General features: G+C 48.6%; 51 protein-coding genes (2 of these 51 running past the window's edge). 24 read left to right on the forward strand and 27 right to left on the reverse strand.

Features of this window, described 5'->3' with window-relative positions:
• Positions 1 to 823, forward strand: partial view of a DUF418 domain-containing protein gene (locus H141_RS20740; protein WP_157610736.1) — the 3' portion only. Its footprint begins 77 nt before the window's first position; 823 of the gene's 900 nt are visible here — the last part of the coding sequence; its start codon lies off the left edge, out of view; its stop codon occupies positions 821 to 823.
• A gap of 19 nt (positions 824 to 842) precedes the next feature.
• Here the strand turns inward: H141_RS20740 and H141_RS21080 are convergent, their stop codons facing one another.
• The 3 genes from H141_RS21080 to H141_RS0104525 form a co-directional block, all read right to left on the reverse strand.
• Positions 843 to 1,106 carry a LuxR C-terminal-related transcriptional regulator gene (locus H141_RS21080; RefSeq protein WP_338021164.1) on the reverse strand — a complete coding sequence of 88 codons (264 nt, stop codon included), beginning with the start codon at positions 1,104 to 1,106 and terminating at the stop codon, positions 843 to 845.
• A 111-nt stretch (positions 1,107 to 1,217) separates the two neighbouring features.
• On the reverse strand, positions 1,218 to 1,904 hold the full coding sequence (locus tag H141_RS0104520) for a CPBP family intramembrane glutamic endopeptidase (RefSeq protein WP_019675054.1): 687 nt from the start codon (positions 1,902 to 1,904) through the stop codon (positions 1,218 to 1,220).
• A complete protein-coding gene (locus H141_RS0104525; protein ID WP_019675055.1) occupies positions 1,879 to 2,769 on the reverse strand; it encodes a hypothetical protein in 891 nt (296 codons plus the stop codon). The genes H141_RS0104520 and H141_RS0104525 overlap by 26 nt, the downstream gene beginning before the upstream one ends.
• Positions 2,770 to 3,001: 232 nt before the next feature.
• On the opposite strand from H141_RS0104525, the gene H141_RS0104530 reads away from it, so the two are divergent.
• The 4 genes from H141_RS0104530 (at position 3,002) to H141_RS0104545 (ending at position 10,479) form a co-directional block, all read left to right on the forward strand.
• The gene (locus tag H141_RS0104530; protein ID WP_026349229.1) at positions 3,002 to 4,507 is read left to right on the forward strand and encodes a DUF3612 domain-containing protein; all 1,506 of its coding nucleotides are present in this window, start codon (positions 3,002 to 3,004) and stop codon (positions 4,505 to 4,507) included.
• Positions 4,508 to 4,767: 260 nt separating this feature from the next.
• Positions 4,768 to 6,837 (forward strand): M13 family metallopeptidase, encoded by a 2,070-nt coding sequence (locus H141_RS0104535; protein WP_019675057.1) that lies wholly within the window; start codon positions 4,768 to 4,770, stop codon positions 6,835 to 6,837.
• Between the two features lie 420 nt (positions 6,838 to 7,257).
• Positions 7,258 to 9,858, forward strand: a complete 2,601-nt coding sequence (gene acnB / locus H141_RS0104540; RefSeq protein ID WP_019675058.1) for a bifunctional aconitate hydratase 2/2-methylisocitrate dehydratase — start codon at positions 7,258 to 7,260, stop codon at positions 9,856 to 9,858.
• 186 nt (positions 9,859 to 10,044) lie between these two features.
• Complete coding sequence (locus H141_RS0104545) at positions 10,045 to 10,479, forward strand: YacL family protein (protein WP_240473093.1); 435 nt, start codon at positions 10,045 to 10,047, stop codon at positions 10,477 to 10,479.
• On the opposite strand, the gene H141_RS0104550 is transcribed toward H141_RS0104545, so the two are convergent.
• On the reverse strand, positions 10,476 to 13,778 hold the full coding sequence (locus tag H141_RS0104550; protein WP_019675060.1) for a sensor histidine kinase: 3,303 nt from the start codon (positions 13,776 to 13,778) through the stop codon (positions 10,476 to 10,478). The genes H141_RS0104545 and H141_RS0104550 overlap by 4 nt on opposite strands.
• 265 nt (positions 13,779 to 14,043) lie before the next feature.
• On the opposite strand from H141_RS0104550, the gene glnK reads away from it, so the two are divergent.
• From glnK to H141_RS0104570, 3 genes are all read left to right on the forward strand, one after another.
• The gene (glnK, locus tag H141_RS0104560; protein WP_019675062.1) at positions 14,044 to 14,382 is read left to right on the forward strand and encodes a P-II family nitrogen regulator; all 339 of its coding nucleotides are present in this window, start codon (positions 14,044 to 14,046) and stop codon (positions 14,380 to 14,382) included.
• A gap of 11 nt (positions 14,383 to 14,393) precedes the next feature.
• Positions 14,394 to 15,665, forward strand: coding sequence for an ammonium transporter (locus tag H141_RS0104565; protein WP_019675063.1), 1,272 nt, complete (start codon positions 14,394 to 14,396; stop codon positions 15,663 to 15,665).
• Between the two features lie 985 nt (positions 15,666 to 16,650).
• A complete protein-coding gene (locus tag H141_RS0104570; protein WP_019675064.1) occupies positions 16,651 to 17,610 on the forward strand; it encodes a Dyp-type peroxidase in 960 nt (319 codons plus the stop codon).
• A 4-nt stretch (positions 17,611 to 17,614) separates the two neighbouring features.
• Here the strand turns inward: H141_RS0104570 and argR are convergent, their stop codons facing one another.
• A complete protein-coding gene (argR, locus tag H141_RS0104575; RefSeq protein ID WP_019675065.1) occupies positions 17,615 to 18,082 on the reverse strand; it encodes a transcriptional regulator ArgR in 468 nt (155 codons plus the stop codon).
• A 187-nt stretch (positions 18,083 to 18,269) separates the two neighbouring features.
• Here argR and mdh point away from each other — a divergent pair, with 187 nt between their 5' ends.
• Positions 18,270 to 19,208, forward strand: coding sequence for a malate dehydrogenase (gene mdh / locus H141_RS0104580; RefSeq protein WP_019675066.1), 939 nt, complete (start codon positions 18,270 to 18,272; stop codon positions 19,206 to 19,208).
• 66 nt (positions 19,209 to 19,274) lie between these two features.
• On the opposite strand, the gene ispB is transcribed toward mdh, so the two are convergent.
• Complete coding sequence (ispB, locus tag H141_RS0104585; protein ID WP_019675067.1) at positions 19,275 to 20,246, reverse strand: octaprenyl diphosphate synthase; 972 nt, start codon at positions 20,244 to 20,246, stop codon at positions 19,275 to 19,277.
• A gap of 228 nt (positions 20,247 to 20,474) precedes the next feature.
• Here ispB and rplU point away from each other — a divergent pair, with 228 nt between their 5' ends.
• The 5 genes from rplU to H141_RS0104610 all read left to right on the forward strand — a co-directional run bounded on the left by rplU (position 20,475) and on the right by H141_RS0104610 (position 23,301).
• Positions 20,475 to 20,783 (forward strand): 50S ribosomal protein L21, encoded by a 309-nt coding sequence (rplU, locus tag H141_RS0104590; RefSeq protein ID WP_019675068.1) that lies wholly within the window; start codon positions 20,475 to 20,477, stop codon positions 20,781 to 20,783.
• A 15-nt stretch (positions 20,784 to 20,798) separates the two neighbouring features.
• Positions 20,799 to 21,056 (forward strand): 50S ribosomal protein L27, encoded by a 258-nt coding sequence (gene rpmA, locus H141_RS0104595; RefSeq protein ID WP_019675069.1) that lies wholly within the window; start codon positions 20,799 to 20,801, stop codon positions 21,054 to 21,056.
• Positions 21,057 to 21,188: 132 nt separating this feature from the next.
• Positions 21,189 to 22,349 (forward strand): Obg family GTPase CgtA, encoded by a 1,161-nt coding sequence (cgtA, locus tag H141_RS0104600; protein ID WP_019675070.1) that lies wholly within the window; start codon positions 21,189 to 21,191, stop codon positions 22,347 to 22,349.
• An 8-nt stretch (positions 22,350 to 22,357) separates the two neighbouring features.
• The gene (gene folA, locus H141_RS0104605) at positions 22,358 to 22,846 is read left to right on the forward strand and encodes a type 3 dihydrofolate reductase (RefSeq protein ID WP_019675071.1); all 489 of its coding nucleotides are present in this window, start codon (positions 22,358 to 22,360) and stop codon (positions 22,844 to 22,846) included.
• 74 nt (positions 22,847 to 22,920) lie between these two features.
• Positions 22,921 to 23,301: a DUF3718 domain-containing protein gene (locus H141_RS0104610; protein ID WP_019675072.1), complete on the forward strand. Its 381-nt coding sequence runs from the start codon at positions 22,921 to 22,923 to the stop codon at positions 23,299 to 23,301.
• 78 nt (positions 23,302 to 23,379) lie between these two features.
• Here the strand turns inward: H141_RS0104610 and H141_RS0104615 are convergent, their stop codons facing one another.
• The 7 genes from H141_RS0104615 to H141_RS0104645 form a co-directional block, all read right to left on the reverse strand.
• Positions 23,380 to 25,392 carry a HAMP domain-containing methyl-accepting chemotaxis protein gene (locus H141_RS0104615; protein WP_019675073.1) on the reverse strand — a complete coding sequence of 671 codons (2,013 nt, stop codon included), beginning with the start codon at positions 25,390 to 25,392 and terminating at the stop codon, positions 23,380 to 23,382.
• Positions 25,393 to 25,493: 101 nt separating this feature from the next.
• Positions 25,494 to 26,297: a symmetrical bis(5'-nucleosyl)-tetraphosphatase gene (locus H141_RS0104620; protein WP_019675074.1), complete on the reverse strand. Its 804-nt coding sequence runs from the start codon at positions 26,295 to 26,297 to the stop codon at positions 25,494 to 25,496.
• Complete coding sequence (gene apaG / locus H141_RS0104625; protein ID WP_019675075.1) at positions 26,297 to 26,674, reverse strand: Co2+/Mg2+ efflux protein ApaG; 378 nt, start codon at positions 26,672 to 26,674, stop codon at positions 26,297 to 26,299. Before apaG ends, H141_RS0104620 begins: the two co-directional genes overlap by 1 nt.
• A complete protein-coding gene (gene rsmA, locus H141_RS0104630) occupies positions 26,667 to 27,482 on the reverse strand; it encodes a 16S rRNA (adenine(1518)-N(6)/adenine(1519)-N(6))-dimethyltransferase RsmA (protein WP_019675076.1) in 816 nt (271 codons plus the stop codon). Before rsmA ends, apaG begins: the two co-directional genes overlap by 8 nt.
• A gap of 3 nt (positions 27,483 to 27,485) precedes the next feature.
• A complete protein-coding gene (gene pdxA / locus H141_RS0104635) occupies positions 27,486 to 28,469 on the reverse strand; it encodes a 4-hydroxythreonine-4-phosphate dehydrogenase PdxA (protein ID WP_019675077.1) in 984 nt (327 codons plus the stop codon).
• Positions 28,470 to 29,759 carry a peptidylprolyl isomerase SurA gene (surA, locus tag H141_RS0104640; RefSeq protein ID WP_019675078.1) on the reverse strand — a complete coding sequence of 430 codons (1,290 nt, stop codon included), beginning with the start codon at positions 29,757 to 29,759 and terminating at the stop codon, positions 28,470 to 28,472. It lies immediately after the preceding gene.
• Positions 29,760 to 29,770: 11 nt separating this feature from the next.
• The gene (locus H141_RS0104645; RefSeq protein WP_026349231.1) at positions 29,771 to 32,029 is read right to left on the reverse strand and encodes an LPS-assembly protein LptD; all 2,259 of its coding nucleotides are present in this window, start codon (positions 32,027 to 32,029) and stop codon (positions 29,771 to 29,773) included.
• Between the two features lie 173 nt (positions 32,030 to 32,202).
• Here H141_RS0104645 and djlA point away from each other — a divergent pair, with 173 nt between their 5' ends.
• Positions 32,203 to 32,985 carry a co-chaperone DjlA gene (djlA, locus tag H141_RS0104650; protein WP_019675080.1) on the forward strand — a complete coding sequence of 261 codons (783 nt, stop codon included), beginning with the start codon at positions 32,203 to 32,205 and terminating at the stop codon, positions 32,983 to 32,985.
• A gap of 10 nt (positions 32,986 to 32,995) precedes the next feature.
• Here the strand turns inward: djlA and H141_RS0104655 are convergent, their stop codons facing one another.
• The 5 genes from H141_RS0104655 to rapA form a co-directional block, all read right to left on the reverse strand.
• Complete coding sequence (locus H141_RS0104655; protein WP_019675081.1) at positions 32,996 to 33,781, reverse strand: DUF3530 family protein; 786 nt, start codon at positions 33,779 to 33,781, stop codon at positions 32,996 to 32,998.
• A 26-nt stretch (positions 33,782 to 33,807) separates the two neighbouring features.
• Complete coding sequence (locus tag H141_RS19850) at positions 33,808 to 34,173, reverse strand: hypothetical protein (RefSeq protein WP_019675082.1); 366 nt, start codon at positions 34,171 to 34,173, stop codon at positions 33,808 to 33,810.
• Positions 34,174 to 34,280: 107 nt separating this feature from the next.
• A complete protein-coding gene (locus H141_RS0104665; RefSeq protein WP_019675083.1) occupies positions 34,281 to 35,369 on the reverse strand; it encodes an OmpA family protein in 1,089 nt (362 codons plus the stop codon).
• Positions 35,370 to 35,577: 208 nt separating this feature from the next.
• Positions 35,578 to 36,234 (reverse strand): RluA family pseudouridine synthase, encoded by a 657-nt coding sequence (locus tag H141_RS0104670; RefSeq protein WP_019675084.1) that lies wholly within the window; start codon positions 36,232 to 36,234, stop codon positions 35,578 to 35,580.
• Between the two features lies 1 nt (position 36,235).
• On the reverse strand, positions 36,236 to 39,145 hold the full coding sequence (rapA, locus tag H141_RS0104675; RefSeq protein WP_026349232.1) for an RNA polymerase-associated protein RapA: 2,910 nt from the start codon (positions 39,143 to 39,145) through the stop codon (positions 36,236 to 36,238).
• Between the two features lie 257 nt (positions 39,146 to 39,402).
• Between rapA and H141_RS0104680 the strand changes: the two genes are divergently transcribed.
• Together H141_RS0104680 and H141_RS0104685 are read left to right on the forward strand one after the other, a co-directional pair.
• Positions 39,403 to 40,794, forward strand: a complete 1,392-nt coding sequence (locus H141_RS0104680; RefSeq protein WP_019675086.1) for a PhoH family protein — start codon at positions 39,403 to 39,405, stop codon at positions 40,792 to 40,794.
• A 118-nt stretch (positions 40,795 to 40,912) separates the two neighbouring features.
• The gene (locus H141_RS0104685; protein ID WP_019675087.1) at positions 40,913 to 41,977 is read left to right on the forward strand and encodes a hypothetical protein; all 1,065 of its coding nucleotides are present in this window, start codon (positions 40,913 to 40,915) and stop codon (positions 41,975 to 41,977) included.
• A 125-nt stretch (positions 41,978 to 42,102) separates the two neighbouring features.
• On the opposite strand, the gene H141_RS0104690 is transcribed toward H141_RS0104685, so the two are convergent.
• Positions 42,103 to 42,735 carry a choice-of-anchor H family protein gene (locus H141_RS0104690; protein ID WP_019675088.1) on the reverse strand — a complete coding sequence of 211 codons (633 nt, stop codon included), beginning with the start codon at positions 42,733 to 42,735 and terminating at the stop codon, positions 42,103 to 42,105.
• An 85-nt stretch (positions 42,736 to 42,820) separates the two neighbouring features.
• Between H141_RS0104690 and H141_RS19855 the strand changes: the two genes are divergently transcribed.
• Positions 42,821 to 43,669, forward strand: a complete 849-nt coding sequence (locus tag H141_RS19855) for a pseudouridine synthase family protein (protein WP_019675089.1) — start codon at positions 42,821 to 42,823, stop codon at positions 43,667 to 43,669.
• Here H141_RS19855 and H141_RS0104700 read toward each other — a convergent pair.
• Both H141_RS0104700 and H141_RS0104705 read right to left on the reverse strand, forming a co-directional pair.
• Positions 43,634 to 45,733: a tetratricopeptide repeat protein gene (locus H141_RS0104700; protein WP_019675090.1), complete on the reverse strand. Its 2,100-nt coding sequence runs from the start codon at positions 45,731 to 45,733 to the stop codon at positions 43,634 to 43,636. The two genes, H141_RS19855 and H141_RS0104700, sit on opposite strands and share 36 nt — an antisense overlap.
• 55 nt (positions 45,734 to 45,788) lie before the next feature.
• On the reverse strand, positions 45,789 to 46,736 hold the full coding sequence (locus H141_RS0104705) for a D-2-hydroxyacid dehydrogenase (RefSeq protein WP_019675091.1): 948 nt from the start codon (positions 46,734 to 46,736) through the stop codon (positions 45,789 to 45,791).
• Positions 46,737 to 46,787: 51 nt separating this feature from the next.
• On the opposite strand from H141_RS0104705, the gene H141_RS0104710 reads away from it, so the two are divergent.
• Positions 46,788 to 47,030, forward strand: coding sequence for a DUF2798 domain-containing protein (locus tag H141_RS0104710; RefSeq protein WP_019675092.1), 243 nt, complete (start codon positions 46,788 to 46,790; stop codon positions 47,028 to 47,030).
• On the opposite strand, the gene H141_RS0104715 is transcribed toward H141_RS0104710, so the two are convergent.
• The 4 genes from H141_RS0104715 to H141_RS0104730 are packed head-to-tail and all read right to left on the reverse strand — an operon-like array spanning position 47,017 to position 51,224.
• A complete protein-coding gene (locus H141_RS0104715) occupies positions 47,017 to 47,439 on the reverse strand; it encodes a group I truncated hemoglobin (protein ID WP_019675093.1) in 423 nt (140 codons plus the stop codon). The two genes, H141_RS0104710 and H141_RS0104715, sit on opposite strands and share 14 nt — an antisense overlap.
• Positions 47,433 to 48,263 (reverse strand): DUF3034 family protein, encoded by an 831-nt coding sequence (locus H141_RS0104720; protein WP_019675094.1) that lies wholly within the window; start codon positions 48,261 to 48,263, stop codon positions 47,433 to 47,435. Before H141_RS0104720 ends, H141_RS0104715 begins: the two co-directional genes overlap by 7 nt.
• A complete protein-coding gene (locus tag H141_RS0104725) occupies positions 48,260 to 50,575 on the reverse strand; it encodes a putative bifunctional diguanylate cyclase/phosphodiesterase (RefSeq protein WP_019675095.1) in 2,316 nt (771 codons plus the stop codon). Before H141_RS0104725 ends, H141_RS0104720 begins: the two co-directional genes overlap by 4 nt.
• A 7-nt stretch (positions 50,576 to 50,582) precedes the next feature.
• Entirely contained in the window at positions 50,583 to 51,224 is a 642-nt protein-coding gene (locus tag H141_RS0104730) for a methylamine utilization protein (RefSeq protein ID WP_026349233.1), read from the reverse strand.
• A 204-nt stretch (positions 51,225 to 51,428) separates the two neighbouring features.
• Here H141_RS0104730 and H141_RS0104735 point away from each other — a divergent pair, with 204 nt between their 5' ends.
• The 3 genes from H141_RS0104735 (at position 51,429) to H141_RS0104745 (ending at position 54,085) form a co-directional block, all read left to right on the forward strand.
• On the forward strand, positions 51,429 to 52,358 hold the full coding sequence (locus tag H141_RS0104735; RefSeq protein ID WP_019675097.1) for an ABC transporter ATP-binding protein: 930 nt from the start codon (positions 51,429 to 51,431) through the stop codon (positions 52,356 to 52,358).
• Positions 52,355 to 53,551, forward strand: coding sequence for an ABC transporter permease (locus tag H141_RS0104740; RefSeq protein ID WP_019675098.1), 1,197 nt, complete (start codon positions 52,355 to 52,357; stop codon positions 53,549 to 53,551). Before H141_RS0104735 ends, H141_RS0104740 begins: the two co-directional genes overlap by 4 nt.
• 192 nt (positions 53,552 to 53,743) lie before the next feature.
• Positions 53,744 to 54,085, forward strand: coding sequence for a hypothetical protein (locus H141_RS0104745; protein WP_019675099.1), 342 nt, complete (start codon positions 53,744 to 53,746; stop codon positions 54,083 to 54,085).
• A 30-nt stretch (positions 54,086 to 54,115) separates the two neighbouring features.
• On the opposite strand, the gene H141_RS0104750 is transcribed toward H141_RS0104745, so the two are convergent.
• Entirely contained in the window at positions 54,116 to 54,589 is a 474-nt protein-coding gene (locus H141_RS0104750) for a tellurite resistance TerB family protein (protein WP_019675100.1), read from the reverse strand.
• 127 nt (positions 54,590 to 54,716) lie between these two features.
• Between H141_RS0104750 and H141_RS0104755 the strand changes: the two genes are divergently transcribed.
• A complete protein-coding gene (locus H141_RS0104755) occupies positions 54,717 to 55,538 on the forward strand; it encodes a M90 family metallopeptidase (protein ID WP_019675101.1) in 822 nt (273 codons plus the stop codon).
• Positions 55,539 to 55,554: 16 nt separating this feature from the next.
• Here H141_RS0104755 and H141_RS0104760 read toward each other — a convergent pair whose 3' ends face one another.
• On the reverse strand, positions 55,555 to 55,734 hold the full coding sequence (locus tag H141_RS0104760; RefSeq protein ID WP_019675102.1) for a hypothetical protein: 180 nt from the start codon (positions 55,732 to 55,734) through the stop codon (positions 55,555 to 55,557).
• A 154-nt stretch (positions 55,735 to 55,888) separates the two neighbouring features.
• Here H141_RS0104760 and H141_RS0104765 point away from each other — a divergent pair, with 154 nt between their 5' ends.
• Positions 55,889 to 57,671, forward strand: the 5' portion of a protein-coding gene (locus H141_RS0104765) for an exonuclease domain-containing protein (RefSeq protein ID WP_019675103.1). The gene runs 509 nt beyond the window's last position; only the first 1,783 of its 2,292 coding nucleotides appear in the window; the start codon lies at positions 55,889 to 55,891; the stop codon falls past the right edge of the window.

Consider the following 57,671-nt stretch of genomic DNA (forward strand, 5'->3'; position numbering starts at 1 on the left):
ATATTGGTTTAGAAATCGCTCCCCCCGTTTCTTAACAATATCGGCGGTGATTCTACTGGCAGTTGCATCACTGTATTCTTTGTTCGTGCATTTTGCGCTTAATAATAATTACATCCCTCAGGAAAGCTTAAATGACATACTGAAGTTTTGGCAGCCTGATGCTGAAGTGTTGCGCAAGGAAATTAATGCCTACCTGGGAAATCCGATTGCACAGTTTCAGCAGCGTTCAGCGGATGCGCTTTTTTTCGAAACACAGCTTTTTTTGACGACGTTTCTCTGGCGTGCCGGCGGCATGATGCTGCTGGGAATGGCGTTGTATAAGAGTGGCATTTTGCTCGGTAAAAGATCGAACAAATTCTACCTTGTATTAGCTATCGTTGGATGTGGAATTGGTCTTTCATTGTCGAGCTATGGTGTTGTTAAAAACCTTGAAAACAACTTCGAGCTGAATTATTCGATGTTTTGGGGCAATCAGTTTAACTATTGGGGTAGTGTGTTTACTTGCCTGGGCTACATTGGGGTGATTAACTTAATGCTGGCTAAGTCGCTACTCAAGGGTTTGCAGCGTCGTTTGGCAAGCGTAGGGCAAATGGCGTTCTCAAATTATATTTGCCATTCTGTATTCTGCACCTTCATATTTTACGGTCATGGTTTGGGGCTGTTCGGTGCGGTTGAACGATGGCAGCAGCTGGTGATTGTGTTGTTGGTGTGGGTGTTACAGTTGTGGTATTCCCCGTTGTGGTTAAATAAATATCATTTTGGGCCACTGGAGTGGGCGTGGCGAAGCCTTACCTATGGGTACCGCCAGCCGTTTAAGAAGTAACGGTTTAAATTGACACTGGCTAATCGCGCTGTTGCAATAATGTCAAAGCTGCCAGTCTGTTGGTTACGCCTATTTTGTCATAGATATTGGATAAACGATTCTTAATGGCGCCAATACCTGTTTCAACAGCCTTGGCGATCTCGCTATGGCTCAGGCCATAACTGGCAAGGGCTAAAATACTCATATCACGTTTGGTTAGCCCTGGCTGTATTGCAGCAACTTGTTTTGTATTCGGGAGATATAGCGGTAAGTGGTCGACATGATGTGATAACAGTATACGCAGCTTCTTCTCTAACTGTTACATACCGTCGTGCCACGATAGCAGGGCATTAATGCCAATCACGGCCAGGTTTGCTATCAGGTCAAACGTTATTTCATCTAGTAAAAAGAAAGCTTAGGCAAACACCGCAACCCAGGTGATTGCATTGCCGACACCATGCACCAGTGCTGGCGCAATAACGTTACCAGTATGATTACGCAGCCACTGAAAAAACGTGCTGGCACCAATATAGATAGCAATTAGCACAGCTACCACGGTAAAGTGCTCTTGTTGCAGATATTGCCACGACCTTACCGAATGCAGCGGTGCTATAACAAAGGCAACCGTTGTTATAACGCCAGCCAGCGTTACCGACATAAAACGATTTAAGCTGCTAAACAGCAGGCCGCGGTACAAAAGCTCCTGACCAATACCGATACAGAAGCCGGTTGCAAACCATGCCAGCCACAGCCACAAGCCGGCAGAAAAGCTGCTTAACAACTGCTCTGCTTCAAGTGAGCCAAATAACATGGCACTGGCCAGCATGCAGCCAAGTAGCAGCTTAGTCTGGCTGCGTTCTAAACGCAGTATATTCGGATTCGTCCACCTAACAGCGGCAACCAATAACATAACCAGTGTCAGTTCTATTGCTAGCCGCAGCGGTTGGTTAAAGTACCAGTGCTGGGCATTTAATAACCAGGGATCCGGTTGCAGCCACAGCCGCACCGGTAACTCCATCAGTAAAAATACCAGCAGCGCGGCAATGCAGAGCAAACCTGCAGGCTTTGGAATTTGTTTAGCGTTGTAAGCGTCTGATTTCACGCTGCAGCTCCTTATCATTACTCTTAATGGCCAGCAGTAGATGCTGCTGCATCATGGTGTTGTTATCACTAAGCTTATGCAATTGCGCCAAGCGAAAATGTGCCCAGTGTTTATCAGGTAAATTATCTGACTTTGGCGCGTTATCAATATAGTTGTTTAATGCTTGAATTCCGCTTTCTAGTTGCTGCTCACTGAACAGTGCGGTGCGGCCAATCTGATACCAGGCATTAAACTGGTAAATTCCCTCTTCATCCAGTGTTGCTTGGGTAGCTGCCGCAAAAGCATTAAAGGCGTCTGCATAGTGTTTGTCTTCCTGTAAAACTAAGCCATGTCGATAATGAAATTCTGCCTGTTCAGGATGGTTTTCCCGGCTTTGTGCCAGCAATTGTTGGTACTGTGCTGTTTGTTCGGTCTGGCGGTAATAACTCAATTTGGCCAGTGTGCCTTGCAGGGCGTTTAATTGCGTTATCTGCTCCACCTCTTGCCACGCCAGCTGTTTATCGCCACCGGCAATGCCAGGTGCGCCAAGGTAAAATGACATCAACCCTTTGCGATAGCTGATATCGTGCGGTTGTAATGCTACCGCTTGCTCTAAACAGCGTAATGACTTTTTCGCGTAGCTAAGTGCTGAGAAAATAGCATTTTCTGCTTGCTGCCCCATAATGCGGCCGCAAATAAACTGCACCTCGGCATTTTGAGGAGCCTTAGCCAGGGCTCTTTCGATATGCTTTTCAGCCAGATTAAGATCTGTCGCCATAATGGCTTTAGCTTGTTGTAATTCGGCCGGGCTGCCGGCACCGGCAACAACAGCAAAGCTTGTTATTGCCGTAATCGTCAGTGCCAAAAAGATGTGTGAAAGCTGCATGGTGTTTCCTCTGTTTGTTTTATTCAGCTTAACAACTCAGTGGAAAGGCGGTTAGTGCCAAAAGTCACTTTTTCAGTTATGACTTTTGGCATAGTACTTTGGTTTGGCGTGTTTTTTACAGCTTCTCTATTTTCCTGCTTCTAGTGAGCTTGTTGCTATCGGTTAAAAACTAGTCTAGGCTAAAAATCAGCATAATTTCACAATAAAAATTTTACAGTATGAATTTTACAAAATGAAAGCAAACAAAAGCCTGCTCAGAAAGTCGCACTTTTTAGGTACTAAAATCAGAAACCTGAGAAAGCGCAATAACTTAACCATGGAAGATCTGTCTACCCGTTGTATCCGGGTAAACCCGGAACAGGCGCCGTCGGTGTCCTATTTGTCAATGATCGAGCGCGGCAAACGTACGCCCGGCATAGAAATGCTGGAGGTGATCGCCGAAGTGTTTCAAAAAGACCTCGACTGGTTTTTAGATGGCGAAGATGAAGGTCAGGATTTAACCCCGCAAAAAGGCAGCCGCGGCGGCATTAGCGGTATGGCGTTGGAGCCGGGCTTTTTATTCTCGAATGATATTCTGCAAATTGCTATTCCGGAAATGCTGTCGCAAACCGGTACCAGTGGTAAACAATTTGCCCAATTGCTAATTCGGGCCCATCAGGAGCATCACCAGAACCATTTCCCAGAGCTGGAACGTGCTGCTGAAGAAGTGGGGCAAAAGCGCATGCCGCTAAGTGTCGATGAACTGCTGGCCATTGTGCAACAACTGGGGTTGAAGGTAAGCTGGTTTACCGAGCCGCCGAAAGAAATTCTGGATGAGTTAGGAGTGTTGTCAAAAAACGTGTCGACTTCGTTTTTCACCCCGCCAGCCACCCTGCATTTAAACCGCTTGCTGCAGCAATTCCCCACCCGCCTGAAGTACGAGCTGGCGGTACACATTGGCCATACGGTGCTGCACAATAAAGATGGGGTCAAAAGCAGTATGACAGTGGGCGGGGCGCACGATGATGAAATGTCGCAATCTACCGCTGTACAACCACAAGATATATTACACGCCTGGCGTGATTTTGAATCCAGCTTTTTTGCCGGGGCGCTGCTGTGCCCCAAACTACCGTTTCGCCAGCTGCTGGATCGCCAGGGCTATGAAATCAGCAGCCATCAGCAGGCGGGTGTGTCGGCGTCAGTAGCTATGCGGCGGATGACCGCAGTATCACCCTATACTCACTGGCATTACTTTGATGCTTATACCCCTGGCAAACTTAAGGCGGTATATCGTGGCAATGGCATACCGCTGCCGTGGGGCAATATGCGCCAGGTGGAAGACCCGTGCCAGCACTGGGCGGTGTTCCGGATGTTTGATGTTGACGGCGTGGCAAGCTCAGCCCAGTTATCTTTGCTGGATGTTAACGGCAAGCCGCGGATTTACTGCTGCGAGTCGACCAAAGTCAGCGATTTAGCCGGTAATAACCATGTGTTGTGCGCCGGCATTGACCTTAACCCGGCATTGTTAGCGCAGGGTGTCGATGCCGATGCGATGGCCAGCGAGTTAAAGCAACTGTGTATTAACAGTGCAGGTGGCGCTAAGGTGCCAAAGGCCATTCAGACTTCACTGACCAGTGTGGCGAATATTCTGAATATCAACTGGGTAGCGCGTAGCCTGCAAAAACCGGCGCAGTTAATTTGTGCCCGTGGCAATAGCTGCCCACGCAGCCCACGCTGCTACTCCTGTCCCAGCAACTAACATATACCCAAACTTTATACCCAAACCAGTTGAAGATGCAGGTAGGCGGCAAGTGAGAGAATCCCCATGAACATAGGTAAGCTATGTGATTGGGGTGAGTGAGTGCAGCCAACACCGCTGCAACTTCAAGTGGGACGGGTATATATATTCTGTTACAACTTGTCGGTTGCAGATATTTGGTTTTGCTTGACGACAGCGCTAAGATAGCGCAGCCATAATTATTATAATCGTATTTCATCCGCGTATTTCAGGAACATATTATGAAAAAAATCAGTATTATTGCAGTCAGCGTTGCACTCGCTCTGGGTTTAACGGCATGCAGCGAACCTGTTGCGAACAAAGCCAGTGAGCCGGTAGCTGCACAACAGCAGGCACCAAGGGTATCTGGTGTTGATAGCCAGTATTTTGACCCGGCAGTAAAATTCAGCGAAGACTTCTTTTTAGCCGTCAACGGCAAATGGCTGGCAGAGACCGACATTCCTGCTGATAAAGCCTCTTATGGCTCCTTCCATATCCTTAACGACAACTCGCAACAGGCGGTTAAAGCTATTATTGATGAAGTGGCTGCCCGCACCGATTTAAAAGAGGGGTCTGACGAGCAAAAATTAGGCCATTTCTTTAACAGTTTTATGGACGAAGCAACGATAGAAAAGCTGGGTTTAAGCCCGCTGCAACCGCAATTAGATGCTATTAGTTCGTTGGAAAACAAAGGCCAATTGCCGGCGTTATTTGCCCGCTTGCAGCGTGATGGGATTGCCATTCCGTTTGGCTGGTTTATAAACAACGATGCAAAAAATTCTACCGAGTATGCGGTATACCTGAACCAGGGTGGCTTAGGTCTGCCAGACCGGGACTATTATTTTAATGATGATGAAAAATCATTAAAGCTGATTGCCGATTACCAAGCCTATTTAACTGATATGTTCAGTATGGCAGGCAATGCCGATGCCGCCGCAGCCGCTGAGCGGGTTTTTGCTCTGGAAAAAGCCCTGGCCGAGCATCACTGGACCCGGTTGGATAACCGTAATGCTGATAAAACCTACAATAAAGTTGCTGTTACCGAGCTGAATAACAGTATGGGTAGTTTTGACTGGGCGGCTTTTGCCAGCGGGGTTAAGTTAGCAGAAGTGAACGACATTATTGTACGTCAGCCGAGCTATTTCGAAGGTTTTGCCAAGGTAGTTGAGGCAACTGATTTACAAAGCTGGCAGGATTACCTGAGTTTAAAAACGATTCATGGTTATGCTGATAGATTGAGCAGCAAATTTGCCGACCGTCGCTTTGCTTTCTATGGCACCACCTTAAGCGGCACCGAGCAGCAGCAGCCACGCTGGAAGCGGGCGGTAGATGCGTCAGATCAGGTGTTGGGTGAGCTGACCGGTAAACTGTATGTCGAGCGTCATTTTAAACCTGAAGCCAAAGCGCGGATGGAAGAGTTGGTAGCCAATCTGATTAAGGCTTATGAAATCTCGATTAACGAGCTGGAGTGGATGACTGAAGATACCAAGGTTGCTGCCCAAGAAAAGCTTAGCAAGTTTACCCCGAAAATTGGTTATCCGGATAAGTGGAAAGATTACTCAGCATTAGAAATTAAAGCTGATGACTTAGTCGGTAATTTTGTCCGTGCCAGCCATTGGGGTTATGACCAGATGGTGGCTAAATTAGGCCAGCCAATCGATAAGAGCGAGTGGTTTATGACCCCGCAAACCGTTAACGCCTACTACAATCCGGTAAACAACGAGATCGTATTCCCGGCTGCTATTCTGCAACCGCCGTTCTTTAATATGGACGCGGATGATGCGGTTAACTATGGCGGTATTGGCGGTGTTATCGGCCACGAAATCGGCCATGGTTTTGATGACCAGGGTGCCAAATATGATGGCGACGGTAATCTGCGCAACTGGTGGACTGAACAGGATAAAGGCCAGTTTCAGGCCCGTGGTGCTAAGTTAATTGGCCAGTACAACAAGTTTGAGCCACTGCCAGGTGTTAACGTTAACGGTGCGGTTGCACTGGGCGAAAACATTGGTGACTTAGGTGGCATGACGGTCGCACTGAAAGCCTACAACTTATCACTGGATGGCAAAGAAGCACCGGTTATGGATGGCTTTAGTGGTGAACAGCGGTTCTTTATCAGCTGGGCCCAGGTATGGCGCACTAAGTTCCGGGAAGAAGCGTTGCGTCGCCAGCTAAGCACCGGCCCGCACTCACCGGCTCATTACCGGGTTATTGGTGTGTTGCCAAATATTCCTGAGTTTTACACTGCGTTTGATATTAAAGAAGGCGATCCGATGTATATCGCGCCAGAACAGCGCGTTAAGATCTGGTAATGTGAAATCCATAGGGTAATATTTTTCTGTTATAATGCACAGGCTGAACACTTAGGTGTTCAGCCTTTTTTGTATATGAGTGACCTATAGTTAAGTGATATGCGGCCGGTTACAATTCCCGCCCTGGCTCGCCACAGCAACTCACAAATGCTCGCGCATTTGCTCAGACACTCTGTGGCGCCCAGATCGGGATTCTAACCTCTGCTGCAAGACTTGCTTAGCTAGCTCGCGAGGTCTGACCACTATAGCAAAGAATATATAACATCCGGTTTCGCATTCATGCCATTTATACCCACTATAAGCGGCGTGTTGCAGGGCCTGATGTCAATTTGGCCCGAATTTTTATATAATCGCGCCCATTCATTCTAAGAATGACGCCGCAGTAGCAAGACTGCCGGCAACGACCAAGAGGATCATACTGTGCTACAACAATATCGCGAACATGTGGCCGAGCGCGCTGCGCAAGGTATCCCGCCAAAACCGCTCAATGCAGAGCAGGTAGCCGCCTTAGTTGAACTGTTAAAAAATCCGCCAAAAGGCGAAGAAGAAACCTTAGTTGATCTGCTGGTTAACCGGGTACCACCGGGTGTAGATGAAGCCGCCTATGTTAAAGCCGGCTTTTTAGCTGCGCTGGCTAACGGTGAAGCTACCAGCAGCCTGATCAGTGCCGAATACGCCACTGAATTACTGGGCACCATGATGGGTGGCTACAATATTCAGCCGTTAATCAGCCTGCTGGATAACGAAAAGTTAGCACCGATTGCTGCTAAAGCACTGTCGCACACCCTGCTTATTTTCGATGCCTTTCACGATGTCACCGAAAAAGCCGACGCTGGTAATAAGTATGCCAAGCAAGTGGTGCAAAGCTGGGCTGATGCCGAGTGGTTTGAAAGCAAGCCGGCGCTGGCAGAAAAAATTACTGTTACTGTCTTTAAAGTATCAGGCGAAACCAATACCGATGACTTATCACCTGCACCGGATGCCTGGTCACGGCCGGATATCCCACTGCATGCGTTAGCGATGCTGAAAAATGCCCGCGAAGGCATTAACCCGGATCAGCCAGGTACAGTTGGCCCGATTAAGCAGTTAGACGAGCTGGACAAAAAAGGCTTCCCGCTGGCTTACGTTGGCGATGTGGTCGGTACCGGTTCATCACGTAAATCAGCGACTAACTCTGTGCTGTGGTTTATGGGTGACGATATCCCGTACGTGCCAAACAAGCGTGGTGGTGGTTTTGTACTGGGCGGTAAAATTGCGCCGATTTTCTTTAACACCATGGAAGACTCAGGCGCGCTGCCAATTGAAGTTGATGTTTCCAAACTGGAAATGGGTGATGTGATCGACATTCTGCCGTTCGAAGGCAAAGTGGTTCGTCATGGCAGCGCTGAAGTACTGGCTGAGTTCAGCCTGGCAACAGATGTATTAATTGACGAAGTGCGCGCCGGTGGCCGTATTCCGCTGATTATCGGCCGTGGTTTAACTGACCGTGCCCGTGAATTTTTAGGCCATGGCCCATCGGATAAATTCCGCCGGCCGCAAGCTAAAGTGGATTCTGGCAAAGGCTTCACTCTGGCGCAGAAAATGGTAGGTAAAGCTTGTGGTGTGCAGGGTGTACGCCCGGGCACCTACTGCGAGCCGAAAATGACCACCGTCGGCTCACAGGATACTACCGGCCCGATGACCCGCGATGAGTTAAAAGACTTGGCCTGTTTAGGTTTCTCGGCCGATTTAACCATGCAGTCATTCTGTCACACTGCGGCGTATCCCAAGCCGGTCGACGTAGACACCCACCACACTCTGCCAGACTTTATTATGAACCGTGGCGGCGTATCGCTGCGCCCGGGCGATGGTATTATCCACAGCTGGTTAAACCGGATGTTACTGCCTGATACCGTAGGTACCGGTGGCGACTCGCACACCCGTTTCCCAATGGGTATTTCCTTCCCGGCCGGTTCTGGTTTAGTGGCGTTCGCTGCGGCTACCGGTGTAATGCCACTGGATATGCCAGAGTCAGTATTAGTGCGCTTTAAAGGCGAAATGCAGCCGGGTATTACCCTGCGCGACTTAGTGCATGCTATTCCATACGTAGCTATTCAGAAAGGTTTGTTAACCGTTGATAAGAAAGGCAAGAAGAACATCTTCTCCGGCCGTATTCTGGAAATTGAAGGTTTACCCAGCAACTTAACAGTAGAGCAGGCGTTTGAATTATCAGATGCCTCTGCTGAGCGCTCTGCTGCTGGTTGTACCATTAAGCTGTCCGAAGAGGCTATTGCTGAGTATCTGGAATCGAACATCGTGATGCTGAAATGGATGATTGCGGAAGGCTACGGCGATGTCCGTACCATCGAGCGTCGGATTCAGGCGATGCAGGCCTGGTTGAAAGATCCACAGCTGATGGCTGCCGATGCCGATGCGGAGTATAGCGAAATTATCGAAATCGATCTGGCTGACATTAAAGAGCCGGTACTGTGTGCACCAAATGATCCGGACGATGCGCGTTTACTGTCTGAAGTAGCTGGCGACAAAATCGACGAAGTGTTTATCGGTTCTTGTATGACCAACATTGGCCACTTCCGCGCGGCCGGTAAGCTGCTGGATAAATACAAAGGCCAGTTGCCAACCCGGTTATGGATTGCCCCGCCAACCAAGATGGACCAGGCGCAGTTAACCGAAGAAGGTTACTACAGCATTTTCGGTAAAGTAGGTGCCCGCACCGAAATGCCAGGCTGTTCACTGTGTATGGGTAACCAGGCACGGGTAGCGGAAAACTCTACCGTAGTGTCTACTTCTACCCGGAACTTCCCGAACCGCTTAGGTCAGGGCGCTAACGTGTACTTAGCGTCAGCTGAGCTGGCGGCAGTAGCTTCTATTATCGGTAAGTTACCAACGGTAGCCGAGTATCTGGAATACGCGAAGCAAATCGACGCTACTGCGGCCGATACATACCGTTATCTGAACTTCCATCAGATGCCACAGTACACCAAAAAAGCGGATAACGTGATTATCCAGCAAGCGGTGTAAACGTCTATGCTATGCAAAAGGCCTGCAACTGCAGGCCTTTTTTATGCTCGCTAAGGTATTACCAACAGCTACAATTTAACAGACGCTGCATCGGCGGTCCTGGATGCTCTGTTGGGGCGACACAGGGTGTCTGAGCGCGGTAGGTGCGAGTTACTGTGGCGAGCCCGGCAGAGTATGCAGGCACCGGTGATATTACAAGTGGCAGAGTTGCTACGCTTTTGGAACTTTAATATGGAATACGACTTTATTTATGATCGTCACACTGGCCAGTTCAGCATCCGGCTGGCAGCGGAGCATGAAGTGTTAGGTCGCTTTTTGCTGGACGAATTTGGCCAGCAGGCCGGAGCCTATCTGCCGCTATTGCAGCAGCTTAGTGAATTAAAACCCAGTCAGAGCATGCAATATCAGGGTAAGGAATTCTTGCTGGAGATAGAAAACGGTGAAGTGACCTTAAACCACAACACGCTGTTTTCCGAAACTACTGAGCAGTTGACTGCACAGCAACAGCAAACGCTGGCTGACGATGACTTACAGCTGGACCAGCAAGGCATGACCAGCCAGTGCGGGCTGGAAGATTTACAGAAACTGCTACGGGAATGGCAGCAGTTTCTGGCGGATTAAGCTGGTTTTACCTGCAAAGGTAACAGTACAGTAAAGTGAGTTCCTGCACCCGGCGTGCTACTTACTTTAACGCTACCTCCCAGTTTCTGGGTAATAAGGTTGAACACGATATGTAAGCCCAAACCGGTACCGCCCTGATGGCGGTTAGTGGTGAAAAAAGGGTCAAATATCCGCTCAATATTTTCATTGCTGATGCCGGCACCATCGTCGGTAAAGACGATTTCAATCTGATCGCCCAGTTGGCGGCAAGTAATAGTAATTTCGCCACTACTGCGATCTTTAAAGCCATGCAGAACAGCGTTCTGAGTAAAATTGGTTATAATCTGGCCAATCGTGCCCGGATAGCTGTCCATCACAATGTTATCGGGACAGTTAACCGTTAAACTTATTTTACGGTTGCGCCACATCAATCTTAAACTGTCGAGCAATTCGTCTAAGTACTTTGCAAGATTAAATTGACGCTGGTTGTCAGCAGTCAGGTCGACCGACACTTGTTTAAAGTTGGCTACTAACTGCGCGGCCCGCTGTAAATTATTGTCCAGCAACAGGCCAGCTTGTACTAATTTGCTCAGATAGTTATCCAGTTCCTGACGACGAATATTGCCGCTGGCCAGTTTTTGTTGCAATAGCTGGCTTTCCTCTTTAACCACACTGTTGGCCGTTAACGCTATACCCAAAGGAGTATTTACTTCGTGCGCCACCCCGGCAACCAGCTGGCCCAGTGCCGCCATTTTTTCGGTTCTGACCAGCTCCTTTACCGTCGACTCCAGTTGCACCAGTGCCTGCTCGGTTCTGCTTTTTGACTCTTGCAATGCTCTGGTTCGTTCATTTAATGCCTCGGTACGTTGTTCGACTAACCAGGCCATTTCTTCCTGCTGTTTACGCAGATGTTTCAGTCGGAATAAATGTATGCCCAGCATCACGGTAAGCAACAAGCTAATCAGCGAAATCCTCGCCAGCCAGGTTTCCCACCACAACGGTAGTACCTTCACATTGAGGGAGGTTTCGTCGCTCCAGCCCGACTGGTCGAGCCCCGCACGTAACCGGAACTGGTAGTCGCCGGGTGGCAAGCGCTCAAAGTTGGCGCTACGCCCGGTAGCATCGCGGCTGATCCAGTCAGCTGAAACGGGATCTAGCCGGTACTGAAACTGCACCTGCGCAGTTTCAATAAATTCCCGGGTTGAATAGTTAACACTGAAACTACGGCTGCCACTGGCAGGAATAGTTAATTTAGCATCTGCCACAGCAGCCTTTTTGCCGTTAACCTCAATAGTCATAATAGCCGGTGTCGCGATAGGGCCGGCGGAATAAGCCAGCACCTGCTGCGGCTGAAACAAGGTAAAACCATCCATACCACCAAAAATGATAGTGTCGTTGGCCATGACATTAGCAGAGGCATTAATATAGTCCCGCCTGAGCGTGCCGTGCTGATAGCCAAAGTTACGAAAGCGGGTTGTTTCAGGATTAAACACCGAGATACCAAAAGCACTGCTTAACCAGATATTGCCTGCCTGATCAAGTTCCGCTGATTTAAGCTGGCCACTGGCTAATCCTGCGGCTTCAGCAAATTGTTTAAAATGAATGTCAGCAGGGACTATGCTTGGGCCTGGCATGATTAATTCAAATAAGCCGGTACCATTGGTTGCCAGCCAATGGCGGTTATCTGCAGTGATAACATAAGCCATTGGTGCTGAGGGCAGAGTCTGCGCCGGGGCTGTGCTATGGGTTGCCAGTTTATGTTCGAATATCAAGCTGCCATCCGTTGCATCAAACCAGGACAATCCGCTGTAAGAGCCAACCAGCACGTGTTGCGGGCCTACAGGCTTAATAAAAGTAATGGCACGACTAAAAGGATATTGAGCACGAATACTGCCGGTTGCTTCGTCCAGAACTATAAGACCAAATTGATCAATCGCCAGCCAGAGATGGTTATCAGATGCCCAAAGCCGGCGCACCGGGCCTGGAGGTACTGACGGTGGTAGCTTAATTTGCCGGTAACTGTCATTTGCCGAATTAACAGCAACGATCCCCTGGCCGTGCCCGAACCATATTTCATCAGCCCGCTGCAACGAGCAATAGAATGTTAAGCCAATACTGCTGGTATCGGTCAGCTTGAAGTTTTCGTTGGCTAAATCCAGAGTAAACAGACCATCGGCAGTGCCGACCCATACCTTATTATCACTGCTTGCCAGACTGATGGTTGCCGGGTTTCTGGCCAGATCCATTAAGGTTAGTTCATGACTGATGCTGACAAACAGGTTGTTTGCCTGATTAAGGCGGGATACCCCTCCGTTCCATGTGCCAACCCAGATGCTGCCGTCCCTGTCCTGCAGCAGTGAAGCCACTTTACCACTACCCAGGCTGGCCGGATTATTTCGCTGGTGGTGGTATGACACCAGTTGCTGCCAGCGTCCGTCTTGCAGCACTAAGCGGTTTAACCCATGCTGGGTACCAATCCAGATATGGCCGTTGCTGTCCATGGTGATGCTACGAATTTCCTTACTGGTTAAGCCATTGTTGTAGCTGGCGATTTGAATCTGAGTCCAGCTTTCAGATCCAGGTTCCCGCATCAGCAAGCCTTCACGTTCCAGGCCTAGCCATAGCCTGTCTGCTTTATCATGGTATATAGCCATTACTGAGGCGTCGGCATATGGAAAGTTATGGTCCGGGATGTATTGCCGGTTTTTCTGGTCAAAACGCATCAAGCCGCGTGGCGTGCCGAGCCAAAGGTTGCCGCGGCTATCGGCCGATAAAGCGGTAATATTCAGCTCAAGGTTATCCTGCCATTGAACTTGCTGCGTGGCATTTTGCCATAATGCCAGGCCCTGATTGGTGCCAATCCATAGTTGCTGTTGTCTGTCCAGATGCAGTGCCAGTACCAGAGGCACTGTACTGTTATCTTTTTGTCTCAGATTGATATTTTTAAAAGTGCCTGCAACCGGATCGAAATGAGTCAGACCATTCAGAGTACCGACCCAAAGCATGCCCTGTTTATCAACCAATAATGAAGTAACAAAGTTATCACTGAGTGATTGGCTGAGTTGTTCCTCTGGTCGGAATGCCTCAATAGAAAAACCATCGTAACGATTCAAACCATTCTGGGTGCCAATCCAGATATTGCCGGCATGATCCTGTGCCAGAGACGTTACTGTGGCTTGCGACAAACCCTGTTCAATATCGATTCTGGCAAATCGCGAGGCTGTCGCAACCTCAACTACTGGTGATGAATAAAGTGGCAGTGACAGCACAGCCAGCAAAAAAAGTGTGAGTGCGCTACATAGTCGGAAGACCAAGTACATAATTAAACCTTGGATGCTGAGGTATCGAATAACGTTTTTATCTAATACTAAGCATAGTAGTAAATGTAATGGCTGCAATAGTACAGCAGCAGCAATTTATGCTGCACAGTCAACGGGAAATGCTGCCCCATTGTGGGGCATTGCAACAATCAAAAAACAGGATGAATAACTTAACTTCATGTAATTAAGAATAAAAATAAAAGTGGCACAAGGTTTTCTTGTATTTGTTGCAATCGCAGAAGATTAGTAAATAAGGAAAACCATCATGAAGCTTGTTTGTGCCATCATCAAGCCGTTTAAACTGGACGATGTTCGCGAAGCTATTGCTGACATTGGGGTAGAAGGTTTAACGGTTACCGAAGTAAAAGGCTTTGGCCGTCAGAAAGGGCATACCGAATTGTATCGCGGTGCCGAATATCAGGTCGATTTCCTGCCCAAAGTAAAACTGGAAATTGCCGTGCTGGACGATCAGGTTGATCGCTTGCTGGAAGCTATTCAACAAGCGGCTCATACCGGCCGGATTGGCGATGGTAAGATTTTTGTTTACGAGCTGGAACGTGCGGTACGGATCCGTACCGGCGAAGCCGACGCTGAAGCGATATAAGGAGCCCTGTCATGCAAGAACAAATTTATCACTTACAATATGCCATGGACACCTTCTACTTCCTGATTTGCGGAGTACTGGTAATGTGGATGGCTGCTGGCTTTTCGATGCTGGAAGCCGGTTTGGTACGTTCAAAAAACACCACAGAAATTCTGACAAAAAACGTCGCGCTGTATTCAATAGCCTGCATTATGTATCTGGTGTGCGGTTATGCATTTATGTATGGCGGTGATTTTTTCCTCAGTGGCATTAATGCGGTCGATGTAGACGCCACCCTGAACAGCTTCGCCGAGCGTGAAGACGGTTTCACCGGTGGTGCAGTTTACTCTGGCGCATCTGACTTCTTCTTTCAGGTTGTGTTTGTTGCTACTGCGATGTCGATTGTCTCCGGCGCAGTTGCAGAGCGAATGAAACTGTGGGCCTTCCTGGCGTTTGCTGTAGTTATGACTGGTTTTATCTATCCGGTTCATGGCTCATGGACCTGGGGCGCAGAGGGCATGTTTGGGATTAATCTGGATGACCAATTTGGATTCTCAGACTTTGCTGGTTCAGGCATCGTGCACATGGCCGGAGCGGCAGCGGCATTGGCTGGTGTTTTATTACTGGGTGCAAGGAAAGGCAAGTACAGCAAAGATGGCAAAATTAATGCTATTCCCGGTGCTAATATGCCATTAGCGACCCTGGGTACTCTGGTGCTGTGGATGGGATGGTTTGGTTTTAACGGCGGCTCTGTCCTCAAACTGGGCGATATCAGTAATGCCAATGCGGTAGCCGTAGTGTTCCTTAATACTAACGCTGCCGCCGCTGCAGGTGCAGTCGCTGCGTTAATCCTGTCAGTGGTACTGTTCCGTAAAGCGGATTTAACCATGGCGTTAAACGGTGCCCTGGCTGGCTTAGTTGCCATAACCGCTGAGCCTTCTACTCCAACACCATTACAGGCCACGTTATTTGGTGCTATAGGTGGTTTGCTGGTAGTAGCGTCGATTATCGGTTTGGATAAACTGAAAATTGATGATCCGGTAGGTGCCATTTCTGTGCATGGTGTAGTTGGTTTATTCGGTCTGCTATTAGTGCCACTGACAAAAGAAGGAAGCACCTTTGTTGGCCAGCTGATTGGCGCTGCAGCGATATTCTTCTGGGTATTTATTACCAGTCTGGTGGTGTGGTATCTGTTGAAACTTGTGATGGGTATCCGGGTTAGCGAACAAGCTGAGTATGAAGGCGTGGATGCCTCAGAGTGTGGTATTGAAGCCTACCCTGAGTTTGTCTCGTCGGTAAAGTAAGCAGCCTGGGGAGGGCCGGTGGGACTTCCCGGGAGCGGGTTGGCGATGTAATAGCTGTAATAACGGGTAGCGCATCAGCCAGCTGAACCAAAACCACCAATCGACGTCTATCCTTGTCCTTTGTCTTATATCTGACGCCCTGCGGTAATTGCCGCGGGGTTTTTTTATACCCTTTGTCCTGGAAGCTGCAGCTTTGTTGACGTCGTTCGCTCGGCCCCATCGCATAGGATACCGTGCTCATGGGCTCTCACTCGCTTGTCGCCTCTCTGCACCGTCAATTACTTTGGGTATATGATTTGTTGGTGACGGGTGACGGGTGACGGGGGATTTTATATGGGCCAGAAAAGCGAAAGGCCGCAAACTTCGCGGCCACTTTCGGTTCTGTTTCAGCTAATCCGTACTGTTACTCATCCTGAGTCAGTCTTCCCTGGCTCCATCCCGGAGTGTCCAACGGCTTCATGCCGGTTCCTGCTATCCTTAACTATTACTACCTTGTAATAGTGCACTCATCCTGAGTGGTCCTGCGGTCATCCCTGTACTTTGCGCTTGTGAAGCTAACAAATTGGCCGTCCTGGCGCTGCTTCCTGCAATATCATCCTGATATTTTCGGCTCATCCCAGAGCGTGTCCTTTAATCTTCCTTGTGCTATCCTAGCTTAGATTTACTTCCTGCAAATCTTACTGACTTCCTGTCAGTTGTCATCCGTTGACGTAGTTATTATGCAACGAAAGACGCTTGCAGGGTTGCCGGTTTTAGAAATAAACCCGCTGTAATAATATTGTAAAATGCTAAACTTTAAAAATAATGCATATAAAACATGACCTTAATTCAAGATCTTTATTTGAGCTCTGCAGAAAATAGCGTTTAAACTTACCTATTTGTGAGATATATCTCACACAGCAATCAGGTTTTTGTCTCCGACTACAACCTCAGAGCAAAAAATTGCTATAGAATTTGTATCAGTAACCGGGATTCAGGGAAGGTAATGGCACGAGAACAACTAGGCATATGCGCTGAGGCTAATTTACATGCCAGCTATTTGCTGTTTAATGCGTTAGAAGGGCAGGAAGCCGCACTGCGACAGAAGCTGGCACGGGTACCGTTGTTGCTGGCCCGTCTGGCTGAACATTTTTCTGAGGCGCAACTAACCGGAGTGGTGGCTGTTGGCGCAAATTACTGGGACAGCCTTTATCCGGGCGCCCGGCCACAAGGGTTACAAGCTTTTCCGTTTACCGGCAACGACAATCTGGCGTTAGCTGAAGTGTGGGCTGATTTATTTATCGTTGTCCGTTCTGATCGGTTGGACGTAAATTATATTGCTTGTCAGCAAATACGTCAGCTATTAAAACCCAATGTCGATTTACTGGAGCAATTACAGGGCTTCCGTTATCTTGATGGTCGTGATTTAACCGGCTTTATCGACTCGCCACAAAACCCAAAAGGTAGCCGCAAGCGCCAACTGGCCCTGGTTGATCAAATGAGCCAGCCAGTATTTGCTGCTGGCAGTTATCTGCATTTGCAACGCTGGCATTACGATTTGCTACATTGGCAGCAGCTGGATATCAACCAGCAGGAAGAAATAATGGGGATCAACAAAATCGAGGGCTCGCTGCTGCAGGTACCGAGGTTGCACCCAAACAGCCATGCATTAACCAGCCGGTTAGGTGAAGCAGAAAACCTGCCATTGCTGGTGATGCAAAATATGCCGTTTGCTGAACATAACAGTCAGGGCCTGATCAGTATAAGTTATGCCAACGAGCCAGAGAGTTTCAGCCGGCAGTTTGGTTACCAGTTGGGCTACTCACCTGGCGGGCAAATTTGCGTTAGCCAGCCAGCTGAGCAATACGATCTTTTTTTCGACTATTGCCACGCTGATCTCTGTGCCGCTTTTTTTGCTCCCTCCCTAAGCTTTCTGGAGATGGCTTGCCGGCCCGTCACTAGTTAGCCTGTTATACCTTTTCAAACAGCTCAGTCACTTTACCCAGGGTAAAATTGATATTTTTTACGCTGATGGGGGCGATAAAGATGGTGTCATCGCCGGCAATAGTGCCCAGTACCCCTTCAGCCTTACCCACCGAGTCAAGTAAACGGGCAATCAGCTGAGCGGCTCCAGGGCTGGTGCGGATGATAATCATCACATCGTTGTGTTCAATATCCAGTACCAGCTGGCGTAATGGACTTTTGGTGGTAGGCACACCCAGTTCAGGTGGCAGCGTATAGACCATTTCCTGGCGGGCATTGCGGGTACGAACAGCACCGTATTTACTGAGCATACGGGATACTTTTGACTGGCTGACATTGTCAAAACCATCATTTTTCAGAGCGTCGACGATTTCACTTTGTGAGCCGAAACTTTCAGTTTTCAGTAATGCTTTGAATGCCTGAATTAAGGCTTCCTGCTTGGATTGTTTGGTCATGATGGCTTTTTCTTGTTGTTGAACGCCAGCTAATAGTAACAAATTCAGCCAATCAGTACAGTTTGTCAGGTAAACAAGAAGAAAATTCGCTAAAATGCTTAGACTTTAGGCTTAAGCCGTTTGTAATTACCGCGCCAGTTCAGTATTGTTGGCGCGTTTAATCTTACCCTGACATATGGAGAAAATCATGAAAGTAGCCGTATTAGGTGCTGCCGGCGGTATTGGCCAGGCATTGTCGTTATTATTGAAATTAGATTTACCTGCGGGTACTGATCTTGCTTTATACGATCTGGCGCCTGTTACTCCTGGCGTAGCTGTGGATTTAAGCCATATCCCGACGGCAGTATCAGTAACAGGGTTTGGTAAGGAAGATTTAAACAAAGCATTAGCCGGCGCAGACATTGTAATGATTCCAGCGGGTATGCCACGTAAGCCGGGTATGGACCGTTCTGACTTATTTAACATTAATGCCGGTGTGGTAAAAAACCTGGCTGAAGCCATCGTGCAGCAATGCCCGAAAGCATTGGTAGGTATTATTACTAACCCGGTTAATACCACAGTTGCAATTGCCGCTGATGTCTTTAAAAAGGCAGGCACTTACGATGCCCGTCGTTTATTTGGTGTCACTACGTTAGATGTAATCCGTGCTGAAACCTTTGTTGGTGAGTTAAAAGGTAAAAACCCGCAAGATGTAACAGTGCCGGTTATTGGCGGCCACAGCGGTACCACCATTTTACCTCTGCTGTCACAGGTTGCAGGCGTTAGCTTCAGCGATGAGGAAGTTGCATCACTGACTCACCGCATCCAGAATGCGGGTACTGAAGTAGTAGAGGCTAAAGCTGGCGGCGGATCGGCAACGCTATCGATGGGTCAGGCTGCTGCCCGGTTCTGTATCTCTTTAATCAAAGGGTTGCAGGGCGAGTCAGTAACTGAATATGCCTATGTTGAAGGTGACGGCGAGCATGCCCGTTTCTTTGCCCAGCCATTGGTGCTTGGCAAAAATGGCGTAGAGAAGTTACTGCCAATTGGCCCGCTCAGCAGCTACGAGCAAAAAGCGATGAGTGATATGCTGGGCACTTTAAAAGCCGATATCACCCTTGGCGAAGAGTTTGTTAAAAATAACTAAGTGTTATTGATACAGCAAAAAGGCGCATTCAGCGCCTTTTTTATTGATTCCAAAAAATCACAACAATTAATGGCTGCGCGATACGGCCATATCAGCCAGCGCCAGCAAGGCGTCTTTATAAGCTGAAGGGGCTATCGGATCCAGCGCCCTGCGGGCTTTTTCTGCTTCCTGCTCGGCGATGGCCCGGGTGTAATTGAAAGCTTCAGTTTGCTCCATTGCTGCCAGGATTTCGTTCAGGTGTGCCATACCATTACCATCAATAATAGCGCTGCGAATCAGAGCCTGCTGGGCAGCGTTGCCATGTTTAAGCGCATGAATCAGCGGCAAGGTAGGTTTACCTTCAGCCAGATCATCACCGATATTCTTGCCCAGTTCAGCAGCGTCAGCCTGATAATCCAGGACATCGTCAATCAGTTGAAACGCAGTTCCAAGATGCATGCCGTATAGCTTCATACTGTTCACCACAGCTTCAGGTTGCCCGGCAATAATAGCGGCTAATTGAGTGGCGGCTTCAAACAGCTTGGCGGTTTTGCAGTAAATAACCTGCATGTAGTTTTGTTCACTGGTATCAGGGTCGTTGACGTTCATCAGCTGCAGAACTTCGCCCTCAGCAATGACGTTGGTCGCGTCAGCCAGGATTTGCATAATGCGCATATCATCCAGTGATACCATCATCTGGAATGAGCGGCTGTACAGGAAATCACCCACCAGCACGCTGGCCTGGTTGCCAAACACCGCATTAGCAGTTTGTTTACCACGACGCAGCGTCGATTCATCAACGACATCGTCATGCAGCAAGGTAGAGGTATGAATAAACTCTATAATAGCGGCGACGCTCAGGTGCTTATTGCCCTGATAACCGAGCGCTCTGGCGGCCAAAACCGCGAGTAGGGGGCGTAAACGTTTGCCGCCGCTATTTACGATATAGATGCCCAGCTGGTTGATCAGCGCAACGTCTGACGTCAGTTGGGAAAAGATATGTTGGTTTACTGCTGCCATATCAGCGTCGCTGAGCTGGCGTATGTCGTCAAGCGTCATGAAAAAACAACTGCTAAACCCTTAGAATGGCGGCAATTCTACACTATAGAGGCGGCCAGCATAAAGAGAATCTCGATCCTTTTCACAACTCTGTGATCTTTTTTATAATTGTGCTTGCGGCTATTTGGTAAATTGCGTACAATTCGCGCCCTGTGATTTGAATTAAACACGCCCCTGATGCCTCAATAAATAGTGCATAGCGTAGGCGTGGCTTGTACGGAGTTAATTATGTACGCGGTTTTCCAAAGTGGTGGCAAACAACACCGTGTGACGGAAGGTCAAACGCTTCGTCTAGAAAAACTAGACTTAGAAACCGGCGCAACGATTGAATTTACCCCGCTGATGATCGCCAATGGCGAAGAGATCAGTATTGGTGCCCCTTTAGTTGAAGGTGGCAAGGTTGTAGCGGAAGTGGTCAATCATGGCCGTGGCGATAAGCTTAAAATCGTTAAATTCCGTCGTCGTAAACATTCACGTAAACAGATGGGTCACCGTCAGTGGTTTACTGAAGTTAAAATTACCAGCATCAGCGCGTAACAGGAGTATCGACACATGGCAAGTAAAAAAGGTGTAGGTAGCACTCGTAACGGTCGCGATTCAGAGTCTAAGCGCTTAGGTGTTAAGCGTTTTGGTGGTGAGTCGGTATTAGCTGGTAGCATCATTGTACGTCAACGTGGCACCAAGTTCCACGCAGGCAGCAATGTAGGCATCGGTAAAGACCACACTTTATTCGCTTTAACCGAAGGTAAAGTGAAATTTGAAGTGAAAGGCGAGCACAACCGTAAATTCGTTAGTATCGTTAGCGAATAAGCAATATATATTGAAAAAACCCCGCCTGGTGCGGGGTTTTTTTATAAATTTTCTCCCCTCACAATCACATGGGTTATACTTAGCGGCTACGGCATGCGCCTATGTTTTTTACAGTGGATCAGGACACAACACATGAAGTTTGTAGATGAAGCGATAATCCGGGTTGAAGCCGGCGATGGCGGGAACGGCATTATCAGTTTTTTACGCGAAAAATTTATCTCTAAAGGCGGCCCGAATGGTGGCGATGGCGGAGATGGTGGTGACGTGTACCTGGTTGCTGATGAAAACCTCAATACTCTGGTCGATTTCCAGTTTGAAAAATATCATAGTGCAGAACGTGGCCAGAATGGTGGCAGTGTTAACTGTACCGGTAAACGTGGCGTCGATTTAGAACTGCGGGTACCGGTTGGTACCCGTGCTGTCGATATCGACACCGATGAAGTTATTGGCGATTTAACTACTAATGGCCAGAAACTAATGGTGGCTAAAGGCGGCTGGCATGGTTTGGGTAATGCCCGGTTTGCCAGTAGTACTAACCGCGCACCTCGCAAAAAAACCAATGGTACGCCGGGTGAAATCCGCAATTTACGGCTCGAATTGTTGCTGTTGGCGGATGTAGGCCTGCTAGGCTTGCCTAATGCCGGGAAGTCGACTCTTATTCGCTCAGTTTCAGCCGCCAAGCCAAAAGTAGCCGATTATCCATTTACCACGCTGGTGCCTAATCTTGGTGTAGTAAGAGTTGAAGCGCACCGCTCTTTTGTGATTGCCGATATACCCGGGTTGATTGAAGGTGCCGCCGAAGGGGCTGGCCTGGGCATTCAGTTTTTAAAACATCTGGAGCGTTGCCGCTTATTACTGCACGTTATTGACGTACTGCCGGCCGATGGCTCTGATCCGGCTGAAAATGCTAAAACCATTATTCAGGAGCTTCACAAATACAGTAGTAAACTGGCAGCCAAGCCACGCTGGCTGGTATTTAACAAGCTGGATTTAGTGCTGGATGATGAGCTGGAACAAACAATCTCTGAGGTAACTAAGGCCCTCGACTGGCAAGGCCCGGTGTTTAAAATTTCTGCGGCCGGTCGCACTAATACTGAACGGTTAGCTGCAGATATCCTGAGTTATATTGAAGAGTTACCCACTGAGCAGGTTGATACTGAAGTAGCAGATCCGGTTCATTTCAAATGGGATGATTATCATGACGATGCTGCCAGCCAGCTGGTAGACGATCTGGATGATGATGACGACTTTGATGACGACGACTATGATGTCGAAGTAATATATCAGCGCTAGGGTGTAGCATGAAAATTGCGATGATAGCTGCAATGGCGAAAAATCGGGTCATTGGAAAACAAAACCAGATGCCCTGGCATTTACCTGCCGATTTAAAGCATTTCAAAGCGATTACCATAGGCAAGCCGGTATTGATGGGTCGCAAGACTTTTCAGTCTATCGGCCGGCCGTTGCCTGGAAGGCGCAATCTGGTAGTAAGCCGGACAACACCAGATGACAAACAAGGTGCAGAGTGGTTTGGCAGTGTTGAGCAAGCACTCGCTGCAGTTTCCAACATTGCCGAAATTATGATCATTGGTGGTGGTGAGATTTACCGGCAATGCCTGCCACTGGCGGATACCTTATATTTAACTGAAATAGAGCTGGCAGTAGACGGCGATGCTTATTTCCCTGATTACCAGGCAGCTGGCAGCTGGCAGCTGGTGGCTGAACAACGCCATCCGGCCGATACAGTAAATCCCTACTCATGCCGGTTTATTACGTTGCAGCGCAATTAGAAGTTGTGCGGCATTTGCACAGATTGTGACATGTTGCTAAGATGCTGGTTAACGATCCAGCTGAGGAGTAGTAAATGAGATTGGTGCCCACCTTATTATGCACAGCCGCGTTAACCGCCGCTGTTTTTATGTCGCCAGTAGCTGTTGCAGATCAGCAGTTAGCGGCCTCTATGTGCGATTATGTGGCGGCTAACGATAGAAACCGTTTACGCAAAGTACTCAGTGACTACCGTTTGCGTCTGCGTAATATCTATGATGGAGTTGTTTGCAATGGTGAACCGTTAATCCGGCATGCTTTCAGAAGCAATGCTCCTGATGTAGGTGAGTTTATTGTCAGGCAATTACCAGGCTCCCAGGTAGCTGATTCAGGTGATATTGCCTGGGCCGAAAGCAATGGCTTTGCTGATTCACCATTATTGGCTGCATTAAAAGATCGCGCCGGTGCTGGAGACTAACTTTATTGTGAATAAAAAAATCCGCTGATTAAGCGGATTTTTTATTTGTGCCCGTTATATTCAGTTAGTACCTGGTAGTTATACCCGGAACTGTTCTACCGATTGGCGCAATTCCTCTGCTAACCTTGCTACCTCATGGCTGGAGTCTGAAGTTTGCTCAGCACCAGAGGCGGTTTCTTCGGCAATGGCAACAATAGATTCAAGTAGCTGACTGATTTCATTCGATACCTGATTCTGCTCTTTGGCAGCACTGGAAATCTGTTCACTCATATCGTGTGCCAGGTGCACTGCATGGGTAATCGAATCCAGCGCTGAGGTGGCAACTTCCGTTTGAGTTACACAGTTTTCCGCTTGTTTTTTACCTTTGTTCATCGCCTCAACCGCAGCCTGGGCTCCGCTTTGCAGAACCTGGATCATCGCTTGGATTTCCTGAGTAGAGGCCTGAGTTTTGCTGGCCAGTGACCTTACTTCATCAGCTACAACCGCGAACCCCCGACCTTGTTCACCGGCGCGGGCTGCTTCAATAGCGGCGTTCAGAGCCAGCAAGTTTGTTTGTTCAGCTATACCACGAATAACATCGAGGATGCTGCCGATAGAAGCGCTGTCTTTGTGCAGCTTATTGATCACTACAGACGCTTGTTCAACCTCTTTAGAAAGCTGGATAATGGTGCTCTTATTATCAAGTGAGATACCTTTAACCCGCTCTGCTTCTTTATCAGCGTTTTTAATTTCAGCAAGCGCATCATTCGAGCTTTGCAATACACCCTGCGAGGTGCTGCTCATTTCTGTTGTTGCAGTTGCGGCCTGGGTAACCTGTGACTTCTGCTCACGAATTGCCTGAGTTGTCTGGACTGTGATGGCAGATGTTTGCTCGGAAGCGGCTGCCAGCTGAGTAGAGCGGGAAATAATACCTTGGATCAGCTGCTGCAGATTGCTTACAACTTTATTGACGTTACGTGCCAGTTCACCAAACTCATCTTTTGCTGAAGCATCCAGTGTTTTGGTTAAATCGCCTGACGCAACTATACCGAGCATACTGTTCACTTCTGCCAGTGGTTTCACAATACGTTTAACGGTAACAGTCGCAATAATTACAGAAAGTAATATAGAAATAATAACAACAACAAAAATCCAGGTAATGGCATTGTTTACGTCAGAGGTCGCATGTTGTTGAATTTCTTCAGCAGCATTTCTGGTAAGTATCAACAAGTTATCTAGCTTCTGCATACCCGTTTGAGTAAGTTTATTGGCGGTAGTCAACTGAGCTTCTGCATCTGCTACACCAGCCAATAGCTGAACTTTCAACGCCGGGATACCATCGCTGCCCTCTAAAAAGCCGGATATTTGCTGCACTTTATCTTCGATATCGGCGGTCATGCTGACTGCGCTACCTGCTTCATCCTGAATAATTGTAACTTGCTCCCGAAGCTCCTGTAAGCGGAAAGCGATTTCATTGCTAACGGTAGCAACCGTTGTATCTGTTTCAGTGCGGTTTAAATCAATAACGTTATTAATCAGGGTGTTTATACCGGTTTCAATCTGCGTTGCGGCCTGATAGGCGCGCGGAAAGCGGCGCTGAACATCACGTACATCAGTAAAATCGAGAATTAATGAGGCCATGTCATCTGAACTAAACTCAAGATCCCCTAACTTGTTGGCAATAGTGGTTCGCAGTTGGATATTGCTGTCTAATCTGCGTTGCAGATTAGTACTGGCTTCTATGAAGTCGCGGTAAGTTTCATTTACCTGCTCTGAACCGTCTTTTAATTCCGGATGCTGTTCAATTGCCTGCCGTAATGCGTCAGCTGCTTTATCGTAAATGGCTTTTTCAGTATTAAACTGCTGATTCACTGTAGCTGTTTTTTCCAGCGTATCTGCATAAAAGCCCTGCAAGCTGGCGCGACTCATTGTCACAAACTCGGTTTTCATCGTGGCGCTGTTTTCCAGTGCCGGAATGGAGACTTCATTCACTTCAGTGGTGGCGTTACTGATATTATTTAAGCTGATATAGGCGGTAACACCGATAAACAGCAATAACAGAGAAATGATGGCAAAGCCGCCCATTACCCGCAAAGCTACGGTTAACTTCATAATAACTCCCACTTTAAGTGTTTTCTTTAAGCACCTTAGCTTAAGATTTCCTGCATAACAAGACTGGTTTCAGTAGTTTCGTTGTGCTGGCATCAAACCATTTATACTGTGCCGGCAACACTATAACGTTGCTGGCGTTCGATACAATAAGCAGTCAGGGAATTACCCCAGACACAGCCTGTATCCAGTGCATGAATATTCTGGATCGGGCTGTAACCATTTAACGCAGCCCAGTGGCCAAAAAACAGCTCTGGGTGAGGCTTGGTCCGCCAGAATTCATACCAAGGTACCAGATTGTTCAGCTGTGTTGGATTGCCCTTCTCCTGCAAGCTAAGGGCACCATCAGGCTGACAAAAGCGCATTCTGGTACAGGCGTTAATAGTATAGCGCCATTGTTGCTGTTCCGTTTCTGCCTGTTGCCACATGCTTGGCGTATCGCCATACATAATAGCAAAAATTTGTTCCGGTTGATGGATTAATTGATGGCTGACTGCCGATGTAGCCGCTTGGGCTTCATGCAGTGTCCACTCCGGAGACAAGCCGGCATGAACCATCAACTGTTGTTTATCATTGCTCTGATGAATAAGTGGCAGTTGCAATAGCCAGTCTACCAACTCCGGCAGGTTTGGCGCTTGCTGCAATTGCTGAAGTTTATCATTTGGTTTGATATTGCTGAAGCCGAAATGGCAGGCAAGAAAATGTAAATCGTGATTGCCCAGCACGCATTGGGCACTGCCACCAAGAGATTTCACAAAATTTAATGTCGCCAGAGAGTCAGGACCGCGGGCAATTAAATCACCACAAAACCAAAGTTTATCGCTGGCAGAGTTGAAGCTGATATGATCTAGCAGCCGTTGCAAGGCATCAAAGCATCCCTGCACGTCGCCTATAACATAAGTTGCCATCAGTTAAGAATGTTAGGCATGGCCAGCCGGAATACCGGGATAGCGGTATTAAACATTTGCTCGGTACTGCTTATCATTTCATAATGGCCCTGCATGGTTCCTACAGGCGTTTCCAGTACGGCGCCACTGGTATAACTGTAGCTGGTGCCAGGAGCAAGTTCCGGTTGTTCACCAACTACACCATCGCCGTATACCTCAGCTTGCTTGCCATTAGCATCGGTGATCAGCCAGTATCGCTTCAGCAATTTTACCTGCTGTGTGCTGTGATTTTCGATAGTAATGGTATAAGCAAACACGAAACGGTTTTCTGCGGGATCAGATTGTGCCCCTAAATAAAAATTGTCTACTTTTACCTGAATATCGAACGGCTTACTCATGTTGATTTTCCTGCTCTGCCAACCACTGCGCAACTTTGATAAAACCGCTGACCGGTAATTGCTCCGGCCTGATGGTCGGGTCAATCCCCAATGCGCTTATCTGCTCTGCGGTTGCGAAATTACTAAAGCCATTGCGCAGTGTTTTACGACGCTGATTAAAAGCTTCTAAACATACTCTGTTTAACACAGCCGGATCAACTTTTGCACGTTCAGCAATCGGATAGGGCAGTAACCTTACTACGGCAGAGTCAACTTTTGGCGCAGGTTTAAATGCCCCCGGGCCTACTTCAACCACCGGAATTGCCTGACAGTAGTATTGGGTCATTACACTTAAGCGACCAAATGTTTTACTACCATGGCTGGCTGTCATGCGCTGCACGACTTCCTTTTGCAGCATAAAATGCATGTTATGGATATGGTCAGCAAACTCAAATAAATGAAATAACAAAGGTGTAGAGATATTGTAGGGCAGGTTACCAAAAATTTTTAATTTCTCACCAGGTTTCAGCAACGACGCAAAATCAAACTTCATCGCATCGGCCTGATAGACCGTTAACTTGTCAGCCAGGGTAGGATGTTGGGTTAAACGTTCAGCCAGGTCGCGATCCAGCTCCACTACGATCAGTTTACCGGCTTCCTCGGCTACAGGTTCGGTAAGAGCGCCCAGGCCTGGGCCAATTTCTACCAGTACATCAGTCGACTTGGGCGCGATAGCTTTTACTATCCGGCCAATAACGTGTGGGTCATGCAGGAAGTTCTGGCCAAATCGCTTACGGGCGCGATGGCCCTGATGAACATTGTCGGTCATAAATTAATTCGCTTGTTGTGCCAGAGTAATGGCCTGATTTACCGCGTGAAATAAGCTGCCGGGATCTGCTTTGCCGCTGCCGGCAAGATCCAGAGCCGTACCATGATCTACAGAGGTTCGGATTAACGGTAAGCCCAGGCTGATGTTTACCGAACGACCAAAGCCTTTATATTTAAGAACCGGCAAGCCCTGGTCATGGTACATCGCCAGCACGGCATCGGCATCTTCCAGATATTTGGGTTGAAACAAGGTGTCTGCGGGCAGTGGGCCAACTAAGTCAATGCCTTGTGCGCGCAGTTCATCCAGGGTTGGGCTGATAATGTCCAGCTCTTCCCGGCCCAGATGGCCATCCTCGCCGGCATGCGGGTTTAAGCCGCAAACATAAATTCGCGGCTTTTCAATAGCAAACTTGTGCTTTAAATCATGGTGCAGAATGGTGATAACTTTCAGCAGCCGATCACGGGTAATCGCTTTTGCTACATAAGCTAAAGGGATGTGGGTAGTGGCAAGAGCAACCCGCAAGCCTTCAGTGGCAAGCATCATCACCACATAAGGGGTGTTAGACTGATGAGCAAAAAACTCGGTATGGCCACTAAACGGAATACCGGCTTTATTAATAATCCCTTTATGCACCGGACCGGTAACAATGGCAGCAAAGCCACCACTAATAGCGTTTTCGCCGGCAAACTGCAGGGTATTGACAACATACTGGCCATTTGCGGCATTCAGCACACCTGGCTGCACCGGTTCTGCCAGGGCAAACTCAGCAATGGTAAGTGTTCCTGCGCGCTGAGCTTTAGCTGGTGCCTTACTGTTATAGGGTAATAACGTTAAATCAATACCCAGCGCAGCGGCACGGTCGCTCAATAATTTTGCGTTGCAGCACACTACCAGTTCAACCGGCCAGTCCTGACGGGCCAGTGCTACTACCAGATCCGGGCCTATACCCCCTGGCTCACCGGGGGTTACAGCAATACGCAGGGTCATCTAACTCTCCGGTAATACATCGATAAAGGCTTCATCGCGAATTTCTTTCAGGAAGTTTGCCGACTCTTCATTGAAGCGACGGTTATAAATCATCCGGTAGACCTGCTCGCGTTTTTTGTCAGCTGTCGCATCGACTACTCTTTTATCCAGTACCTGAGCGATATGCCAGCCGTGCTCAGTGCGAAATGGCTCACTAATTTCATCAGGCGCTAACCGCAACAGGGTATCGCGGAATGCTGGAACAAAGACCTGTGGTTCACTCCAGCCCAGCTCGCCACCGTTCATTTTTGAACCAGGGTCTTCAGAATGGGCTTTGGCTAATTCGGCAAAGTCTGCCTCACCGGCGCGCAGTTTGGTCACAAAATCATTCAGGGTGTTGCGGGCGCGTTCTTCACTCAGAATAATTGAGGGTTTAATTAAAATATGGCGAGATTTAACTTCTTGAATTTCGGCAACGTTTTCGCCTCTTATATCAAAAATAGTTAAAATATGAAAACCTGCGCCAGAGCGCATAGGTCCGATTAAATCGCCTTTTTTCTTGTCACGGATACTCTCTGAAAACAGGGTTGGCATCTCATTGATATTCATAAAACCAAGCTCACCACCCTCCAGTGCTTTACCTCCGGAAGACGAAGCGATGGCAATACGTCTGAAATCACTCCCGCTTTGCAGCAACTCCATCACTTTATCTGCCCGATCTTTGGCTGCGCTGATATCATCAGGCGTGGCCTGACTTGGAATTGCAATCAGGATATGGCCCAGATTATATTCTTCACTGACTGCACCTTGCTCTTCCATTAATTTCAGCAGGCTGTCAACTTCCTGTGGGCTGATATAGATGCGGCGCTGCACACTACCGCGAATTACCTCATTGGTAATAATTTCTTCCCGGAGTTTTTCACGGAAGCGCTCATAATCGCCTTCTTCTGCCTCAACCTGACGCCGGAACGCTTCCAGACTGAGGTTTTCTCCCTGGGCTATATTGCGAATGGTGTCGTCAAGCTGAGCGTCGCTGATTTGCAGTCCCATCCGCTGTGCTAATTGCAATTGCAGACTGGTTAAAATTAACCGTTCCATCGCCTGGGTACGCAGGGCCTGATCTGAAGGTAAGGTTTGGCCCTGGGCCTGGGCATTACGTTTAACCCGGTTAACGACATCATCAATATCGCTTTTCAGAACGACGCTATTATCAACAATAGCGGCGATCCGATCGATCTCCTTCTCGGCTGCGAGACTGGAAAAACTTAAACAGCCGATAAAAGCCAGACAGATAACTTGCTGTAACTTCATAAATTCCTACACTAATTAGTTAGTAAATATGGCCGGCGGTAGCCAAAAATGCCATTTGACAACATGTCAGATACGCCAAAACCGGCTTTGTCGCCGAAACCTTTTAAGACAAATTGCAGACTGAGCCCGCTGTCCAGCTCACCAAATTGCAAAGCATTGTCAATATTGGTATCGAGGTTTGCCACAATATGACGCCTTGCTACCAGTCGGACCGCCCAGCAGCATGACTCATATTGCACGCCAAAATTGGCGTCTATCATACGATGATTTGTGACATCACGATAGTAACTGGCGACAAGCTGCCAGTTTTTAGCCAGAGGCACAGTGCCAAGCACACCCAGTTGCTGAATTTCTAAGCCTGAGACAGCGCGACTGTATCGATGGTTCAATTGCAGCAAGGTATTCTCACTGCCGCGATAATCCAGACTGGCATTACTTTTTATGATTTGCTGGCCATCAATATCGTATTGGGTTGCCGCACTGAAATACCATTTACGGTACCAATGCCAGATCATTTCAGCGGCCAGTACAGAGTCGGTAGCGGTTTGGTTCTCAGTCAGGTTGTCGGCGGTTTCTACCGGGTCTTGCAGAAAAAAGATTTGGCCCAGACTAAACCGGAATAGTTCGTTGTCGACGTTGTCGTAAAAGCGGGTAGTCCAGCCAACTGTTAACTGATTGGCTTCATTAATCCGGTCAATGCCAGAAAAACGGTTCTGCCGGAATAAACCGTAATAATCATCCTGCAACCGGGTTGTGTCATATAAACCAATGTTGTTTTGTTGCCGGTAAGGGATGTATAAATATTGAATTTGTGGTTCAAAAGTTTGTAGCGCTGGCTCTCCAAACCAATCATATTCACGTTCCAGATTTAACCTGCTGTATAACCTTAATTTCGGCAGCGTCCTGGTAACGCTGCGATCAATATCCGCTGTTTGCTGGTTACTGTCTTGCTGGTAGTAAGTGTAGAGCATGCTGGCTTCGGCGGTGAATTCCAGTGCCGGAGTAATAAAAGGTAAGCGCAGAGTCGGTTCCAGGTGCAGCCGGTTGGCAGTACTGAGCAGGGCAGTATCATTTTTAAAATGGGCATAGCTGGCCTGCCAAACTAGTTGTAGCGGTTTGAAAACCGGTAACGGCCTGGCAGAGCTTAGCTGTATTTCGGGCAGGGTTTTATAAGCGTCAGAAAAATTACCCAGTATTTCAAAACCCTGCAGCCTGATTTTACTGTTAATGTTTTCGCCATAATGAGCAAGGGTAGCTTCCCGGTACAGCTGGGTATCACTTTGATTGGTGTAATCAGAGCCGAGCTCAGTTAAGTAGGCATCGTCACTGACATCGGTAAAGTCGATGTAACCACGCCAGTTGGCTGTAAAATCAGAACGATGATTTAAATGACTAAGGTAACGGCTACCAAAACCTGCTGGTTTATCGTTATCTGCATTTAGATATTCAAGCTGCATAATGCCCTGATGAGCTGTGGTCAGGTAACGAAACTCTGATTTAAGCTGGGTGCCACGTTTGCTCATGTAGCGGGGAGTCAGGGTCAGATCGTAGTTTTCTGCCAGGTTAATATAGTAAGGCAGTTCTACATCAAGCCCTAATAACTGAGAGCTGCCAATTTTGGGTAATAGCAGGCCTGTTTTTCTTTGCTCATTCACAGGAAACGTCAGGTAGGGCAGATAAAATACAGGGATGTCTTTAACTTTAAAAATAGCGTTGCTGGCGGACCCCCAACCTTCTCCTTTGTTGATTTTAATATCACTGGCATGCAACGCCCAGCTATCGTCCTGCGTCGGGCAGGTAGTAAATAAAGCCTGGTCTAACCTTATTTGCTCAGGACTGGCTTGCAGGCGTTCGGCATAACCGCGGCCCGCCTGAGCAATAAACTGATAATGAGCATCACTGATGACAGCTTCGTTATCCGCGGTATTAGCAATAAATGAACTGGCAGACACGTTTAAGCTGCTATCGAAATATTCTATACCTCCGTCAGCAAAAATACGTCGTTCTGTGCGGCTGAAGCGAGCAGTGGGGGCGGTTAGCAAGGTATCACGATGAATAATTTCAACATTGCCGTTAAAAAACGCAGTCTGATTCCCACGCAGGTCGGCGTCATCGGAGTTGATCCGCACGGTGTTATCATCCGGGTCCAGATTACCTAACACGGCAGGCTGGGTGAGTGGCTGATAACACATAGGGATTACAGGTTCATTAGCTTGCAGCTGACTACAGAGCAAGCCTGTGATAGTTATTCCGGTGAACCATACTTTCATCCAGTATTCTCTGCCCCAGATTTATGATGTTTTTGATATGATTAGCCCGCTATGATAAATCAATTTTAGATTTCCTGCTAATCCGATATAGTGCGGCTTTACTGCGGTCACTGTCCTGTTTCGCTATCTTAGAGCAGCAAATACTGCGTAGTTCATTTTAAGAGGAAAATACTTTGTGGGGTAAAATTCTCGGCGCCTTGTTTGGTCTGGCATTGCTCAGGCTACCCGGACTGTTTATCGGCCTGATTCTGGGGCACTGGTTCGATGTCAAAGTGGGCGCAAATCTTGCGAGGTTCAGAGGGATTTTTCACGAATCAGCTGAGCAGCAAGGTCTGTTTATGTATACGACTTTTGCCACCATGGGCCATATCGCTAAAGCAACAGGCCTGGTTACCCCGGCTCATATTCGTCAGGCCCGGCATTTTATGCAGCAATTGGGGCTGAATGAGGCGCAGCAACAAGAAGCGCAAGCGGCTTTTCGTGATGGCAAAGCAAGTAACTTCCCGTTGACAGCGCAGCTGCAAGCGTTTTATCAGCACTATGGCCGCCAGAGCGATGTAATCCAATACTTTATTGAAATTCAGCTTGGTATTGCCAATGCTGAGGGCCCGATGAGTCATGAACAGCAGCTACTGCTGCAACAGGTTGCGCTGCAACTGGATGTATCTCACATTCGGTTGGAACAGTTACTAGCGGCCTATCGGGCGCAGCAACGGTTTAATCAGCGTGACAGCAGGCGTCCTGCGGCCAATGCAGTGCAGGACGCGTATAAGGTGCTGGGTGTCAGTAGCGACTGCAGTGAAAAGGAACTAAAACGCGCTTACCGGAAATTAATGGCGCAACACCACCCCGACAAATTAATGGCCAAAGGCGTACCCGCCGCCATGCTGGATGTTGCAAAACGGCGGACTCAGGAAATTCAGGCTGCTTATGAACTGCTAAAGAATCGGCAATAGCCAGCAGGGCTCACAGGCCCAGACTATGCAACCAACCTGTGATTTCTTTCAGGACCCAGGCATGGATATCCTCGTCGTAATATGTGCCTGTTAGCTGACGTTGCCGGTACTGTGCTTTCAGGTTACGTGCGACCAGTTGTTGTCTCAGTTTCAGATTAGCATTGGCAAAACGGTTATCACGCTGGTGGCTGATATCTAATGTTGGTACTGATTGTTCGGCAATATGACGGGCCAATTCTCTGTTTAAGTTGTGATCTGGTAAATAGGCGCCCAGCATGATAAATGCTGCTGGCCCGGTCAGCTGCTCTGTTGCGTATAACTGGTTTAACAATGCCGCGCTACTGCCTTTGGCAATAACTACGGTATTACCTTGTTGTTGTCCTGCCTGGCGCATTGCTGCCTGCAAGCGCTGAGCCAGTTGTTGGCGATATTCTTCTGCAGCAGAGGATAGTTCAAAAAGTGCTGTATCCGGCGGCATTATCGCCAGGGTATGCCAGCCATGCTCATTAAGTTGCTGACGAAGTGAGTCTATCTGATTTGGACTGGCGGCATGTTCGCTTATATCCGGTACTAAAATGGCGGTACCTTTGGTATAGCTGGTTAACGCTTGTCGCTGCAGCACTAAAAAGTTACCGTTATCAGTAGTTAGCTCAGTGACTTCATCTGCCAGCAGTTGCCGTTGTAAATCTTGCTGCGATAACTGTTGAAGCGTTGGCATTTCCTGCGCTACTGCTGTTGTCAGTAGTGTTGCAGCAAATACCAGCCAAGCTCTGACCGCACCTTGCGTAGGGTTCAAATTTCACCTGCTTAACCTAACCTCAGTTATAGGTCGTTATCGGCAAAGCCCGCCATAACATTAGCAGCATCGTCAGCATGAATATATTCAGGGAAGGTATACATCACTTTGCTGTCGTGACTGAACTTTACATAGGTTTCACCCTTTTCAAGTACCAGCACAGCTAATGAAGGCTGCATGATAAAGCAAAATGTAGTGGGTTTAAATTCTGCCAGTGCCTTGGCCATTTCCCGGAGTTGATCATTAATCGCCAGACGTTGGGTTTCTCTTTCATCGGTACAAACATGAGCTGCCTGCACCAGGGTTGCTGGCTGCTCAGCCTGTAAATTGAAGGTAACACAGGCTAATACTGTGGCACTAACACAGTAACGACTTATAGCTTGCATAAACATATCGACTTCCTGAAACGGCTTTAAGTCGATTAAAACTAGCAGGAAGTCTTTAGTGCGGCAATAAAAAAACCGCCAGAATTGGCGGTTTTTTGTTAAGCGTAGGAAAATTAACGCAATACTGGCTCTTTAACTTTCGCTGTCACTTTTGCTTCAATGCGCTGGTTAGCGGCATGAGCTTCCGGGGTATTTCCCTGAACCCGTAACCGGGTAACACCGTAACCGACAGCAGTAATACGTGAAGACTCTACGCCTTCGCCGGTCAGAATGTCAGCGACCGATTGTGCGCGACGTTTCGACAACAGCATATTGTATGACGGATTACCGATGTTAGAAGCATGACCTTCAATAACCACTTCTGATTCCGGGAAGCGCTTCATAAAGGCCGCTAGCTGGATAACTTCTGAACGCTGGTCAGCAGATACTGACGCTGAGTCAAAGCCAAACTTAACTTCGATATCAACATCACCAACCCGCTGCATTTCCTCAGTAAAGACCGTACAACCCTGTGGGTCGACCTGATGAGTTGCTGCAGTGTTAGGGCAGCGATCATTTGCATCTGTTACGCCGTCGTTATCGCTGTCTGCTGGCTTCGCAGGTTGTACCGGAGCCGGAGCTGGAGCTGGGGCCGGAGCAGGAGTTGGTGCAACTTTGGCTGCAGCAGACCCAAACAGATAAGTCATACCCAATTTAATTCCGGCGTCGGCATAGCTTTCGTCAATACCTTGGTAACGATTAGCTTCTGCAAATAAACCAAAATTCTGATTGAAGAAATGTTTGTAACCAACACCAATGTTAAAAGCTGTTGAACTTTGAACAGCATCCATGCGCTTCAAACCACCGACCACGTATGTTGAGGGCATGCTTGCCAAATGGTACATAACATCAATGCCTAAACGATTGCCATCGGAATCAGAGCCATCAAGTTTAGAACTCAGGTCAAGCTTCGCGAATTCAGCTCGAAGAGCCCAGCTTTCATTCAGATAATAGCCAATCTCAATGCCGTAACCCCAGTCCTTCTCCATGAAGTTCCAGTTGGCTGATTCTGTTTTATCAGTATCTGGCATGTAATATTCACCAAAAACAGAACCAAATACTCTATTCTCCAAATCTGCGGCAGGAGTTGATTGTGCAAGGGTTTGTGTGCTGATAAACGGCAGGGCAGCCAGTACAGCAAGGGCGGTAATTTTAAGTTTCATCCATTTCTCCTTAGATTAATCCAGCATTTCAGTAGTCAGTTTATTACGCCTGTTCACTACTCGTCTGCCATCTATATTACAAGTCGTTTTGTATTTAAAATTTATTCTTTATTTAAAAATAGTACAGTAATTTGTTATTTAACAACCTAACATGCTGAGTATGATAAGCCAGTAATCTGAATATGGGGTTAATATTTGTAAAAAGAAGTCAAAAAGAACAGTTTACTGAAAAAATAATTGTTTTTCCGCTGGAGGGATGTTGCAACGATAATGTTTGAGCATGTAATTGTAAACGCTCTGCGGCCGCAAATGTTGCAGCGTCAGCATAAAATTTATCACCGAGAATTGCATGGCCAATCATTTGCATATGCACCCGCAGCTGATGTGAGCGGCCGGTAACCGGAGTTAGCAATAGCCGGCTTACATTAGCTGTGCGTTCCAGTACCTTATAGTGGGTGACAGATGCTTTGCCCCTTTGGTAGCAAACCATTTGTCTGGGGCGGTTTGGCCAGTCACAGATTAACGGTAAGTTGATGGTGCCGGAGTCTGCAGTTACCAGGCCACTGACTCTGGCAATGTATTGTTTATGGGTCTGGCGCAACTGAAACTGCCGGTTGAGCTCCCGCTGAGCGTCTGCATGCAATGCTAATACCATTACCCCGGAGGTCGCCATATCCAGCCGGTGAACTATCCGGGCAGTCGGTAGCACTAATTTAACCCGGTATTCCAGGCAGTCCCGGTGCTCAGCCGCCTTACCCGGAACTGATAACAAGCCACTGGGTTTATTGACTACCAAAATATCGTCATCCTGATAAATGATATCAAGATAGGGACTCAGTGGCGGCTGATAATTAAATAAACTCATGTTAATCGTGATTCACCACAATAAGCCGTATTGCATCCAGTTTTAAGCGCGCTTTGCTGATGTATTCAGTCAGTTGCTGTTGTTTGCTGCTCAGCATATCAATTTCCTGCTGTCGGATAAGCGGATTAATTTGCTTTAACGCAGTTAACCGTTGTTGCTCAGCTTGCAAAGCCTGTTGCATTTTAGCCAAAGCTGTCTGCTGTAATGTCGCCAATTGCGCCATCGCGTTGACTTCACTGTTACTGAACAGTGGGTGGATCAAATTTTGTAAGGCATTTACCAGTTTGCTGGCGGTTTGCCTGCCAACGGGTTTCAACTGACGATTAAAATTATCAAAGGGTACTTTGGCTGCTAAGTCATTGCCGGTTTTGTCCAGCAGTAACCGGATTGGTGTACCCGGTAAATAACGACCAATTTGCAGACTGACAGGTGCACTTGCTTCAACGACGTAAATAAGTTCGATAAAATAGCTGCCAACCGGCAGTGCTTTGTTTGGCAGAAGTGCCACAGCCGTATTGCCCAGATTGTCATTAAGTAGCAGGTCCAGGGTGCCGGTAACCATAGGATGATCCCAGCTTAAAAACTGGATATCTTCCTGCGCCAGCGCGGTATCACGGTCGAAGGTCACCGTTACGCCTTCATCTTCAAGCCCGGGGTAAGCACAGCGCAAATGTTCTGCAGGGGTCAGCACAATACTGGTGTCGGAGCGGTCTTCCTGATTAACACCCAATAAGTCCCAGGCCTGAAACATCAGCATTGGCAACTGAACATCCGCATCTGTTTTTGCAATATCTGCCGCCAATTGTCTGGCCTTTTCTCCGCCTGCAGAGTTAAGTTCTAGTAGCTTATCACGGCCTTGTTCCAGCTGTTGCTGCAGTTGCTGATGCCGCTGCCGGCTGTGTGCTATTAATTGTTGTACATTGGTTGGGTCAGGCTGCATTGCTGCCAGCAGGTTTAACAGGGAAACAGCATCCTGCTCGTAGACTGTCCGGCCGGTCTGACAGGTTTTAACAAACGCATTCAGGCCTTGCTGATACCAGTCGAGCAGCACTTGCTGGGCAGTGTCTTTAAAGTATGGAATATGCAGCTGAATATCATGTTGCTGGCCTATCCGATCAAGCCGGCCAATCCGCTGCTCAAGTAAGTCAGGGTTGAGTGGTAAGTCAAACAACACCAGATGATGAGCAAACTGAAAGTTGCGTCCTTCACTGCCAATTTCCGAACATACCAGAACCTGAGCGCTGTAATCTTCCTGGGCAAAATAGGCTGCGGCTTTATCGCGTTCGACAATGGACATGCCTTCATGAAACACTGCCGCCCGGATCCCTTCTTTCTGCCGTAATGCTTCTTCCACTGCCAGCGCCGTTTCGGCAGCCGCGCAAATTACCAGAAACTTGGCAGGTTTGTGTTGTTTCAGCAGTGTTGTCAGGTAGTCAATCCGGGGGTCAAATTGCCACCATTGACTGCTGCTACCTTCGAATGCCTGAAATACCTGCTCCGGAAATAAATTAGCCTGGGCCATTTCTGCAGCCGGGCTGCTATTATTCAGGTTGTGATATACCTTAAGCGCGTTCTGGTATTGCTCTGGTAAATCCAGAGCGACCGGCCGCTCTAGCCGGGCGGGAAAACCTTTAATACTGGCCCGGCTGTTGCGGAATAATATCCGGCCGGTACCATGCCGGTCGAGCAGTTTTGCCAGGATGTGCTGCCGGGCTTGCGCCACGGCTGGTGATTGTTCTGGCTGGCGTAATAACGCCAGCTGCGGGCTGATATCTTGCTCGTGGATAAGTTGTTGCAGCGAGTTAGCCAGCTCGTCACTGAGCGGACTGGTTTCAATAACCCCGGCTGCGGTTGCGGCAATTTGCTGATACTGCGTTTGCTCGTCAATAAAGGCCTGATAGTCATAAAAGCGATCAGGGTCCAGCAACCGTAAACGGGCAAAGTGGCTTTGCTGGCCTAACTGGTCCGGGGTTGCAGTTAGCAGAATAACGCCGGCTGTGTCCTGTGCCAGGCTTTCAATGCAGCGGTATTCTTTACTGACATGTTCTGCCGACCAGGTTAAGTGGTGAGCTTCGTCTACTACCAGTAAATCCCAGTCGCTGCTTTGCGCCTGCTCCAGCCACTGCTTATTGCTACTGATAAATTCCAGGCTGCAAAGTACCAGCTGAGCAGTATCAAATGGGTTGCTGACATCCAGTTGCGATTGCTGGCAGCGTTCTTCATCAAATATTGAGAAATGCAGATTAAACCGGCGCAGCATTTCGACCAGCCACTGATGCTGCAGTGATTCAGGCACCACTATCAGTACCCGCTGGGCCAGACCGGACAATAGCTGCTGATGGATAATCAGGCCTGCTTCAATTGTTTTGCCCAGGCCGACTTCATCGGCCAGCAGCACCCTTGGTGCATGCCGGCTGGCAACTTCCTCTGCGATATGCAGCTGGTGCGGAATAAGGTTCATCCGTCCGCCTTGCAAACCACGCAGCGGACTTTGTTGCAACCGGCTCTGCTGCTGCCAGGCCAGATAACGCAGGGTAAAGTTATCGAACCGATCAATCTGACCAGCAAATAAGCGGTCTTGCGGCTTATTAAAACTGATAAAGTGGTCAAGAAAGGTTTCTTTAAGTTCGGTTTTTTCGCCATTATCGGTACGGTTGCCACTATAAATCAGGGTGTTATGTGACTCATTTATTGCGGTAACAAGTAAACTGAAACCCTCAGCACTTTTTATTTCATCACCAACATTAAATACAACCCGGGTAAGTGGCGCCTCGGCCTGAGCATACTGCCGGGTTTCGCCTGAAGCTGGGAACAACAGCGTTAACATCCGACCCTCGATGCCGACCAGAGTACCTAAACCCAAATCAGATTCCGTATCGCTGATCCAGCGTTGTCCCAAAGCAAAATTCATATCACAGTTACCATCATAAAATCGGGGCGCCATGGTACTAGTAAATTGATAAAACTGCATCTGTCACGCGGGCTTTATTTTGTGTTTGCGTATTGTCATGCCTTTGTCACGATAGTGTCGCACAGTAATTTAACAGCAAATTACATATTTAATTCACGAATTCAGCGCCAGGCGGCGCAGTTGCACTATGCTTAATTAAGCTTGCATCAACATCCATAGATAACAGGTTAACTTAGTATCGTTTGAAGGAGCTGCGTATGGCGCGAAAAAAAAGCAAAGAAAAGAAAATCTATGTGTTAGACACCAATATTTTGCTGCATGAACCCTTCGCCTTTCTGAATTTTGAAGAACACGATGTCGTCATCCCGATGACGGTGCTTGAGGAACTGGACCACATCAAAGACCGCAACAAAGATGTTAGCAGAGATGCCAGGGTAGCTATCCGGGCGCTGGAAGACGTGCTGCGGGATGCATCACCTGAGCAAATGCTGCAAGGGGTTGCATTGCCACGCCAAAACGAACATTTGGGCGGCGGGCATTTATTTATCATCAATGATCATCATATTAAAGACGAAATTCCCGGCTTGCCCGGTGGTGAAAATGACCATTTAATTATCAATACGGCGCTGTATCTGCAGCGTGAAAAGGGGCCGGTTAAAGTTATTCTGGTTACCAAAGATATTAATATGCGGCTGAAAGCGAAAGGAGCCGGGCTGAAGCAGGTTGAAGACTATCGGACTGACCAGTTAATTGACGATGTGCGTTTTCTTTATAAAGGCTATTTTAAATTCAGCGGTGAGTTCTGGAGCCAGGTTGGTGAGTGTCGCAGTGAAAATGAAGGGCGGGACACGGTACACTATGTTAGCCGCAAGCTATTACCCAACGCCTATATTAATGAATATCTGATTGATGAAGCTGAAACCTTTGCCGGCCGGGTGCTGGCGATCACCGAGCAGGAAATCAAGATCCTGGATTTTGGGTATGAGCGCTTAATGCATCGCCATGCCTGGGGCATTCACCCGAAAAATATTTATCAGGCGATGGCCATGCAAGCTTTGCTCGACCCGCAAATGGACCTGGTGATCCTGACCGGCCCTGCCGGCTGCGGTAAAACCCTGATAGCACTGGCTGCTGCACTGGAGCTGGTGATCGAAAGAGGCCAGTATGACAAAGTGATTGTTACCCGTAATACCCCGGAAATTGCTGAGTCGATTGGTTTTTTACCTGGAACCGAAGAAGAAAAAATGGCGCCCTGGCTGGCTGCTATCACCGACTCATTAGAGGTGTTGCACAAAACAGATGAACACCCTCATGCCAGTGTGAATTACATTATGGAGAAAGCAAATATTCAGTTTAAGTCAGTTAATTTTATGCGTGGCCGCAGTATTCAGAATGCGATTGTGATCCTCGATGAATGTCAGAACCTAAGTGCGGCTCAGTTGAAAACCATTATTACCCGCTGCGGCGAAGGGACTAAACTGATTTGCTCTGGTAATTTGTCGCAAATTGACAGTAATTACCTGACTGCCGTAACCTCTGGTTTAACTTATATTGTTGAACGTTTTAAAAACTTTGAGGGAAGTACCACTATCAATCTTAATGGCGTGGTACGCAGCCGGTTGGCCTCTTTTGCAGAAGCTAATTTATAATTCTACTTTTCATTTTACCGTGGCGGTGGACAAAAAAGCCACCGCCACTGTTTGCTTATGAGCCGAAATGGTCTAGGATTTGCAAAATTTTAAAAGTAGCAAAATGCAAAGGAGTTGCATGTCCAGTCCCGCTTATGTTGTATACAACAGAACTGTCAGATTTTCCTTACTGATAATATTATTGCTCAGTTTTACTGCTGCTTTTGTCCAGTTTCTACTGCAATTCAACGCCAGCCTGAAACATAACCAGCGCCAGTTGGAAATGTTTGCTCAGCAGATAGATGCTCAGGTTAACCCTGTATTGCAGTTTGCAGAAGCGGTTAAAACCCGCGCTCAGCTTGGTATGCAGCTGGCAGATCCTGCGGCAGGGCAAATAGCGGTAATGTCGCTGACAACTACCGATGTGATGCTGCAGGAGCTGTCAGCCGATAGTGCGCCACATAATCAGGAGCTGCAAATGTTGCTGCAGCTGCAACCCTATTTCGATATTGCCCCGGCCAGTATTGCCCCGTTGAAAAATCTGTACTATTTATCCGAACAGGGGTTTGCCTTCAACGGTCAGCGTAAATGGTCTGATTATATTGTCGAGCAGCTTATTGCCTGGTTGCAGCGCCATCAGCGTTCAGAAAATAATTACGACCGCAATCCGGTTTTTTATAAAGACTTTATTCTTGAGCAGGCCGCGATGAGCGTCCCTTTTTACGTCAACGAGCGTAAAATTGGTCGATTTGTCCTGGCGCTGGAATTGGCGCCATTGTTGGCAAACCTTGAAAAGCATAACCCTGACCGCTATTTTTTACTGCTCGACCAGGCGGGTAACGTTATTGCCAGTTCTAAATTTATTAATAGTGATAACCTGGAGCAGTATCAATTACAAATACAACGTTTGGCAGGTTTGCCCTGGTCAGTGGCTCTGATTGATAAACGTAGTTCAGTGTTTAATGCCGGCCTGGGAAGTTTTATGCTGTACTGGTTGAGTTATGCCGGCGTTTTACTGGCGTTGGCCTGGATACTTGCCAGGCGTTATAAACGAAAAATTATGGGGCCGTTACAGCGGTTATCGATTCATATTGACAGGCTGGCTAACGATCAGGCCGGGGTGCGACGTGTGCCGGATGGCTGGCAGGATTTATTTGAAAGAGTAAGTCAGCTTAAAACGGTCGATAAGAAAAAAACTGATTAACAATATACATTTCCAGTGACCTGGCTACCCCCCCCCGGGTGGCATTAGCTCAGCGTCTGCCGCCAGTAGTGATGATGCGGGGTAGGAATGAAGTACCTGAAAAAGTAAAAAAAACCTTTTCTCAATCAATGTTGCTCCCGGCTCCTGAATAGCAACAAGCATAACGCTATCAACATGGCGATGCCAGTAGAGCCGGCTGATACTTCAACGCTGCTGCTGGTTTGGATCTGATCGCGCTGATAATCCTCCAGGGTTAAGGCATCCAACGCGCTCAGGTCATATCCAGATGCTTCAGCTAACAAATAGCCAGTGCTGGCATCGAAAATCCGGATGGTTAACAGATAAAAGTTAGTCGGATACTGATGTTGCAAGTCAGTTTCTATTCCCAACCAGTCGTTGCTGTTTTGGCTCCTTAATTCAAACACGGAACTGGTATAGTAAACACGCTCATAACCATAATCGGGCGTCAGGCTTAACTCTGCAAACACCTGGCGATAGGCGTAGTCGGTATCGGCATCAAATTCAACGTACAACTGATGGAAATAACCATTGTAATTGTTATCCCGTGCCAGGCTGATATCAATGCTGTGAAACCAGACATCAGATTGATAACTCTGGTTAACGGCTGCACTGCGCACTTTAGCTGTCTGTATTACACTTTGTTGCTGGCTTCTCAGTTCAGTGCTGATACTGTCTGCCCAGCTTAGCAAAGGGATGAATAGTAGTATTGTGGCTGCTGTTTTCAGTAGGGTTTTCATAAGCAGTTCTCCTTGATATTTGTTACTATTAAAGTCTAAAGCGCTGAATTTCAGCTGAACTTGTAAGTAAAGGAATAGTAAAGTTATGAAGCTGTCACGCCGGATAGAGGTTCAGGCTGCGGGTCAGGCAGTTGCCATTTTATCTGCCGCAATACCGGAACTGACTAAAGGCCGGCTGAAAGATGCTATGAACAAAGGCGCTGTGCAGCTGCTGAGCCGGCCGGTAAAGCGATTACGCCGGGCGCAATACGGGCTTAGTGCCGGCCAGGTGCTGCAACTGCATTACGATACTGATATTCTCAGCCGCAACTGCCCTGCAGCCATTTTGGTTGCTGACTACCGTGCCTACAGTATCTGGTTTAAACCGGCGGGAATGCTGTCTCAGGGCAATGAGTGGGGCGACCATCTGAGCTTGCTGCGATTTGCAGAGCAACACTTTGGCAGCCGGCCGGTGTTTCTGCTGCACCGGCTGGATCGTGAAGCCAGTGGTCTGGTGCTGATTGCTCATACTAAAGCCGCGGCGGCTGCCTTTAGTAAACTGATTGCAGCTCATCAGCTAACCAAAACCTATCTGGTGCAAGTTAAAGGTAAGCTGGCCCCGGATCTGCTTGCTGCCGCTGAGATAGCCATACCGTTGGATGGTAAAGCTTGTCTTACCCGGTTTAAGCTGTTGGCTCACGATCCGGAATCTGGGACGAGTTGGCTTGAAATTGACTTAATTAGTGGTCGTAAGCATCAAATTCGTCGCCATTTCGCAGAGGTTGGTCATCCGGTAATGGGCGACCCGCGATACGGCGACGATAACAAGAATCAGAATGGGCTGGCGTTACAGGCTTGTGCTATCGCTTTTAAGTGTCCGCTGCAACATCATCCACGGGCGATTAGCTTGAACACTGAGTTACTGCTGGCTGGTTTCTCCGGGGTCGGCAACTAGCGCCACACTTAAATCTGCAGCCAGGACTTGCTGATTTAAGGTCAGCTTCAGTGCGCCCAGCTGCAACGCATTAATCATATCGAGCCGGAGATTACTGCTATGCCACTCACAGGGCCGCGGTTGTTCAGCAGTCAGCTGTAATTGCCAGCAGCCAGAGGTATCGTCCAGCAAACTTGCCAGTTTCCAGCATAACCAGAATGCTTCACGCAATGCAGTGAGCTCCTGTGCCTGCCAGCGCGGCCCGAGTAACTGGGCCACATCCAGTTGTATACTCACCAGCTGGCCCCGGTTAGCCGGGGCAGAAAGTGATGCTAATGCCTGCTGAATGTCATGTTCAAGTTGCCGGCAAAATTCTACAGCGTCTGCGGCACTGGCCCGGTAGCCAATCCACAATACATCACTGTTGATGCAGCAGCTACTTAACTGGACGTTGGACAGGTTTTGCAATATTGCCTGTACCGGCCGGCGCAATACCTCTTCCCCCAGATTCAGTTTTAGTTGCTGGCTATCTGGCATAGCAATAGCAAGCAATTGCAAGGGTTGTTTAGTACGACCGTCCTGCTGCAGCCGCTCACAGAAGCGGCTCCAGCTGTGTGACAATAAAAACGCCATCCGCACAGTTTGCAGCTGGTTATGGCGTGCTCGCTGCTGCCAGTATAAATAGCCTGCGCTGATAAATAGCAGTACCAATACCAGAGTAGCCATTTGCCAGCGGCTGAGCGTCTGGAGCATTTTATGCTGCTGTGTTTCCAGTGCTGCCTGATTATCATGCCGGACGCTGCTCTGGCTCAGATGGCTTTTAAGTTCATTTAGCTTTTCTGCTGTTGTTGCCGTTAGCTCGGTGAAATGTAACTTGCTGGCCTGCTGATTAAACAGATAAGCCTGCTGCCAGTCTTGCTGATGTTCTGCCAGTTGTGCACTAAGGCTGTAATAGCGCGCCTGCAGATAATTAGCCGCGTTTTCCATGGTAGGACTGAGTTCGGCTAAGATCTGCTGAGTTTGGGCAAATTGTTGTTGTAACATTGCTAGTTCTGCTAAGGCCAGTGAGCTCTCCTGCACATAAGTTTGGGCGCCAATCTGGCGGAACTGCTGTAACGCTGCGTTGTAATAACGGGCAGCCTGCTGAGCATTGCCCTGTAACTTGCTGACCCGTCCCAGGCTTTGTTTGACGATAGCGGTGCGCATCACATTGTTAATTTGTTCACTGACGGCCAGAGCTTCAAGCAGGTATTGCTCGGCCTGAGCGATACCTTCTGGATTTTCAAGATAACTCTCAGCTATGTAAACCAGCGCATAGCTATAGCCTGACAGGTTCTTCTGGCTCTGGTAAAGCCGGGCGGCCTGTTGCAGGTGTTCCAGCGCTGGTTCATGTTCGTCTACTTTACGAAACGCCATACCCAGTCGAAAATGAATTGAGGCGCGGGCGTCTGCGTCCCCCAGTTTATCGGCCAACACCATGGCATGTTGCAGCTGCTGCTGAGCTTGCTCAAAGCGGTTGTTCTGCAGTGCCAGCCTGCCCAGCATAATCCTGGCCGCCAGCTCCTTTTCCGGATCTTCCAGGCTGAGCGCTAGCGCCAGGCTCTTGCTGGCATAGTCTCCGGCCAGGGTTAAATCACCAAGTTGGTTGTGAGCCTGGGCAAAGTTATTCAATACTTCACTGTGCAATTCTCGTTCTGCTGCCTTAGTACTTGCAGCCAGTAGCGTGTCGGCTTGCTGTAAATAGCTGATGGCATTATGGGTGTCCCGGAATAAAATGCCGTACACTTTTGCTCTTAGCAGAGCGACATAAGCGTGTTGCAGTTTGCTGGTGGCCAGCTTGCCGGCTTGCTGCAGTGCTTTCAGAGCGGCGTCTTTATTATTGGCTCCCAGGTAGGCCTGAGCTAATACCAGCCAGTCGGCATACTCGCGCGGCTGATCGCTGGCAAGTTGTTCGGTGATAACCTGTTCGTAGTTTTCTGCAGCCACACGCAAGCGATCTGCCAACTCGTTAGCTTCGGCAAGATGGCTAAATATCAGGCTACTGAGTAACAGGCCGCAGAGCATTATATTGCTGCGAATTTGCATAATTTAGTAAAGACTCATTTTTTTCTGCCAGTGTAGCCTGAATGTCAGAGCCAGGCTACACCTGCCGCAAGGGTGTACCTGCCAGAAAAGCGGTTATATTGTCGCTCAGCTGCAGCAGCATTCTGGCTCTGGCACTCGGGCTGGCCCAGCCGATGTGGGGGGTAAGCAGCAGGTTAGGCATTGGCTGCTGCAATAATATATGGCTGGCTGGTGGTGGCTCACTGCTTAACACATCCAATCCTGCGGCCAGCCGGCCCGCTTTAAGTTCAGTTAATAGTGCTGTCTCATCTATCAGGCCGCCGCGAGCTGTGTTGATAATAATGGCACCATCTGGCAACCATCTCATAGTTTCGCTGTTCAGTAACTGCTGAGTGTCAGCTGTCAACGGGCAATGTAGTGATAATACATCAGCCTGGCGTAATGCTTGCTCAAAGCTGACTCTGCCCTGACGGCAGTGCTGCCTGCCGGCATGTTCGCTAATGATTACCTGCATGCCAAAAGCAGCTGCCAGCCTGGCTGTCGCCTGGCCAAGGGCGCCGTAACCTACCACGACGAAATGCTTGCCAGCGAGTTCTGCTAAGGGATGGCTATGCAGGCAAAAATGCGGGCTTTGACTCCATTCACCCCTGGCCAGTGTTTGCTGATAATTGCTGATTTGATTGGTTAATCCCAACAATAATGCCATTGCGTGTTGCGGTACTGTGGTGTCGGCATAACCTCTGACATTACACACCGTGATACCGCGCTGTGCAGCCGCAGTCAGGTCAATATTATTAACCCCGGTTGCAGCGACACAAATGAGTTTAAGTTGGGGTAAAGTCTGCAGGGTTGCACTGCTCAGCTGCACCTTATTGACGATAGCGATATCAGCTTGCAATAAACGCTCTGTCACTAATTCCGGGCGGGTACTGGCAAAACACTGCAGCTGACAGCAGGGCAATTGCAGGGGCGTTAAATCGGTATCGCCCATCGAGCCGGCATCCAGAAATACGATTCGGGTCATGCAATCCTCTGTTTATTTGGTTATGATAAGCGCCTGTTTTTTGGAGGCCATATGTTCCCTGCAAAGTTTCAAACTATTATTTTTGCTTTTATAATGTCAGGTTTTATGGCGTTTCTGATGTCGGCTATTCTGACATTTATAAATTTGGGTTGGTTTGACGGTTTTGTCGCGGCCTGGCTACGTGCTTATCTTTATGCCCATGTCTGTGCTTTTCCACTGGTATTTGTATTTGCGCCACTGAGCCGGCGCCTGACCGCGAAGCTGGTAAAACCCGCAGAGCTTAGCGGTAACTGATATCTTTATACATCGGCGCCAGCAACGCCAGCAGGGCGTTTTGGTCAGTAATACTGATTTGTTGGCGTTGCATCACTTTTATTAAGCCTTCAACCAGTGCATCATAATCGGCCAGAGTGATATTAAATCCGGTATGGCTTTGCTGCATGGTGCTGCCGCTATACTGACAAGGGCCGCCGGTCAGATCACACAATTGCTCGGTCAACATCGCCCGGAAGCGGCCAATGTCGCTGTCGGCAAAATGATGGACAATCCGTTCATCATGTTCAATTTCAAACAGTAAGCCATCAACAATAGCATTAATACCCTCTTCAGCACCTAACCGCTGATACAAAACGGGCCCGGTTGCAGTACTGCAGCCAAGCAGCAGTGCCAGGCAGGCACCGATTAAACCACTGCGTTTTACCATGTGGCCTCCAGCGCCAGATAATAACCCGTTTGCGAACCCTGACCGGCAATGTTGCCAAGATCAACGTAAGCGCCGGTTACACTGACATTTTTATTTATAAACCAGGCAATAAAAATATCGCGCCAGTGCTGTTCAGCGGCAAAGGCCAGATTATCGGGCTTTTGCTTGTATTCAATGCCCAGCGCCAGGTTGTAATTTAACAGCACGGCTGCCGAGCCTTCAAACAGCAATTGGTAACTGTTGTCGTTGCTGCTGCCAAAGCCCAGCAAACCGGTCTGGTTTGCTTTGCTGGCCCGCAGTGTGCCATTGAGCAGCAAATTACGGCCCGCCACCTGATTAAACAGCAGCTTGCTGGCTGCCAGATAGAAATCGGTGCCATTGGCGCTGCGCGCGCCGACCGCTTGGGGCAGTGCGAAGTCCAAGTTACGCTTATGCTGGATGCCAAGGCTGATCTGTGGCATGGCGGTATACAGCAGCTCACCAGCCAGATGGTATTTCACCGAAAAAATATCCTGCGATAAGCTGCCACCAATTGATTCCAGCGCGAAACGCTGGCGGGCATAGGACAGCTCCCATGTATTGTCCAGGCTCAGGGCAATGCCGGCACTGTTCAGGCTGAAATCATTAACGCCCACCCGGCCAGCAAAGGTTGTTACCGACCACTCGTCACTGCTGGCATAGCCGTTAATTACCGCCCAGGGCACAATGCCACCGCCGGCGTTACCTTCTACAGTTGTCGCGCCGCCGGTAGCAATAATTTTACTGCCGGCGCTGGCCAGTGTCGGCAGGCAAAAAAAGATGATCAGCAGCAGCCGTAAATTCATTCCGATACCTCTGCGGTCGGTGTTGTTGTCGCAGCAAAATTAGTAAGCCATTTGCTGAAATCATTAGCTGCCAATGGCTTGCTGAAAAAATAACCTTGGACAGTGTCACAACCTGAAGCTTTTAGAAAGCTTAAGCCTGCCTGGTTTTCCAGGCCCTCTGCCGTCACTTTAAAACCAAGACCATGGGCAAGTTTAACGGTCGCATTAACGATCAGCGCATCATTAGTATTAGTTTCTATGTCTTTAACAAAGGCCCGATCAATTTTAATTTCGTTAACCGGCAGTTGTTTTAAGTACGCCAGAGATGACTGACCGGTGCCAAAATCATCAATGGCCAGATTAATCGCCATCGCTTTTAAGGTGTTTAAGTTGGCAATAACTTTGCTGGTATCCTGCATTACTGCGCTTTCGGTTACTTCCAGCGCCAGCGCGGTAGCCGGAACCTGGTTTATATCAAGTAAGTTTTTAATTTGCTCAGGCAAATTCTGGTCCAGCAAATCGGCTGCTGACAAATTAACGGCAACGCGCAGGGTTGGGTAGTCATGCTGCCACGCAGCAAGTTGTTGAATAACCGTTCGTAACATCCATTGGGTGATCAGGCCAATATTGCCTGAGTGCTCGGCAGTGGCAATAAAATCGACCGGAGAAATAAAGCCCAGCTGGGGGTGCTGCCAGCGAATTAACGCTTCAGCGCTGTGGCATTGCTGTGACGCCAGTTCAACTTTAGGCTGATAAACCACGAACAGCTGGCCACTGTTCAGGGCGTTTGGCAAGTCGCGGATAATTGTCAGCTCACGCTGATGAGTTTCATCCTGGCCACTTTGATAAAAGGCAATACCACCGCCGGCCAGGCTGGCGTTCTCCTGCGCTAAATCTACCCGGCGTAGCGCTTCACTGGTAGTGCCCTGTTCAGGTTCAAACGGGTAAATACCAATCGCAATTTTTAAATTAATTAACGAGTTTTGAATGTTGTAAGCCGGTTGCAGGCTGTTATATAAATCAACCAGCTGTTGTTCGCTCAGGCTCTGGTTAAACAACATTAAAAACTCATCACCGTTTAAGCGGGCGCAAAAAGCGGCGGCAGGCTGATGATGGCCCAACCGCTGTGCCAACAGTTGTAACAGGGTATCGCCATTAGCCAGGCCAAGGGTATCGTTTATATGTTTAAATTGAATAATATTAAGTTGTAATAAAGTGCCGTGTTGTGTTTTTAAGATGCCGGGCAGCCTCAGCTCTACCGCATGCCGGTTTAACAGGCCGGTAAGAGCATCATGTTCGGCTTGCTGGCGCAATTGCTGTTCGCGCGCAGTAATACTTTGTTGCATGCTGACCAGGGTACTTGTCAGTAAACCAATTTCGTCATGGCTGATGGCCGGCGGTTCAGCGGCATTGCCCTGGCCAATAGCTTTGGCAAAATGACTGAGCTGGCTTAATGGCTTGCTGATACTGCGGGCAAACAAAAAGGCAGCCAGCAGCGCTAACACTAATCCAAAAGCAAAAATCTCTACCAACTGGTGCCGCAATTGCTGATAACTGGCTAGCCAGCGGTCATCGGGCATATGCAGTAATGCCCACAACTGTTTTTCGTTATCGAGTGCTTTACCACGGGTAATATAATTAAAATCGGCGGCCAGATGAGTAGCACCAGGGGTAGCCAGGATGTCCCCGAGTTTATTGACTAACCGTTGTTGGGTATCTGCTGGCAGGGTGCTGGTCAGTTGTTGGTTAGCGCGGCTATCCTGCTGGGTAAAACTGATATCCAGCCCGGTGATGCCTTTAATTTGCTCAGCCAGCGGCACATCTACTAAAAAGCCCATACCTACCCAGGCAATAATTACCGGAGCTCTTACCGGCACTAATACCAGCTGATAAGCCTGGCCATCAAGTAGCAGAATGTCAGTAACGGCACTGGAGCCCTGGGTGGCAGGAATTAATTGCCTGATGTCGCCGCTGTCTAACCGGGCGCTGCTGGCAAGCAGCTCCCCGTCAGGGGTTAACAATAACGCAAGCTGAGCGTTGATCCGGCTGCCGTGATTCTGCAACACCGATTCAATGGTGGCCTGTTCTGCGGTGGCAATAGCCTGGCGAAAGCCAAAGTCTGCTGCCAGCAGGCTGACACTATTCGTTAACTGGGCTGCCCTGCTATCCAGCGCTTGTTGAAAAACTTTGCTGGCAACGTCCAGTGATAACTCAGCCTGTTGCATCGAGTTAGCGCGCATCGACTTTAACGTAGCATAGCCTGTAAGCAGCATCAGCAGACTGAGTAATACAACTAATAAGCTAATCCATTTACTGCGCAGCGAATTCAACATTCAGTGGTTACCTGTTGCCAAAACCACGTTGCGGGGCCTGTGGCTTTTGCTGTGATAAATCAATTGCCAGACTAACAGCAGCCGTTTGCAGCGGCATAACCAGATCTAATGTAGTCACTTGCCATGGTTCAAGTTGCCAGGGATGCCAGACATGCAGCTGATACTGGCCGGGGGTAATGTCCGGCCATTTCAGCTGACCGGCTTCGTTGCTTACTGCAACCAGGTTGCTTTCACTGACATAGATATAGGCCTGCATATAATCATGAATATTACAACCAAGCGCGACGATGCCTGGCGTGTCAAAAGTGATGGGAGCTTCAGGTTTATCAGCATACAGCTGAATTTCAAACTGCTTGGCCGGTGAGAATGAGTATACATGATGCCGGGTTTTATCCAGGTTGGGGAAATCGACCTCACTGCCCGCCGGCACTGCACTGACAAAAGGTACAAAGGTTAATTTTTGCTGCGCAACCTGAATGCGCTGCGGCTTAATATCCGACATGCTAAGCGAGCGAAGTTCCACTACAGCATCAGCCAGAGGTTGCTGCTGCTGATTGGTAATACTGATAGTTAAACTGGCAGCGCTAAGCTGGCTGGAGTGTAATATTAAAGCTAAAACAAGTCCGCCGGCGATTAAAGCTAACTTCATAGTACCCGCAATTTTTCCAAGGATGTTGATAACCATAGCAAGGACTTGGTCCAGCCACAAATAGATTCTGCACTGCTGCCTGATATAGTCAAGCTGGTGATAAAACAGCAACAACCGCCAACATATTTACTAACAATTTGCAGTTAGCCGGCGCAGAGCAACAGTGCTAATTTAGCCCCAGGATCATTAGGCAGTGAGCAAACTATGCAATTAATTGTTACCGCTATCAGTAAAGACTACGGCGATATTGCGGCGGTGCGTCAGGTCAGTTTTCAAATAAATTCGGGTGATATATTTGCGTTACTGGGGCCCAATGGTGCGGGCAAGTCATCCATTATCCGGATGCTGGTTGGCATGACCAGACCCGACAGCGGCAGTATTCTGGTGAGTCATCAGCACGAACATTACGATCATGTGCCGCGGCGGTTATTGGGCTATTTGCCGGAAGACCGCGGTTTGTATCCGGACAAGAGCATCGAAAAAAACCTGCTCTATCTGGCGCAGTTACATGGTTTGAGTAAGCAAAAAGCATTGCAGGAAATGGCGCACTGGCTGGAGGTGTTTGAACTGACAGACCGCCGCCAGGAGGATTTAAAACAGTTATCCAAAGGTAATCAGCAAAAAGTCCAGCTCATTGCAGCTGTGTTGCATCAGCCGGCATTGGTTATTCTGGATGAGCCGTTCTCCGGGCTTGACCCGATTAATCAGGAAAAAGTGGTTGGGTTTCTTAAGGCATTAAAAGCCCGGGGTATGACGGTAATTTTAAGTGCCCATCAAATGGCGATGGTTGAGAAACTGGCCGATCACATGCTGTTGATGGCACAGGGTAAGGCGATCCTTGCGGGTACGCTGGCAGATATTCAGCAGCAAGCGGGGCCGCAGCGGCAGATGGTACTCAGCTGCGCCGGGCCCGTAACGGCTGAGCAGTTACAGCAGTGGTTGCCAGAGCTGGAGATTGAACTGCTGAATAGCAATCGCTTTGCGCTGAAACTGACTGCCACGCAAAGTGTGTCTGGCACGCTAAAACAGCTGGTAAATCAACTGGAGCTGACCCAGGTGGAAATGCAGACAGCCGATTTACATCAGCTTTATTTAATGGCCATGGCGCAGCATCAGCTGAGGGAGCAAGCATGATTTCAAAGCAAAGCCTGATTGTAGCTAAATGGGAGTTTCTGCGCTTTTTTAAATGGAAACAGCAGCTTATTTCTTATTTGCTGATGATGGCAGTTATGGCAGCTGTCGCCTTGTGGAGCTATTTCACTGACGAAAGCCGCGAGGTTTACCGGATAGCCGTACCGGCAGAGTTCAGCATCAGTAACACTGAGCAGTTCCAGTTTCAGAGGCCTAGCATCGCCCTGAGCGAACAATTAGCCCAGTTGAAAGCCGGTGAAAGCTGGCATGGTGTAGTCACACTCAGCACGGCAACTGCTGATAAGCAGACAGTGGTGCTCCATACTCTGGCCTCTAAAAAATGGCAACAGCAACTGGAGACGGAGCTGAATAGCTATTTCAGCCAGCAATATGCGGCCAAGCTGCAGTTAACGCCGGCCCAGCTGGCTGAGCTACAACAACCAATAACGCTTGAATTTTCCTACCTGGATGAAAATTTCAAAGGCAAAGATACCCCGGAGAAAATGATTGCGCTTGGCGTGCTGATTTTATTGTTTATCGGGTTGAGTACTGCCTTTGGCCAGGTATTGTTAAGTATTACCGGTGAGAAACAACAACGGGTAACTGAACAACTATACGCTATCGTTACCCCGCAACAATGGATGGACGGCAAAGTGCTGGGCCACAGCTTAAGTGCAATGAAGGCGATGATCACGTCAGCCTTGGTAATGTTATTGGTATTTATTGTAGTCAGTGTGGTGGTAAGAGATAACGGAGTAAACCTTAGCTGGGTAAATTGGGGTGTGCTGGCGTGGCTGGTGCCCTTCGCCTTACTGGGGGTGTTGTTAAGCGCCTGCTTTATGGGAGCGATTGCCGCATCAATAGACGACCCTAATACCAGTGGCAAAGGCGCGGTGATGATGATTACCTGGCTGCCAATGCTTTTCACTTATCTGGTGATTGACAGCCCGACCGGCACGGCGATGACAGTACTAAGCTGGCTGCCACTAACCTCTTTTGCTGCGATGCCGGTTAAAATGGCAATGGTAGAGCTTCCATGGTGGCAACCCTTGCTGTCACTCCTGCTATTGCTGGTGGCTGTGTGGTGGATGCGCCGGCTCGCGGGCCGGATCTTTCTGCGCGGCATGCAAATGTATGGCAAAGAGCCGAGTTGGGGCCAGATTGTCGGCTGGGCACTGAGTAACAAGGCAGAGTAACAACGCAGATTAGTTGTCACAGCGCCGCAACAACTGGCCAGGCATTGAACCAATCGGCTTAGTGCCTGCCTAAAGGCGCAGCTGTACTGAAAGTTTGCAGGTTATTCGTTATTTATACTGCCGTTATCAGCGCTGCGGGCGACAGCCCGGGCTAATTGCTTTATCATGGTACCGGTTTTTCTTGGAGTGGTTATGTTTAATTCTTCGTTTCGTCAGCAGGCTGCCGCCTGGCAGCAACAGTTTTCCCAGCGTCAGCGTGGCAATTTGCTGCAGCGCTTGCTGGCATGGCTGGTTTTGGGTGTGATGCTGGTGATAGCGACTGCTATATTGTTATTTATGTTGCTGCTAAGCTGGCTGGTTATTCCATTCGTCATTTATCGTTACCGCAAAAAAATGCGGCGCTTTACTGAGGCAGCCAGGCAACACGCTGAGCAAGCTGAGCAGCAAGGGGGGCAGCAGAGCGCCTTTCGGCAACAGCAGGGCCGCGACAGTCGGGTAATTGAAGGAGAAGTCTTGCACAAGGACGAGCGCTAGCCGCAGCAACTAATGATGCTTAATCAGCAGTTAGTTGGCTGGTTGGGCCGCTAACTTACTCTGGATATAATCGCCGTGGCGGATAAACAACAAATCGGCAATTTTCCTGAGCATCACTTCTTCATTAGGCTCCAGCTCACCATCAGCAAACGCTACTTTCCATAATTGGTCCAACAGTTCCAGCCGCTGTGGATAAGGCATGTCTTTAAGTTTACTGGTAAAACCATGCAGGCAGGTCGCATCGCCCGCCTGGGCCAGGGCCGCAGCAAAAACCGGTTCAGCGCGCGCCGCGGTTAACCGGAATTCGGTTTGCAGATATTGCAGCACGACATCATGTTCCTGTTGTTCAGAACTAAAATCGGCATGTGACAACTGCAGCATTAGCACGACTGCCAGATACTGTTGTTCGGTCAGCCCGGCATCACGCCATTGCTGATGGGTATTGCCACTGCCTTGCCAGTCAGAATTTGATTTTTCCAGTAAATTTTTAAACAAGTTAAACATAGAGGCTCCACTTTTGCTTTATTCTGACGGCGCCCGGCGCCGCTTGATTTGGGTAAGACGCAACCCCATTCAAACAGTTCAGTGATTCTGCATCGTTGCTGCATCAATAGCTTAAGGATACCAAAATTTGCCCATCCTGATTGTGATACTTGTCGGCGCCCTGATTATCGGCGTGGTGCTGGGACAAGCGCCCTGGCGTCGATACCGGCGTCGCCAAATCACTGCCAGGCCTTTTCCGGCCGGTTGGCGGACTATTCTGAAACAGCGGATGCCCTATTTCCGCGCCTTACCCACAGACTTACAACTGCAGCTAAAAAAACACATTCAGGTATTTATTGCCGAGAAAAAATTTGTCGGTTGTGATGGTATTACGGTAACCGATGATATGCGGGTCACTATTGCCGCCCAGGCCTGTTTGCTACTGCTGAACCGGCCTGATTACTATTACCCTAAGCTCGAGCAGATTTTAATTTACCCCTCAGCTTTTATTGTCCATGGCGCCTCGCCTGATGCCGCCGGGGTGGTATCTGAACAGCGGCGGGTGTTAAGTGGTGAGTCCTGGGGCCAGGGCAAGGTCGTGCTGAGCTGGCAGGATGCGCTGCAAGGCGCAGCAAAGCCGCATGATGGCCGTAATGTGGTGATCCATGAGTTTGCCCATCAACTGGATCAGGAGAAGGGCATGGCAACCGGTGCACCGCTGCTTAGCCGCAGCAGTGATTATCAGCAATGGTCAACGGTAATGCAGCAGGCTTTTGGCCAGCTGCAGCAGCAAACTGCTCAGGGTATCAGTGGCTTACTCGATGGATATGGGGCGACCAATCCGGCCGAGTTTTTTGCGGTTATTTCTGAAGTGTTTTTTGAACAACCAGAGCAATTACAGGCGCAATATCCGGCGTTGTACCAGCAATTAAGCCAGTTTTACCGCTTAAACCCGCTAAGTTGGAACTAGAGGAACAGGAAAGTCATTACATAAAAAAATATTTAATTAGGTAAGCGCCCAGCATCACCGCCATCAGCGGGTAGATCCAGCGGGCCAGCTTGCCTAAATCCTGCTCTTCGGTTTTTTTACCAAACTTTTCCAGTAAGGTTACCAGTACAAACAGGCTGATAAATAATATCACCAGAATGGTCAGTAAGTTACCCATAATATTGATTCCTTGGAAGTGGGTGTGTGCTAAGGCTGCACTTTACCACCGGGCTTTGGCTCAGGCCAATAGCGGCTGCAAAAGTTCTGGCAACAGGCTACAGTAGGCGCCGGTATTTTTTTATTATTAACTGAGTTTTGCTAAAAGCAGCATTATGGCCCAACCCGAACTCGACAGCGGTTATTACCTGCAGCACTTTAACGAGTTACTGCAGTTTGTCAGCGAGCATTATCAGCCGGTATTAACCAGTGACAGCCGCCTGTTTATCAACGATTTTAGCGCGCTAAATGAAAGCGCCCGGCAATTGCTGGTGCGGATGCTCAACCGCAAAGGCCTGGTATTCAGTGACGCTGAGCTTAGCTACCTTGAAATTGGCCCGGCTGCGCCAGTGCTGGCCGAGCTAACCGCCAGGGGTTTTACGGCGCCACTGACCAGCAGCGACTTAGCCGATTTCTGGCTACGGCTAACTAAAGACACCCTGTGGCAATTACTGCAACTGGCTAAAAATGAGTTTGCGCCGGCATATTGGGCCGCCCTTACCGCTAGCATGGCGATAAAAAAAAGCCAGACCAAGCCGTTATTGCTTGGCGCCGCGTTAAAGCTGCCGGTCGATTGGCTGACGCTTATCGATAAACTGCCACAGCGCTATGTCGCGCTGCAGCGCCAGGATGCCCTGAATTATTTATATTTTCTGTATTTTGGCCGGATTGAGGCCAACTTATCACTGTTTACCTTACGCGATTTAGGGATCCGGCAAAGCGGCCAGTTTAAACAGCAGTTTCAGCCACGCTTTACCGAGGCCCCACAGGCGCTGTTGGCCTACCAGCTGGCCAAAGCCAAACCGGCAATTATCGAGCTTAGCAAGCAGCTGAAAAAACAGCCGGAAAGTGCAGCGCAGGCGTTAAGCCAGTGGCTTAACGAGGTTAGTAGCTGGCCTGCTGCTGCGGATAACAGCAGCGAAGATCAAGCGCTGCAACTAAAGCGCAGCGAGCACTGTTATCTGCTGGGGAAACTGGCCGAGCAATATAAGCTTAATGATCTAGCCATTAGCTTCTACCAGCTTAGTAATGGCTTTCCGGCCAGTGAGCGGTTAGCGCGTCTTTACTATTTACAGGAGCAGTCACAAGATCAGTTACAGGAGCAAGCGGGGCTCCAGAATGATCCCGGCCGTTGCCAGAGCTACTTGCAGCAACTGCTGGCCGATCCCAGCTGTGATGAAGAGTGGCTGTTTGCCGAAGATTTCTACCGGCGCAAGTTTTACCCCAGCGGCGGCGTACAGCGCTCGCAACTTACCTGCTTATTGCACGACGCGCCGATTGTCGGGGTAGACGAGCTGTATCTGGGCCAGGCCGAGCAGGGCTTAATCGGCCATTACCAGGCCCAGGGTTATACGGTTTTTCACGGCGAAAATAACCTGTGGCTGGCACTATTTGGCCTCTGGTTCTGGCATGAGTTATTTGAGCATCAGCTAAGCGCCCTGCATAACCCGTTTGAACGCCGGCCCCGCAACCTGGCCAGCGGCGGCTTTTATCAGCAATTTGCTGAAGTGATTGAGCAGAAACTGCAACAGCTCACTGCCCCCAATGCTGCCAGTCAGCTACTGGCAGCTATTACTACCCACTATGGTAAAGCTAATAACTTGTTTTACTGGCATACCGAGTTAGCTGAGCAGTTAATGCCGCTATTAAGCTTTGCACCGCAAAACGAAGACGGCAGCAGTGCACTCGCGCCAATCCTGCGTGCTATGGTGCAGGATTTTAAGCGCCACTCTAGCGGTTACCCCGATTTATTGCTGATTAAAGACCAGCAGCTTCAGTTTATTGAAGTAAAAGCACCCGGCGATAAAATTCAGCGCCACCAGTTGGCCAGGCTACTGGCGCTTAACAACGCTGGCTTTAACGCCCGGATTGAAAAACTGCAGTGGATGGTCGACCCCA

The sequence above is a fragment of the Arsukibacterium perlucidum DSM 18276 genome (genome assembly GCF_000382165.1).
GTDB lineage: Bacteria > Pseudomonadota > Gammaproteobacteria > Enterobacterales > Alteromonadaceae > Alishewanella > Alishewanella perlucidum.

What these genes read in the sequence shown, in the direction of transcription:
- H141_RS0104525 (WP_019675055.1), bottom strand. Translation starts at nt 2,769, where the DNA reads ATGCAGCTTTCACACATCTTTTTGGCACTGACGATTACGGCAATAACA.
- H141_RS0104530 (WP_026349229.1), top strand. Translation starts at nt 3,002, where the DNA reads ATGAAAGCAAACAAAAGCCTGCTCAGAAAGTCGCACTTTTTAGGTACT.
- H141_RS0104535 (WP_019675057.1), top strand. Translation starts at nt 4,768, where the DNA reads ATGAAAAAAATCAGTATTATTGCAGTCAGCGTTGCACTCGCTCTGGGT.
- H141_RS0104550 (WP_019675060.1), bottom strand. Translation starts at nt 13,778, where the DNA reads ATGTACTTGGTCTTCCGACTATGTAGCGCACTCACACTTTTTTTGCTG.
- glnK (WP_019675062.1), top strand. Translation starts at nt 14,044, where the DNA reads ATGAAGCTTGTTTGTGCCATCATCAAGCCGTTTAAACTGGACGATGTT.
- H141_RS0104565 (WP_019675063.1), top strand. Translation starts at nt 14,394, where the DNA reads ATGCAAGAACAAATTTATCACTTACAATATGCCATGGACACCTTCTAC.
- H141_RS0104570 (WP_019675064.1), top strand. Translation starts at nt 16,651, where the DNA reads ATGGCACGAGAACAACTAGGCATATGCGCTGAGGCTAATTTACATGCC.
- argR (WP_019675065.1), bottom strand. Translation starts at nt 18,082, where the DNA reads ATGACCAAACAATCCAAGCAGGAAGCCTTAATTCAGGCATTCAAAGCA.
- mdh (WP_019675066.1), top strand. Translation starts at nt 18,270, where the DNA reads ATGAAAGTAGCCGTATTAGGTGCTGCCGGCGGTATTGGCCAGGCATTG.
- ispB (WP_019675067.1), bottom strand. Translation starts at nt 20,246, where the DNA reads ATGACGCTTGACGACATACGCCAGCTCAGCGACGCTGATATGGCAGCA.
- rplU (WP_019675068.1), top strand. Translation starts at nt 20,475, where the DNA reads ATGTACGCGGTTTTCCAAAGTGGTGGCAAACAACACCGTGTGACGGAA.
- rpmA (WP_019675069.1), top strand. Translation starts at nt 20,799, where the DNA reads ATGGCAAGTAAAAAAGGTGTAGGTAGCACTCGTAACGGTCGCGATTCA.
- cgtA (WP_019675070.1), top strand. Translation starts at nt 21,189, where the DNA reads ATGAAGTTTGTAGATGAAGCGATAATCCGGGTTGAAGCCGGCGATGGC.
- folA (WP_019675071.1), top strand. Translation starts at nt 22,358, where the DNA reads ATGAAAATTGCGATGATAGCTGCAATGGCGAAAAATCGGGTCATTGGA.
- H141_RS0104610 (WP_019675072.1), top strand. Translation starts at nt 22,921, where the DNA reads ATGAGATTGGTGCCCACCTTATTATGCACAGCCGCGTTAACCGCCGCT.
- H141_RS0104615 (WP_019675073.1), bottom strand. Translation starts at nt 25,392, where the DNA reads ATGAAGTTAACCGTAGCTTTGCGGGTAATGGGCGGCTTTGCCATCATT.
- H141_RS0104620 (WP_019675074.1), bottom strand. Translation starts at nt 26,297, where the DNA reads ATGGCAACTTATGTTATAGGCGACGTGCAGGGATGCTTTGATGCCTTG.
- apaG (WP_019675075.1), bottom strand. Translation starts at nt 26,674, where the DNA reads ATGAGTAAGCCGTTCGATATTCAGGTAAAAGTAGACAATTTTTATTTA.
- rsmA (WP_019675076.1), bottom strand. Translation starts at nt 27,482, where the DNA reads ATGACCGACAATGTTCATCAGGGCCATCGCGCCCGTAAGCGATTTGGC.
- pdxA (WP_019675077.1), bottom strand. Translation starts at nt 28,469, where the DNA reads ATGACCCTGCGTATTGCTGTAACCCCCGGTGAGCCAGGGGGTATAGGC.
- surA (WP_019675078.1), bottom strand. Translation starts at nt 29,759, where the DNA reads ATGAAGTTACAGCAAGTTATCTGTCTGGCTTTTATCGGCTGTTTAAGT.
- H141_RS0104645 (WP_026349231.1), bottom strand. Translation starts at nt 32,029, where the DNA reads ATGAAAGTATGGTTCACCGGAATAACTATCACAGGCTTGCTCTGTAGT.
- H141_RS19850 (WP_019675082.1), bottom strand. Translation starts at nt 34,173, where the DNA reads ATGTTTATGCAAGCTATAAGTCGTTACTGTGTTAGTGCCACAGTATTA.
- H141_RS0104665 (WP_019675083.1), bottom strand. Translation starts at nt 35,369, where the DNA reads ATGAAACTTAAAATTACCGCCCTTGCTGTACTGGCTGCCCTGCCGTTT.
- H141_RS0104670 (WP_019675084.1), bottom strand. Translation starts at nt 36,234, where the DNA reads ATGAGTTTATTTAATTATCAGCCGCCACTGAGTCCCTATCTTGATATC.
- rapA (WP_026349232.1), bottom strand. Translation starts at nt 39,145, where the DNA reads ATGAATTTTGCTTTGGGACAACGCTGGATCAGCGATACGGAATCTGAT.
- H141_RS0104680 (WP_019675086.1), top strand. Translation starts at nt 39,403, where the DNA reads ATGGCGCGAAAAAAAAGCAAAGAAAAGAAAATCTATGTGTTAGACACC.
- H141_RS0104685 (WP_019675087.1), top strand. Translation starts at nt 40,913, where the DNA reads ATGTCCAGTCCCGCTTATGTTGTATACAACAGAACTGTCAGATTTTCC.
- H141_RS0104690 (WP_019675088.1), bottom strand. Translation starts at nt 42,735, where the DNA reads ATGAAAACCCTACTGAAAACAGCAGCCACAATACTACTATTCATCCCT.
- H141_RS19855 (WP_019675089.1), top strand. Translation starts at nt 42,821, where the DNA reads ATGAAGCTGTCACGCCGGATAGAGGTTCAGGCTGCGGGTCAGGCAGTT.
- H141_RS0104700 (WP_019675090.1), bottom strand. Translation starts at nt 45,733, where the DNA reads ATGCAAATTCGCAGCAATATAATGCTCTGCGGCCTGTTACTCAGTAGC.
- H141_RS0104705 (WP_019675091.1), bottom strand. Translation starts at nt 46,736, where the DNA reads ATGACCCGAATCGTATTTCTGGATGCCGGCTCGATGGGCGATACCGAT.
- H141_RS0104710 (WP_019675092.1), top strand. Translation starts at nt 46,788, where the DNA reads ATGTTCCCTGCAAAGTTTCAAACTATTATTTTTGCTTTTATAATGTCA.
- H141_RS0104715 (WP_019675093.1), bottom strand. Translation starts at nt 47,439, where the DNA reads ATGGTAAAACGCAGTGGTTTAATCGGTGCCTGCCTGGCACTGCTGCTT.
- H141_RS0104720 (WP_019675094.1), bottom strand. Translation starts at nt 48,263, where the DNA reads ATGAATTTACGGCTGCTGCTGATCATCTTTTTTTGCCTGCCGACACTG.
- H141_RS0104725 (WP_019675095.1), bottom strand. Translation starts at nt 50,575, where the DNA reads ATGTTGAATTCGCTGCGCAGTAAATGGATTAGCTTATTAGTTGTATTA.
- H141_RS0104730 (WP_026349233.1), bottom strand. Translation starts at nt 51,224, where the DNA reads ATGAAGTTAGCTTTAATCGCCGGCGGACTTGTTTTAGCTTTAATATTA.
- H141_RS0104735 (WP_019675097.1), top strand. Translation starts at nt 51,429, where the DNA reads ATGCAATTAATTGTTACCGCTATCAGTAAAGACTACGGCGATATTGCG.
- H141_RS0104740 (WP_019675098.1), top strand. Translation starts at nt 52,355, where the DNA reads ATGATTTCAAAGCAAAGCCTGATTGTAGCTAAATGGGAGTTTCTGCGC.
- H141_RS0104745 (WP_019675099.1), top strand. Translation starts at nt 53,744, where the DNA reads ATGTTTAATTCTTCGTTTCGTCAGCAGGCTGCCGCCTGGCAGCAACAG.
- H141_RS0104750 (WP_019675100.1), bottom strand. Translation starts at nt 54,589, where the DNA reads ATGTTTAACTTGTTTAAAAATTTACTGGAAAAATCAAATTCTGACTGG.
- H141_RS0104760 (WP_019675102.1), bottom strand. Translation starts at nt 55,734, where the DNA reads ATGGGTAACTTACTGACCATTCTGGTGATATTATTTATCAGCCTGTTT.